Origin of the sequence: Brotaphodocola sp., assembly GCF_050873365.1 — a bacterium.
Taxonomy (GTDB): domain Bacteria; phylum Bacillota; class Clostridia; order Lachnospirales; family Lachnospiraceae; genus Brotaphodocola.
Genome location: NZ_JBNMIQ010000016.1, coordinates 1 through 57,671, shown reverse-complemented (window position 1 = coordinate 57,671; position 57,671 = coordinate 1). Strand labels below are relative to the sequence as shown.

The window sequence follows — 57,671 nt, the reverse complement described above, 5'->3', positions numbered from 1 at the left end:
AAATTCGCAGACAGACAGGATATTTCCTGAAAGAGAGTGAGGGGCTGTACGATCAGATTCTTCTTGATACTCCAAGTGGAGCGACTTACTCGTATCTGACGGATCACACAGAAATTCAAAGTTCCTCCTCAAGTGCGCGGGCAGAGATTGAGGAGGCAAAGAGAACGAGTGGGGAGATGACCGATCAGAGGGGAAACTTGCAGGCAGAGATTGTCGGGAAACAACTTTCCGATCAGACCGGATGGTATGAGATGAAGATTGCAAAGAAGATTGTCACACAGGAAGGCGAGTATGTGCTTTTGTTTTCGATGGATCTGCATCGCATTTACCAGAAGATTGTCGAGCCGGTCAAGATCGGAGAAAATGGATATTCCGTCGTGAAAGACCAGAACCTTGATATTATCATGCACCACGCGCAGGATCAGATCGGCATGGACGCAGTCAAAGGGCGAAGTCTGCGCTATCCGTCGTTAAATTTGACAAGTCTTGATTCGTGGGTGGAACGCCAGACAAAAGAAGATTCTGGAACGGGAATTCTTGACAGTTATGTCTGGGACGATCCGTCCCTGCCGGCTGTGCGCAGGATTGTCGCGTTCACGGTGATCTATATTCAGGGGGAGCGGTGGATCGTGAACTCGACTCTGCCGATGGAGGAGCTTGACAGCCCGTTAAATCGGATGATGGTGGTTCTCGTCGGGATTGTGATGTTCTATATTCTCGTGCTCGTCTTTGCGACGCGGATGATCCTCAAAAACCGTTTCCTCGCAGTCTCCCAGCAGAAAGAGATTTCTTACTTAAAAGAAATCAATCAGGGAATGGAACTGCTCGCGCGGAAGAACGATGAGATCCGCCATTATCAGAGAATTCAGTCGCTCGGCATGATGGCAAGCCATATCGCGCATGAATTCAACAATTATCTGACACCGGTGCTGATCTACTCGGAGCTTCTCGAGAGTGATGAGAGCATTTCTGAGGAAAATAAGGAGATGATCCGGGAAATCACGCGCTCAGTCGACAAGGCCTCGAATCTCTCGAGGGAGCTTCTGGCATTTTCGAGACAGGATATGGGAGTCCGGCTTGAGAAACTGGATTTCACGGAGGAGACGAACAGCGCGCTTATGGTTGTGCGTCAGCTTGTGCCGTCTGCAATTACATTTCGGGCGGAAATCACGCAGGAGAGCCTTTTTATCTGGGGACGGCGCGGAATGGCAGAGCACATCTTGATGAACCTGTGCAAAAATGCGTTTCAGGCGATGGAACACTCGGAGAAAAAGATTTTGACGGTCTCTTTAAGGCGGGAAGCGGGGAACATGATCTGCCTGCGGGTTTCCGATACGGGATGTGGAATCAGCGAGAGTGCGCGCCAGCAGATCTTTGAGCCGTTTTACACGACGAAGGGATCGAGACAGGGAACCGGTCTTGGACTTTCGGTTGTCCAGAACATGATTCGTTCGGTGGATGGCAGGATTGAAGTGAAGAGTGCACCGGATCAGGGAACGTGTTTTGAACTCTACATTCCGGAGTATCAGGCAGATCCGGAGAGCGATCAGAAGAAGGATAAGGATGGGCGCAAGCGCCTCAAATCCGTCTCAAGGATTGCGATTGTGTCCGCGGACGAGATGTTGCGGAAAATGAAGGGACAGGCGCGCGGGAGCCGTTACAGTATTGATCTGTATGAGCATCCGGCTGTCCTCATCGACAAGGTGCAGAAAAATCCAGAGCTTTATGAGATGGTGATTGCGGATTATATGATCCCGATGATGAACGGAATCGAGCTCTGTGAGATCCTGCGCAGAGTCAACCCGGAGATCCGCCTGATCCTGACGTCAGATCAGGTGGAGACGGATTTTGAGTGGTATCGGAACAACGGAATGATCGACCGTTTTATGACAAAAACAGAATTTCAGGAAGATTTTCAGCATATTCTGCAAGAAAATTGTAAGCCAATGTAAGAGAATCGTTCTTGCACCTTTGACATATCATGCTATGATAAAGGATGTGAAAAAAGGCAGAGATTGGAGGCAGAAGAAGTTGAAGACAAAAAAGAAGTACTTAAACTGGAAGTACTGGTTATCTCTGTGCTGTCTGGTGGTGCTCACCGCATTTACCGGAATAACGGGAATCATTCAGGCACGGGCAGAAGAAGAAAAGCCGACTCCGACGGAGTTTGCGCATATAACCAGCTGTACAGTGGAGAATGGAAAACAGGTATTGATCAAGGGACAGATGGAGGGAACGTGGTCAGATTCCGCGTACTATGACAATTATCTCTATCTGTTTGAGATGAAGCCCTACCAGAGAGATTTGAAGGGCAGAACGGACTACTGCGCATGGATCACAAAGGGCGATGCGCTGAATTTTCAGGTTCCGCTGAATCTCGGAACGGCGCAGGATGCGCTCTGCTCAAGCTATGTTGTTGCGGTCTATGACGGAAGCGAGTATACGATTGTCAGCAATGAGGCGTATATCTCGAATCCGGAATCGGTGGCAAAGTACACCGATGCCTACAAGAGCGCACAGACAAAGAAGGGTCTGTTGATTCAGACGACCCCGGCGATGCTCTCAGATGCGTTTTCTCTGGGTGTCAACCATGTGATTGTCAATATTCCGTTCAATCACATTCTGGGAAGCGGAATTGACTATCAGTTTGACGGAAAGACCTATCATTTCAGCAAGGATGTGCTTGCAGTCTATGATGACACGATCCGCCGGATGTCGGAGAAGGACATGACGGTGACTGCGGTTATCTTAAACGGCTGGAGCGATTCGACCCCTCAGCTCTACTATCCGGGTGTGACGAAACAGCCTGCGACAACCGCAAATTACTATGGATTCAATGTGGCGACTCAGGAGGGATATGAGACGGTTCGCGCAATTGCAACCTTCCTTGCAGATCGTTATGGAAGTCTGAAATCCCCATATGGAAGAGTGTCCAACTGGGTAATCGGAAATGAGATCAACAACCAGCTCTGGAATTACATGGGACCGATGAGCCTCGATCAGTATGTCGAGGAGTACCAGAGAGCGTTCCGCGTGTTCTACACATCGATCAAGAGTACGAGTGCGAACAGCAGAGTATTTTTCTCGACTGACTACAACTGGAACTACGACGCAGACGGAAGTCTCAAGTACAATGCGAAGGATGTCATCGATACGTTCAACAACAAGATGATTCCGGGCGGTTCGATGGATTGGGGAATTGCTTACCATCCGTACTCGATTCCGCTGACAGAGCCGGAGTTCTGGAATGATGCGGAGACTGGACTTATCAAGAACGATGCATCCTCCCCGGTTGTCAATATGCTGAACCTGAGCGTGCTGACGGATTATCTCCAGCAGGCGCAGTTCCGCAATGCATCCGGTGCCGTGCGCCATGTCATTCTCTCCGAACAGGGATTTACCTCAAAGAGTGCGACGAGAGGAACGACGGAGGATCTTCAGGCAGCGGCGATCGCCTATGCGTATTATATCGCGGATAGCAATCCGTACATTGACGCGTTCATCATGAGTCGTCAGGTCGATGCGCCGACGGAGCTTTCGGCATCCCAGGCATTTGGTCTGTGGCACTGCGATGAGAGCAAGCCGAATGACATCGTGGCGACAAAGCAGAAACCGTCCTGGATTGTATACAAGAATATCGACAACAAGAATGCGACGCTTGAGACGACGGAGAAGTACAAAGCACTGATCGGTATCAATAAGTGGAGCGATGTGATTCCGAACTTCCGCTGGAAGAGTCTGGAAAAGTAAGAAATGCAAAAAATTTAAAAAGAAACTCAAAAGAAAAATCAAAAAATCAAAAAGAAAATTTTGAGACGGCACGAAAATTGTGTCTGGTGAAAGCCCGTTTTTCCTTTAAAATCAAGGGAAAATCGGGCTTTCAAAAAAAATTAAAAAAAGTTTTGCAAAAGTGTTGACAAAAACGATAATGTGCAGTATACTAACTATCGTTGCAGCGGACAAGAGCTAAGAGCTAAGGCACAGAGCTCAGAAAGTTGTGACAGGCGATAAGCCGGATGTGCGCGTAGCTCAGCTGGATAGAGCACTTGGCTACGGACCAAGGTGTCGGGAGTTCGAATCTTCTCGCGCACGCTGAATAGAAAGGGCATCCTCTTCGGAGGGTGTCCTTTTTCGTTGTATGGAAAGAATCTGGACTAACATTTGACTAATATTTTTTTCAAAATAAAAAATAATTTTTGAGACAAATGAAGGAGAACACCAATGCTGTATCAGATTGTGGACGGAAGTGTGTCACTGGGAGGGAAGCCGATTCTCGCCCATATCAATTTTGAGATTCGGGGGAATGAGAAGATTGCGGTTGTCGGACGCAATGGAACGGGAAAGACAACACTTCTGCGTCTGATTGCAGGCGAGTTAGAACTTGACCGAGATGACCGCAGACAGGGCCCCGGCATTCTGCGATCGAGACAGCTCACAATCGGGATGTTGCATCAGCATCTGAGCGGGGATCTCGGGCGCACGGTCGAGGAGGAGCTTCTTGAGGCATGCCCGTGCAAGGATCGATTTGACCGGGAGCGTTTTGCTTATGAGATGGAGTATGACCGCCTGTTCACAGGGTTTGGCTTTTCGAAAGAGGATAAGAAAAAGCGACTTGAGGAATTTTCGGGTGGAGAGCAGACGAAGATTGCGTTTATTCGACTTCTTCTGATGAAACCGGATATTCTTCTACTCGATGAGCCGACGAATCACCTCGATATTCCGACGGTTCAGTGGCTTGAGGAATATCTGCGCGAATATCCCCATGCGGTTGTGATGGTCTCCCATGATCGTTTTTTCCTCGATCGGACAGCAGAGGTCATCTATGAGGCGTCTGGCACGTCTCTGGTGCGCTACGCGGGCAATTACAGTCAATACCGTGCAGAGAAACAGCACGCGCTTGAGATCCAGAAGAAGGCGTGGGAACGCCAGCAGGAGGAGATTAAGCGTTTAGATGAGGTCATTGAGCGCTTCCGCCATAAGCCGACAAAGGCTTCGTTTGCGCGCGCAAAAAAGAAACAGCTTGAGCGCATGGAGCGCGTCAGTGAGCCAAATCCGGAGGAGATGAGAGTTCATTTCGGGGAGATCAGTCCCCTGATTCTCGGGAGCAAGTGGGTGTTTACTGCGGAGCATCTGAAAATCGGATATGAGAAACCGATTCTCGAACTGTCTCTGAGAATCCGCAGAGGACAGAAAATCGGTCTGATCGGTCCAAATGGAGCAGGAAAGACTACATTTTTAAAGACGGTTGCCGGATTGCTTCCGCAGATTGCGGGCGAGGGCGGTCCGGGAAATCAGGTGACAATCGGATATTTTGATCAGCATACCGCAGAATTTACCTCGGATAAGACGGTGTTGGAGCATTTTCATGAGCTATTTCCGGCGATGACAGAGAAGGATGCGAGAAGTGTGCTCGGAGCTTACCTGTTTCGAGGAAAGGAGGCGGGACGCAAGGTATCGGAACTTTCCGGCGGAGAGCGTTCCCGCCTTGTTCTCGCAGAGCTCTTGCAGAGCCGTCCGAATTTCCTTGTGCTCGATGAGCCGACGAATCATATGGATATCCCGGCAAAAGAAGTTCTTGAGACCGCATTTCAGGCCTACACGGGGACGATTCTTTTTGTCTCTCATGATCGATATTTTATCCGTCAGGTCGCAGACGCGATGCTGATTTTTGACGGCAGGAGCGCAATGTATCATCCGTTTGGATATGAACATTATCTCGAGCGCTGTCGCAAGGAGGCGGAGGGAGTTTCGGTTGCAGAGCAGGTTCGGGCAGAGGATATGGCGCTGATTGAGGGGATGCGTGCGGTTCCGAAGGCAGAGCGTCATCGACTTCGCGAGATTTCGACGGAGGAGGCATATCTTGACTGGAAGCTCCGTCTTGTGTGTGAAAAAATGGAGCCGGCAGGGGAACGTTATGCAATGCTTGAGGAGCGTGTGAGAGATGCAGAGCAGGCGATTTGTGAATCCGAGGAATACTGGAAAGAACTGCTTGGAGAACCTTCGCCTCTTGATAACCCAGAATCCAATGAATCAAAATTTGGTGAACCAGAATCCGGTGAGCCAAAATTCGGTGAACCAGAATCAGAATGGGTTGGCGAGACGCCAGAGTCTCCGGTTTCTCTTAAAACCTTAGATGGTCTGCGCAGTGAGTGCGATGAGGCATGGAAGCTCTGGCATGAACTCTGCCTAGAATGGATGGAAATGTGGGAAGAGGGAAATGAGTAGAGTAGAGCACAGCACAGAGAGAATTAGTTGCGTAAAAAATGTTGTTACCGTTTGTGTAATGCACGAACGGTAACGAAAACGCCGACTTTGAGAAAAAAGATGGATTTTGGCTCTTTACTTTTTAAATAAAAATGGATACAATATAATGTATGATTAATATTTGCATGATCACGGGATGTTGAGTGAACGAGAGAATTAGAAAATCAGAAAAGTAAAAAAGTAAAAAAGTAAAGAAACAGAGAAGTAGAGAGAAAAAGAAAAATCGGGATGCATGGAGGGGAGAGCAGCAAAATGGCTTCCGTGCAGGAACGGCGTGGAGGAGAAGAATTGTGGAGTATGTCGGAGTAAAGAAAAAACAGGGAAGCATCGTGGAAGTGCTCAAGGATGCCATTCTTTCCGGGGACATTCCGAATGGCACGGAGATGACGCAGAATGAACTTGCGCAGAGTCTTGGTGTATCGCGGATGCCTGTCAGGGAGGCATTGATTTTGCTCGAATATCAGGGACTGATCGATCGTCTTCCGAACAATCATGTGAGAGTGAGCCAGCTGACGGACGAGTTCTTTTATCATGTGTTCCGTCACACTGCCCTTTTGGAGGCGGAAGCGCTCAGAGAGTGGCAGAATCCGGAGGAACTTCCGCAACAGGAGATGGAATTCCATCGGGAGATCTGGAAAAATCACCGTTACAGCTTTTCCAAGAAGTCGTTGGAGACGCTGATTGAGATCTACACGGCATTTGTTGTGAACAGCGGAACGTGTATGGAGAGTGAGCGGAAGCTGATGATGGCGAGAGCACTGTGGAAATCCGGAAAACAGGAAGAAGGCGAGAAGGAACTTTTGGGGTATTTTGAGATGCTTGCGGATGCAATGATTCGCATGAGAAAAGAGAGAGGGGACGGAACATGTTAGGATTAAAACCAATTCAGCTTCTTCCGGCGAGGGAGCGAGTGGCTTCTGCGCTGAGAAAAGCGATTATTTCAAAGCAGATTTCAGAGGGAGAGGTGCTTGCACTCGAGACGACGGCGCAGGAGCTTGGCGTCTCCGTGACACCGGTGCGTGAGGCATTTCAGATCCTCTCGAGAGATGGACTGATCGATTTAAAGCAGAATAAGGGAGCCGTTGTGCTTGGAATCAATGAGACGACGATCCGGGAACACTATCAGGTGCGTGCGGCGCTTGAGAGTGAGGCATGTGCACTCTGCTGTGAGATGGGAGCAGATCTCGATGCAATCCACAACTGTGTTGAGTCTGCACAGGAGGCTCTCGATCAGGATGATTCGGGAAGCTATTCCAATTACAACCAGTCGTTCCACTATGAGATCTGGAAGGCATCGGGCAATGAAAAACTGAAAAAAATGCTGTCTGAGTTGTGGAATGGTCTGTCGATGGGTGTGAAATCGACGGCTCAGGAGTATGCGGTCAAGTCCCTGACGGAGCACAAGGAGATTCTGGAAGCACTCGAGAAGCGAGATGCGGATCAGGCGAGAAAACGGATGCACCGCCACATCATCCGAAGCATGGAGGATGTGCTGACGCGCTACCGTTAAGGAAGCCTCAAAGCCTCAAAGATTCAAAGCCTCAAAGTCTCAAAGATTCAAAAATTCAAAGATTCAAAATCCTTGTGCAGGATGCATAAAAATAAAACGCAAAAAATAAACACAATGCTGAAAACATCAATGACCTATTGACAAATTCGGCATTGTGTTTTATTATGAACATACGAAATGGATACGTTATTAAATATTAGAAATCAAAGATCACGAAAAACGTTTAACATCTGCGAGTTGGCAAGTCATCCAGCGAACCAACGAGTAAACGAACGAATAAGCCCACCGATCAGGAAGACAAATGAGAATGAAGCATCGGAAACGTTGTAAGAGAGCGTGACAGGGGGGAGTACTGACTCGGAAGGCGATCGGAGAGAGTATGTATTTGAGGGGTATCCACGAAATCGGCGCCGAAATATCAAAAAGAAACCCGAGAGATGCGTGTATGCATGGGGAAAAGCAGGAGGAGTTTATGAGTCCATCAACCATTACTATTTTATTTCTTCTGTTTGCGATCGTGATGTTCGTGACAGAGAAGATCCCGCTGGGTGTGACTTCGATGATCGTCTGTATCGGACTTGTCGTCACAAAGGTACTGGATGTAAAGACAGCTTTTGCAGGATTTATTGACAGCAACGTAATTTTGTTCGTCGCAATGTTTATTGTCGGCGGAGCATTTTTTGAGACCGGAATGGCAAATGAGATCGGCGGAATCGTGACAAAGTTCGCGAAGACCGAGAGAATGCTGATTATCGCGATCATGGTGATCGTGGGCGTGATGAGTGGAGTTCTTTCCAACACCGGTACCGCAGCCGTTTTGATTCCGGTTGTAATCGGAATTGCAGCAAAGTCCGGATATTCCCGTTCCAGACTGCTGATGCCTCTGGTATTTGCGGCAGCGATGGGTGGAAACCTTTCCCTGATCGGTGCGCCGGGCAACCTGATTGCACAGAGTGCGCTTCAGGAACAGCTCGGAATGTCCTTTGGATTCTTTGAGTATGCGATTGTCGGAGTTCCGATCCTGATCTGTGGAATTCTTTTCTATGCAACGATTGGATACCGTCTGCTCCCGAACCGCGAGCCGAAAGACGATGGAGCTTTTGATCAGACTCAGGATTTCAGCAACGTTCCGCAGTGGAAGAAAGTTCTCTCCCTCGTGATCCTTGTGCTGACGCTGGCAGCGATGGTTCTCGAGGACAAGATCGGTATCAAGCTGTGCATCTCCGGATGTATCGGTGCTCTGGCTCTGATTCTGACCGGTGTTATCTCTGAGAAGAATGCGCTCAAGTCGATTGACTTAAAGACGATTTTCCTCTTTGGTGGTACGCTTTCCCTTGCATCTGCACTTTCCAAGACAGGAGCAGGAGAGCAGATTGCAGACCTTGTAATCAACGCCCTCGGTGAGAATCCGTCCCCGTATGTGCTGACCTTCGTTGTCTTCATGCTGTGCTGTGTGCTGACGAACTTCATGTCCAACACGGCGACGACCGCTCTGATGGTTCCGATCTGTCTGTCTGTTGCTCAGGGAATGGGAGCTGACCCGAGAGCCGTTCTGATGGCATGTGTTATCGGTGGTTCCTGTGCATACGCAACCCCGATCGGAATGCCGGCAAATACGATGGTAATCGGTGCAGGCGGATATACATTCATGGACTATGTGAAGTCCGGTGCTCCGTTGATTGTGATTGCGACGATTGTCAGCATGATCATTCTTCCGATCGCGTTCCCGTTCTTCCCGTAAAGAGAGAAGACGAGCCAGGGGATGTCCTTGAACCCCTATTTGGAGACATAGTGTGTTATTGTATACACTTTGCTGTTGGGCAATGCGTGAACAGTAACACACTGCGAAATAAGCATAATAAAACGTATTTTGTGTACAAAAATATGTAAAAAAATTACAAAAAAACACTTGACAAACGACACAAAACGATTTATTATGAAGATACGAAATGGATACATTATTAAATATCAGAAACAACAAATCAAAACAACACAAAAATCAAAAACAAAAAAACATTCACATGAAGAAACAGGAGGTTATGAGATGAGCAAGAAAGAACAGGTTGAACAGCTTACCACGTATATGGCGCATTTTGTAGACCATATCGGTAAGAAACTGCCGGATGACATCATCGCAAAGCTCGATGAGCTGGCAGAGAAAGAGGATAGCCCGCTGTCCAAGGTTATCTACGCAACAATGAAGAAGAACCAGGATCTGGCTGTAAAGCTGAATCGCCCGAGCTGTCAGGATACCGGAGTTCTTCAGTTCTGGGTAAAGTGCGGTACCCAGTTCCCGCTGATCGGTGAGCTTGAGGGTCTTCTGAAAGAGGCTGTTGTGAAGGCAACCTTCGAGGCTCCGCTGAGACACAACAGTGTTGAGACTTTCGATGAGTACAACACCGGTAAGAACGTCGGCAAGGGAACCCCGACCGTATTCTGGGACATCGTTCCGGACAGCGACAAGTGCGAGATCTACGCATACATGGCAGGTGGCGGTTGCACCCTTCCGGGTAAGGCAATGGTTCTGATGCCGGGCGCTGGATACGAGGGTGTTACCCAGTTCGTTATGGATGTTATGACTTCTTACGGTCTGAATGCTTGCCCGCCACTTCTGGTTGGTGTAGGTGTTGCAACTTCTGTTGAGACCGCTGCACTGCTTTCCAAGAAAGCTCTGATGCGTCCGTTAGGAAGCCACAACGAGAACGAGCGTGCCGCTTACATGGAGAAACTTCTCGAGGACGGCATCAACTCCATCGGCCTTGGACCGCAGGGTATGGGCGGAAAGTACTCCGTAATGGGCGTACATATTGAGAATACCGCACGTCATCCTTCTACGATCGGTGTTGCAGTAAACGTTGGATGCTGGTCTCACCGTCGCGGACACATTATTTTCGATAAGGATCTGAACTATACCATTACTACACATTCGGGGGTAACATTATAATGATCGAGATTAGAGATGGAAAGAAAATTCTGGTAACACCGGTAAGTGATGAAGATTTAAAGGATATCCATATTGGAGATATCGTATACCTGACAGGTAGCATGACAACCTGCCGTGACGTAGCACATCGTCGTCTTGTAGAGGAGCATCGCCCGCTTCCGGTAGATGTTCGCAACAACGCAATTTTCCACGCTGGCCCGATCATCCGTCCGCTGGAGAATGACAAGTTCGAGATGGTTTCCGTAGGACCGACCACTTCCATGCGTATGGAGAAGTTCGAGAAAGAGTTCGTAGAGCAGACCGGAGTAAAGGTCATCATCGGTAAGGGCGGTATGGGCCCGAACACCGAGTATGCCTGCAAGAACTTCAAGGCAATCCACTGTGTATTCCCGGCTGGAAACGCAGTAGTAGCTGCTACCGAGGTTGAGGAGATCGTTCGTGCCGAGTGGCGTGATCTGGGTATGCCGGAGACGCTGTGGAACTGCCGAGTTAAGGAGTTCGGTCCGCTGATCGTCTCCATCGATGCAGATGGTCGCAACATGTTCGAGGAGAACAAGGTGATCTTCAACGAGCGCAAGGACAAAGCAGTAGAAGAGATCTGCAAGCACGTTGGATTTATCAAATAAGACCAAGTTTTAAGTTGACCCAACAAACTGCCTGATGAATGTTAAAAAAATCAACTGCAAAACATACAGAATCGGAACGTGATTGAATCTTCGATTCTGGAATAAAAAGGATTTCCGGCACTTCTGCCTTCTTCCAATTTCTGCCAAAACTGGAGGGAGACGCGCTGGAGATCCTTTTTTATTTTGGCTCTCTGTCAATCGTTGGGGTGGGATTGACAGAGGGGATCGAAATGCGTATAATCAGTTCTAAAAAGAATAGTTCTAAAAGAAACTATTTAAAAACGATAGAAACGATACAAAGAAAGATAGAAAGGAGGATCGCATCACCCAACATGGATCATAACAGAGATTTGAAAAATCATGGAAATTACTGCATGGTGATGCGCGGGACATTTAAACTTCAGGAACTCTATCAGGAACCGGTTCGCAGGGAGTATGGCTTGTCAAAAGTGGAGATTGTAATTGTCAATTTCCTCTACAACAATCCACAGCACGACACGGCAAGTGAGATTGTTCGGATGAGAATGCTCCAGCGCGGAAATGTCTCTCAGGGAGTGGAAGCCCTGATTCAGAAAGGATTTCTCAAGCGGACGGAAGACCCGAAAGATCGGAGACGGATTCATCTGTCGCTGACCGAGAGGGCGACTCCGCTCGTCACGGCGGTTGAGGTCCAGCAGGAGAAGATGCTTGCACAGATTTTTGCAGGCTTCGATGAAAATGAAAAACATCTCTATCAGGAGATGAACCGGAGAATCGAGGAGAACATTCTAAAGGGGCTTGGAGCGAATCCGCAGAGGGATGGAAGCGGTAAAGAGAGTGAAGAGAGTGAAGCAAGTAGAGTCTGTGGGACTTGTGGAAGAGATGGAGAATGTGGGGAGGACAAAGATGCAGAATGACAAAAGTTTTCTTGGAAAAGAGCCGGTCGGGAGACTTCTTTTTCGGTTGGCGATCCCGACGGTGATGGCGCAGATCATCAATATGCTCTACAACGTCGTGGACCGAATTTATATCGGACACATTCCGGAGAGCGGGGCACTTGCACTGACTGGTGTCGGCGTTTGCATGCCGATCATCATGGTTGTGTCGGCGTTTGCATCGATGGTCGGATCGGGCGGTGCGCCGAGGGCGACGATTGCGATGGGAAAGAATGAAGAGGATCAGGCGGAACAGATACTCGGAAACTGTGTGACGCTTCAGCTGATTATTTCCGTAGTGTTGACAACGATTTTGTTGGCATTTGGACGGCGGATTCTGCTGGCATTTGGCGCGAGTGAGAATACGATCGAATATGCCTGCGCATATTTGAATATCTATGCGATCGGAACGATCTTTGTACAGTTGACGCTCGGCATGAACACGTTTATCACGGCACAGGGATTTGCCAAGACCGGAATGCTTTCTGTGCTGATCGGTGCAGTTGCCAATATTGTGCTTGACCCGATTTTTATTTTTAAATTTGGGATGGGAGTGCGCGGAGCCGGTCTTGCGACCGTGATCTCTCAGGCATTGTCGTGTACCTGGGTGATGTCGTTTCTTCTTGGAAAAAAGACGTATTTGAAAATCAAAAAAGAAAATATGAGACTGAAAAAAAACGTTGTGGTGCCGACGGTGATGCTCGGCCTGGCGGGATTTATCATGCAGTCGAGTGAGAGTATCATTTCAGTCTGCTTCAACTCCTCCCTGCTTCGCTACGGTGGAGATCTCGCTGTCGGAGCGATGACGATTCTCACGAGTGTGATGCAGTTTGCGATGCTTCCTCTTCAGGGACTCGGACAGGGCGCACAGCCGATCATCAGTTACAACTACGGTGCACACAATGCAGAGCGTGTGAAGAAGACATTCGGACTTCTCGTGAAAGTCAATCTCTGTTACTCGGTCCTTCTGTGGCTTGGTGTTCAGCTGTTTCCGGGAGCATTTGTGTCGATGTTCACCTCAGATGCACAGTTGCTGACATTTGGAAAAACAGCCCTGCGCATCTATATGGCAGTGATGTTTGTGTTCGGAATTCAGGTTGCCTGCCAGCTCACATTCAGCGCACTCGGAAATGCGAAAGCCTCGATCATGGTGGCAGTCATGCGAAAATTTATTCTGCTGATTCCGCTGATCTACATCCTTCCGCATCTGTTTGCAAACAATGCGCTGATGGCAGTTTATCTTGCAGAGCCGGTCGCAGATACACTGTCCGTGATTTTTGCAAGCACCCTGTTTGCGTTCCAGTTTAAGAAAGCGGTGAGGGAGATGGAAGGAAAATAAAAAATCCGTTCCTATTCTTCGGTATAAGAAGGAAATAGGAACGGATAAAAGTAGGCAGTGGTGATCGGATGATCACGTAAGTTTAATTACCTGCGGTGACTACCGTCGATGAGGTTGTAGAACTCGTGTCCGTTGCCGGTGCGCTCTGGGAGACATTCTCAGGTGTCGGGGAGGTCAGACTTCCACTTCCTGCCTGAACAACACCCGGACCGCCGGTCTGGGAAGAAGCGCCGACCGTAGGTGTCGCGGAGACGGAGTAATTTTGACTGCCTGCCGGTCCGACAACGGAACTGCCAGAGCTGTTTCCGGTTCCAACCTGACCGATGTAGTTCTTAAAGGCGAGCTCGACGCAGACATTTCCGGAAATTCCGTTTACGGATGCAGTTTCAGTCGGTTGCCAGATTGTGCGGTTCGCAAACTGATTGTTTGTCGAGCCGTAGCGTGCAAGCCAGATGTCATAAGGAATCTGGGAGGTGTCCATCTCGGTGCTCAGCTTGTTGAAGTCGCTGTACACGATCGGGGTGTAGCCATTGTCTGCGATCACCTGACAGAATGCGTTGATGACATCGGTCAGCTCCTGAACCGACAGTGTGAGGATGTAGGGGGATTCGATGTCGACGGCGATCGGGAAGTTTACGTTGTAGTTTCTTGCAGTGTCGACAGCGAACTGACCGGCTTTTTTTGCCTCCTCGACGGTCTTGGTCTGGAGATAGATGTAAGGAGCGGTCTTGATGCCCTGAGCGCTCGCCTGACGCATATTCTGGTCGAAGGTTTCATCCATCGTGATCTGACCTTCGTAGCCGTAGGAGACCATGCGGACAAAAGCAAAGGAGACGTCATCGCTCGCAACCTTTGCCCAGTCGATGTTTCCCTGCCATTTGGAGACGCTGATTCCGCGCATCAGAACGCCGTCAATCGGGTTCCCCGATGCGTCGACATACTGCCCGTTGATCTTGTGCCATGCCTGATCCGCAGTAAAGGATGAGGCGGAGGAAGAGCCGGTAGCAGGGCTGACGTTTGACGGGGAAGCGAGGGAAGCACCGCTTCCTGCGACGATAGTTCCGGCGTAAGAGGAGAAAACAGGCTGTGCACACAGACAGAGACTGAGGCAAGCGACTGCAAATTTTTTTATGTACATGTGAGTTACCACCTTTCGTAAGATGGTAACAGTATACCTCTTTTTTGAGGGAACTGCGTTTACAATTCCATTACATCTATTACAATTTTATAAAATTTTCTTTTTGCAAATCGCATATCCTGCAAAATTTTTCATTCAAAAAAATTGGATTACAATCCGATTCAAGTCTCCGCGAGCGTCGACTTGGCGCGTGATTTTAATTCCATCTTAAAACATCTCGGGAGTCTCAAAAATCACGATTCGCTCTCGCAAGTTATGCCCCTCAAACAGATCCTGACAGTCAATCTCATCATAAAATTCCAGTTCGCTTACGGTCATCAGGTAGGCGAGGTATTCGTCCTGTGGGTAGTAAAAGAAGAGCTTGATGTTTCGTGGATTTTCGTAGTAGGAGTCGAGGACTCTCGCGAGAACGCTCTTTAAAATCTCAACGGAAAATGGATTAAAAAAGAAAATTCGGTTGATTTCGGGAGCGACCGGATACTGTTCGGCATTTGCGAGCACGAATTCCGTCCGGGCGCCTGAGACTGCGCTCTCTTTATTTTTGTGTGCTTCCGCATAGATCCGCTCATCGTACTCGATTCCGATTGCCCGGCATCTGGTCTGGTAGGCGAGAAAGAAATCGACCCGCCCTTTTCCGCATCCGTAGTCGAGCAGAACATGATTTTTGCGGATTTCTCCGCTGTTTGCGAGCCGTTCAAGGACGGAGTAGGGTGTCGGTTCGTAGGGGTAGCAGTACTGATCTGCGTTTGAGTCATCGCGTCCGGAAGTGCGGATTTTCAGAAGTTTGTCCCATTTGTTTTCCTGATCTTGTGTCTGAGCCATAAGTAAAAAGTCCTCATATTTCTGCAAATTTTCTTATTTTTTCTTAATCTTTCTTTTTTATCATAAGATAAATCTTCCGGATTTTCAAATTTTATTCATCTCCGTTCTGGTCTTCTTTCGCACAAAGCCGTATAAATTCACCGGAAAATGTCCATCCTTACATTCAGAGTTGCTGTTTGGACTTGGGATTCACACTCCCTATCAAATCTGCGGAGGTAAAGGATATGCCTGTCTATAAGGTGGAAATTTGTGGCGTGAACACATCAAAGCTCCCGTTGCTCACAAATGAGGAGAAGGATGCTCTTTTTATGCGGATCGCAAAGGGGGACAAGAGTGCCAGAGAGCAGTATATCAAGGGAAATCTGCGTTTGGTCCTGAGTGTCATTCAGCGTTTTGCCGGCAGTCAGGAAAATATTGATGATCTGTTTCAGATCGGCTGTATTGGATTAATCAAGGCGATTGACAATTTTGATCTCTCCCAGAATGTGAGATTTTCAACGTATGCGGTGCCGATGATTCTCGGGGAGGTGCGCCGTTATTTGAGGGACAACAATTCGATTCGCGTCAGTCGTTCCCTGCGGGATATTGCATACAAAGCAATCTATGCCCGAGAAGCACTGACGCGCCGTCTCTCAAGAGAACCTTCGATCTCAGAGATCGCAGAGGAGATCGGGATGAGCAAGGAGGAAGTCACCTATGCGCTTGACGCAATTCAAAGTCCGGTCAGCCTTTACGAGCCGATCTACACGGATGGCGGAGATCCGCTCTATGTGATGGATCAGATCAGTGACAAGAAACATTTGGAGGAAAACTGGGTCGAGGATCTCTCTCTTCGGGAGGCGATGAAACATTTGCCGGGGCGCGAGCGACACATCATCGATATGCGTTTTTTTGAGGGAAAGACCCAGACCGAGGTCGCGGAGGAGATCCATATCAGTCAGGCGCAGGTGTCGAGATTGGAAAAGAGTGCACTCAGGACGATGAAAAATTATTTGAGTTGAGGAAATCATTTACAAATCACTTGCCCTGCGTTATACTAGATGAAAACAGAGAATTTTATACATTAAAGTGCTAGAGTGAAATGAAAAATACAAAGATACAAAAGAACTGAGAAAGGCAGGAAAGAAATATGTTAAAACAGGTGTCTGTTTTTGGCGAGAATTCAAAGGGAACCTTGCAGAAAATCACCAGTATTTTGGCGGAGGCTGAAATTAATATCTGGGGGTCTGTCACAAATGACAGTGCGGAGTTTGGAATCATCCGCATGGTTGTCTCTGACCCGGAAAAGGCACAGGAGAAGCTCACAGAGGCAGGTTATATGTGCCGTCTGAGTAATGTACTCGGCGTTGAGGTGGCAGATGAGGTTGGAAACTTGAATCGCCTCCTGCTTGCGCTCTCTGAGAGTAACATCAGCATCAATTACATGTACCTCTCGTTCAACAGGGATTCCGGAAAGCCGGTTATGGTTTTCAATACGGATGGAATCTGGGAAGTTCAGGAATGTCTGAAATCTAAGGGATATAATCTGATCTAGGGAGAAAGAAAAAGATCGATGGTTCATCGTTTTGCTTAAAGCTCTCACGAGTCTGTGGTGTTGAGACATCATGGATTTGTGAGAGCTTTTTTGTGCAATACAATAAATGAACAAATGAATTGAGAAAAGCAATGCGCGAAAAACCATGCAATGAGATTTGAAATCATCGGCAATCGGTCAGATGAAATGGATCAACAGCATATAAAAAATGGTTCCTCCGGCGATCGAGAGAAGCATCTGGCGTTTCCAGAGATGAATGATTGTCGTCGCAATGATGGCGAGAAACTCCGGTGCTCCGTGTGTGCCGTGAAGAACATCAACGTTTTTCAGACAGTATACGACGAGCATGCCAAAGACTGCTGAGGGAAGATATTTCCCGATATACTGGATAAATGCGGGTGTCTCGCGTTTCTCTGAGAAGATAAAAAATGGGAGAAAGCGGGTTGTCATTGTCGCAAGGACACATAAACCGATGGTGATGATTTGCTGTGGAATGGTCATGGGATAAACCTCCTGTCTACTTACTTGATAGTTGGTCTTGTTTGGCTGAAATTTTTGCTTTTTGTCGTAAATTCTTTTATCTTGTTTTTCCTGTTGCAGTTTCTTTTATTGTGTTTTCTTTTAGAGTCGTTTCTTTGTTTGTAATTTCATTGTCCATGCGCTCAATCGGTTTGCGGAACACGGCGAGCAGAATGATGATCGTGATCATCGTCGGAACCATGAAGGTGTTCGCTCCAAAACCGAAAAGGCAAAGGGCGGAGACGGTGAGGCCGATGATTGCGGAAATGTGATTTTTTTCCTTGAGCCACTGCTCCAAAAAGATCACGACGAACATCGAGGTCATGACGAAGTTAATTCCGGCAGTGTCAAAGGTCAGCAGGGAGCCGATCAGTCCGCCAAGCGTAGCTCCGAGAACCCAGTAAATCTGATTCAGGAGGGTGACGAAAAAGAAAAACCATCCCCGATCGACGCCCTCCGGAATCTCCGCGGAACAGTTGATTGAGAACGTCTCATCGCACATTCCAAAAATCAGATAAAATTTTTTCCACCCGAGTCCCTTAAATTTTTCAAGCATTGAGAGACCGTAAAAGAGGTGACGAGCCTGAATCAGCAGTGCCATGATGAAGACCTGAACCGGGGCGAAGGGGCTTAAGAGCATTTCAACTGTGACAAACTCAAGAGAACCTCCGTAGATCAGCATGCTCATCATGAGCGGATAAAAGAAAGAAAAGCCGGAAGCGTTCATATAGATGCCGTATGCCATACCGAGAAAGCAGAACCCGGTAAAGATCGGAATCGTTTTTGGGAACGCTGTCTTGAAAGCCAGTCGTTTCATGGGAAATAACTCCTTTGTGTAAAATTTTGTGACAGGTTGCTTTTGTATGTTTCAAGGGTTTATTATACTACCTGAAAATTTTGTTTGTAAACAGGAAACCGAATAAAACAAGAGCGAGCAGTTACAAAAATGTGCCTTCTGTACATTTGATCGGAGATGGTTTAAGATGAAAATGCGGAAACAGAAAAAGCAGAAAGCATTGAAAAAGCAGAAAACAGAAAAACCAAAATAGATAAAGCAAAACCAAAACAGACAAAGTAAAACGGAAAAAGCAAAAACCATAGACCAATCAAACAATTATAGAAAAAGTAAAAAACACAGAGAAAGCAAAGAACACAGACAAAACAAAAAATACAGAGAAACAAAGAATGCAGAGAGCAGAAAATAACAGAGAGAATACAGAACAGGAGAATGACAGAATGAATCAGAGTGAGCGACGGCAATATTTAATCAGAGAACTTTTGGCGGAGAATGTTCAGTACCAGAAAATCCGGATTCCGGGGGAAGCGGGAGGTCAGAGAGAACTTCTGCGCGGATTGATGAATGTGCGCCGTCCGATGGCGTGTTCCCCGGAGTTTTTAAAAATTCAGGACGAGTATCTTCAGGAGAGAGCGAGACAGAAGGGAATCGTGGAGCTTGATGAGATCGAGGAGGTTGAGCCGGGAATCTTTTTGTGGAGGGGAGACATTACCCGCCTTCATTGTGATGCGATTGTGAATGCGGCAAACAGTGGAATGACCGGGTGCTATGTCCCGAATCACGCCTGCATTGATAACTGTATTCATACCTTTGCGGGGATTCAGCTTCGCCTTGACTGTGAAAAGATTATGGAAGAGCAGGGGCACGAGGAGCCGACGGGACAGGCGAAGATCACGCCAGCCTACAATCTGCCGTGTAAATATGTAATCCATACAGTTGGTCCGATTGTGCAGGGCGGATTGCAAAGAAAACATGAAGAGCTTTTGGAGTCTTGCTATCGCTCCTGTCTGGAACTTGCAGAGGAGTATCAGTTAAAGAGCATTGCTTTTTGCTGTATTTCTACGGGAGTCTTTATGTTCCCAAATGAGCGTGCAGGAGAGATTGCGGTCGAGACCGTGCGGAAGTTTCGTGAGGAGACTAAGAGCGAGATAAAAGTTATTTTCAATGTATTTAAAGAGGAGGACGAGAGGATTTACAGAAAGTTTTTGAATTAAAAAAGGACAGATAAGGACAGATTTTGTAGTTGTCAGAATTGACAGAATCCTCAGAAAAGCGTATAATTATTCATATATTTATATTGGGCAAAGCAATCGAAAGGTTGTGACGCAAAGCTATAGGGCCTGTGAAATGGTAGCCAGTTGCACAAAATCGAAATATGCAGGGGACACCATAATTTTTTATGGTGTTTTTTCATTTTTTGAGGATGTTTTAGGGGAGAAACTCTGTCCGAGGGGACAGGGGGACTCTGCGTTTTCAGAAAACAATCAAATAAGACAGAATAAAGAAGACAGAATATCGAAAACGGCAAGGCGACGATCATTTTCACAGGACAAAAGATACTAGGGAAAAGGGAGTATGTGAAAGTGAGCAGAGACTATCCAAAACAATCCCGTTTTGAAAAATTATATGGAATTGCCCTGAGCAGGCAGGTGAAGACGGAAATTCTCATTATGCTGATGTCGGCAGAGTTGATTTTGGCGTTTTCGTATTTGGGATTTATCATCATCCCGCCCGTATCTCTTACGACCATGCATATTCTTGTGATTGTTGCGACGATGATACTCGGAACGAAGGAGGGAATTGCGGTAGCAATGATTTTTGCCCTGACTTCAATGTGGAAGGCAACGGTCACGGGAATCCAGTATGGAGATCTCATCTTTTCTCCGTTTCGCAGTGGAGAACCTATGCGATCCCTGATTTTGACGACGGCAAGGCTCTGGTTTGCGCTGATTACCGGTTGGATGTTTGCGTTCTATTTCCGAAAGGAGAGAAAACATGTCTATGTGGGGATTGCGCTGATCACGATGTTTTCCACCTGGCTTCACGGCAGTATCGCAATGGCATTTATGGCAGGACTTTTTCCCGAGTGTGGGGTGACGGTCAATCAGATTTTGACGAGTTGGCTTTCGACCAATAAGTTAATTCTCTATACCTGCACGATGTGTATGGTCTGTCTGCTTCACTATTATTTGTCTCGAGGGCACTGGAGAAAGGAACTTGAGGTGCTCAGCCGTTCGGAGCGGACAGAGATGAAGCTCCATATGGGATATTAGTATGGGGTAGCGGTAACAGGGCTGATCATCTGCGGAATGCTTCTGTTTCATCTGATGTCTCGGATGGAGCTTGTGCTCAGACAGAAGAATTATATTGCGACATTTGAGTGGAATTCAAAGGAAACGCAGATTCTTCTTCAGTTTTTCTGCGCCTTTCTCGGCGTGCTGATCCTGATATACATCACTGTGCGCTGGATTGGGGAGTATCGCGCTTTGCAGGGAATCCGTGTCCAGAAAGAGACGGATATGGAGAAACGCTTGATGGCGGAGAAAGAGTTGAATCAGCGCCTGTATGAGCAGAATGCGGTGTTAGAGCACCAGAAAACGCTGTTGAAAGAGGCGGTGGAACGGGCAGAGCGCGCAAATGAGGAGAGCCGGAAATCTGCGGAAGCGAAGACAAACTTCCTGTCGAGAATGACGCATGATATCCGAACTCCACTTAATGGAATCATCGGTCTGCTCCGCATTTCAGAGAGACATCCGGATGACATCGAACTGCTTCGGACAAATCGGGAAAAGATGATGATCTCTGCAAATCATTTGCTTTCCCTGATCAACGATATGCTTCAGATGAGCAAGCTTGAAGATGGAAATGTTGTTCTTGCACATGAGGTGATTAATCTTGAAGAACTCTCCTCAGATATCCTGACGATTATCAGTTAGAGAGCTGCCGAGGAGGGAATCACAATTCGATTTGACTGTGAACCGGGAAGTCTTCAGGAGCCATACATTTACGGAAGTTCGCTTCACATTCGCCAGCTTTTCTTAAATATCTATGGCAACTGCATCAAGTATAATCGTGTCGGCGGAAGCGTTTCTACTCAGCTTGACTGTCTGGGAGTATCGGGGAACACGGTGACTTATCGATGGGTGATCTCCGACACTGGAATCGGTATGAGCAAAGATTTCCTCAAACACATCTTTGAGCCGTTTTCGCAGGAGCGCACAGACGCGAGAAGCGTCTACAATGGAACCGGACTTGGCATGTCGATTGTGAAGGCACTTGTCGATAAGATGAACGGCACAATCAAGGTCGACAGCAGGGAGGGCGAGGGATCGGTATTTACGATCACAATTCCATTTGAGATCGCAGAGGCGGAAGAAACGAAAGCTCTTATGGAAAATGGAAACGCACGGGAAATTCAGGGAGAGGCGAGCATTCGCGGTCTGCATCTGCTCCTTGCGGAGGACAACCTGCTGAATGCAGAGATTGCGGAGACGCTTCTCGGTGATGCCGGGGCGACGATCACGATTGTCCATGATGGAAAACAGGCGATTCAGGAGTTTGCCGATCATCCGAAAGGGACGTTTGATGCGATTCTGATGGACATTATGATGCCTGTGGTGGATGGAATTTCTGCGACGAAGGAAATCCGAAAGATGGATCGCGAAGATGCGAAACAGATTCCGATTATTGCGATGACGGCAAACGCGTTTGAGGAAGATGCGAAGAAATGCATGGAGGCAAATATGAATGCACATCTCTCAAAACCGCTTCAGATGGACAAGGTGATTGCGACAATCGCCAAGTACTGTGGAAGAGAAGCCTCAGCATGATAAAATAGGCTGGATTGGTGTCGCCAACAAGAAAATAAAAGTAAGAAAAAGCCCGTTTTGCACAAAGTTTGATTGGAGTCAGACAGGTGCAAAGCGGGTGTTTTACATGGAGGAAAATGATGAATCGAACAGAACTTTTCGCACTTGTGGAAAAAAACTATCATGTAGAGCCGGACTATCCGTGGCGGGATACGAATGCAGTGCTTCGCCATCGCGACACGAAGAAATGGTTTGGGGTAGTCCTGAGTGTGGCGGGAGAGAAAATCGGCTTGGCGGGGCAGGAAGGTGTAGATCTTTTGAATATCAAGTGTGATCCGATTCTGATTGGCTCGCTGGTCACGCAGGAGGGATTTTTCCCTGCTTATCATATGAACAAGGAGAACTGGATCAGCATTCTTCTGAGTGAGGAATCGGAGGAAATCTTTAACCAGCAGATAGAAAATCTTCTGGATCTGAGCTATGAGTTGACAATCGAAAAAAAGAAGACGAAGAAAACGAACACGAAGAAAACGAACACAAAGAAAAAGAAAGCGGAGTAAAGAGGGGGCGTACCACTACATACCACAAACGAAAGCGAAAAAACCCGCTTTTAAATTTTGCGAAGAAGTGTATAATGGAATCAGCGCTGAAGTTTCCGGACATAATTTCCGAACAGGATTTCCGTGCAGAATGACCGGACGGAATGGAAAGGATAAATTGGATTTTATGAAAAGAACGTATTTGATTGACAGTGAAAATATCAATGATGTATGGGTGGAAATCCTGGATGCCCTTGAAAGCGGGGACTGCATCATGGTGTTTTTCACAGATAAAAGCGCACACATGGGATATGACCGAATTGTCCGCCTGATGGAGCTGGAAAAAGGAACGGTGAGATGGATTCGCTGTTTTGGCGGTCAGAATGCTCTCGATTTTCAGCTGGTCACCGAGCTTGGTCATCAGATTTGTCAGGATCAGGAACGCGAGTATGTGATTGTCTCAAACGATACCGGATACGATTCGGTTGTTCGCTACTGGCAACAGAGAGGATGCAGTGTCAGCCGGATCAAAGGAATTGAGTGCACAAAACTTGCGAGCAGGATGAAGAAACAGCGCCAGGAAGAACCTTGTATTTCGATTTTTTCGAAAAAGAAATCTGCGGAGGAAATGACCTCGGAATCGGTGGTTTCAGAATCGGTGTCTCTGGAAAAAGCAACTTCTGAAAAAGCGATCTCCGAAAAAATAGTTTCAATCGTTTCGGAGCAGAACGTTTTTGAAAACGCGGTTTCTGAAAATGGATTTTCTAAGGATCAAACTTCGAAGGATCAAATTTCCGAGAGCGAAGAGATCGCAGAGATGGCAGGTTCAAGCTCCGAGGAAAAGCAGAGCGAGCAGGCTCAGCCTACTCAGACGAACACCCAGGAAGATACTCAGGAAAGCGTCCAGAAAAATGTTCAGAAAGGTGCTCAGAAGAGTGCAGTGGCAGATTTTGTGAAGGAGATTGTGGACGAGGCGAAGAAGTCAGTTTCTGCTTCCGTTGAGATCGGAAACGAAGAAAAATCGGAGAATCCGGAATCTGAGTCAGATGCCTGCGATGGCGCAGAATCAGAGAAACCGAACCGGAGAAAGAGAAGACGGGGAAAGTCCTCAGCCATGCTTGCAAAAACGCTTTTTGACAAGGTGGCAACGCCTGAGCGCAAGGCACAGGTGGAATCGCTGACAGATACCGCAAAGACGGCTCTGGGAGCGGTTTTAGAGACGGCATCTGAGATGATTGCAGAGCAGATCGCGGAGAAGAATTCCGAAAAAAATACGGAGAAAAATGCCGAGAAAAACGCTGGGAAAAAGACCGAGAAAAAAGCGGAGAAGAGCGCAGGAAAGAACGTAGAAAAGAACGTAGAAAAGAACATTGATAAGGTTGAGAAGACTGAGAAAAAAGCAGAAAAGAATGCCGGAAAAAATTCAGAGAGACATACCGAGAAACTTGCAGAGGCAAAATCAGAATCTGCACTGGAATGTGCTGTGACAAAACCGGATTCTGAGGAAACTCCAAAGAAAACGGAAAAGAAAACAGCAAATAAAACAGAGGAATTCGAGACCGAGTATCCGGAACTTGAGGATGAGAGGGATCTAAACTATGATCCGGACGAGGATCAGGATGAAGGTTCCGAGGAAGAGCCAAATGAAGATCGAAATGATGGTCAGAATGAGGCGCAAAAATTATGCAGTGCTGATGCAGAGAATCTGTCAGAGAATCCGGCACAGAATTCTGTGCAGAAAGATGTTCAGGAAAAAGATTCCGAGAACAGGAAGAATGCAGAGAATTTAGAAAATGCAAAAAATCCAGAGAACTCAGAAAAGCCGGAGAAGCTAGAAGAATCGGAAGAGTCAGAAGAGACAGAGGCGCAGAGAATGGCATCATACACGCCGTGTCAGCGTTCAGTTCTCAGAATTTTCCGCGCGAGCGGAAGCACAGATCCGCACCAGGATCTCAAGTTTTTCATGGATCTTTGCGGGACGGTGAAACTTTCCAATATGTCGATGGTTCACAATATGCTTGAGTATCAGTTTGGTCAGGCAGTGGGAAACAGTCTCTACCGCTATCTCAAGGAAAATCCAGAGTGTAAGGAAGAACTTTCTGCCGGATACAGCAACCGCAGAAAGCAGAGGGAGAGAGAGTATCTTGACCTGATTTTAAAGAGAAATCGGATTGAAATTTCGGAAGAGGCGACGGAGACGATCTGGAAGATTTTAAGCGGACTTCCGCGCAAGAATCTCAGCGGAATTCACACGGCTCTGGTGAAAAAATTCGGTCAGGAAATCGGAAGCGGTTACTATGCGGTGCTCCGCAACCATGTGAAAATTATTCGCAATCTGTAAGGGACAGAGAAGAATCGTCAGGAAGCAAAGGACGAGAAAACGAAAAACCGAAAAACCAAAAAATCAAAAATCAGAGATCAGGAATCGAAAAAGAAAAAACAACAGTAAAGTAAAATTAAAAAGCCAAATTAAAAAGTAAAATCAAGAAGTGAAAACCAGAAAACTGGAAATGAGGAAATGCCATGGAGATGCAACTTGCGAGACTGATGGATGCGATGATCGGTTATGATCATGGGGATGCAAAGAGAATCCAGCATTTTGTGAAAGTGCACGATTTTGCAACCGCGATCGGAAAGTTAGAAGGACTTGATGAGGAGACGCAGTTTATTTTGGAGAGTGCGTCAATTCTGCATGATATTGGCATTCATATCAGTGAACAGAAATATGGTTCAAGCAGTGGAAAATATCAGGAGTTGGAGGGTCCGGCAGAAGCCGAGAAACTCATGCGGGAGGTTGGCGGTTACACGGAGAGTCAGATGGATCGGATCAAGTATCTGATCGGTCATCACCACACCTACCATGAGATCAACGGAATGGATTATCAGATCCTAGTAGAAGCGGATTTCCTTGTGAATCTTTATGAGGACGGGGAGTCAAAGGAGACGGCAGAGGCAGTACGCAGTCGGATTTTCCGCACAAAGACGGGAATCCGTTTTCTGTCGCAGATGTTCGGAATTTGATGGATTTGGTTCGGATTTGAGAAAATAAAATATGTCCGCTTTAGCGCAAGATGGGCGATTGGCATGATGAAGAAACGTTCGCATGCCAGTCGCCTGTTTTTTTGTGTGGAGAGAAATTAAACCACAGGTTCAATGACAGGTTGCGCTTTTTGCATTATAATAAAAGAACAATGACAGCGGAAAGTAAGAGTAGATTGTCTGAGAAAAAAATGATAAAATAAAGTCGTGTTTGTGGGTGGGAAAGAATACGGAGGAGAAGCTATGGAACCGATTTATATGTCGATTCAGCAGGAAGAAACGGGAAACCGAATCAGAGCCCTTCTGAAAAAGAATGGCTATACGGTAAAGGACATCCAGGGCGCCATGGGATTTGAAAATCCGCAGGCGATTTATAAATGGCTGTCCGGAAAAACACTGCCGAGTCTTGACAATCTCTTGATTTTGAGCCGAGTACTGCACACCACTATGGAAGATATCCTCGTCATTGACGGGGATATTTCTTTTTACTCTGTAAATGTATATCATCATGCATATCGCGGAGGGATCAGTGAGATGCCTATCGGTTTATTGAGGGCTAAAAGTGCATCACTGAGGCGTTTGCTTATTTATTTTGAATATCTTCAGACACATCGTGAACCACACTATCAGGGGGAAGGGAGACAGAATACATATGATAAAGAACTTTTGGCAGTTTGAGTCTTTTTCGCCGTTTTCGCTCTCGTACATGTATATCGATTACAAAGAATATCTTGCGGATGCCCTGTTCGCTCAGGAAAAATTAAAGTGGAAAATTACACATGAGATGGATCGAGAAGATTTGCCGTACTGTGTGATTTTCTGTAAAATCCGTAAGCGGGATCAGAAACGATTTGTGCAGGTGATGGAAAAACTTGCAAACAAAGCTCTGCTTTGCGTTGGCGGGGAGTATGAGAAATATTGCAAAGAGATGGATGCGATGATTTCTGAGGGAAAGGCAGAAGAATGCGAAAGTGCTGTGAAGATGTGAGCAGTTGAAAGAAGATGTGAAAAGTAAATCGAGAAAATTGAATCGAAAAAATTGAATTGGGAAGATCAAAAGTCAGAGCAAGTCCGAAAACGAGAAAGAACAAGAGTAAAAAACAGAAATCAGGCAATTAAACAAAAAACAGAGAAAGACGAGAGGGGAAATCGGCATGGGAGCAGAGAAGAAAAAGTATGTCTCACTGGATAAGAGAAGCAAGCGCGAACAGAAAGAATATTATTCGAGCATGAGGTGCGGGTGGAACGGTTTGAATCCGGCGACGAGAACGATGCCGAATGGAAAGGCATATCAGAGAAACAAGGCAAAACGAGAAGAGCAAAGACTCAGCAGAGAATTTCGAGGAGGAAGTTCTGCTGAGTCTTTTTCTTTATTTTTACAGATCGTTACTTTTAGAGGTCGAGATTTATCTTAATAAAAGATGATTCATCTACTGGATGTTTAAGGCATTCAGAATTTCCTCGCAGATTTCCTCTGCGCTCTTGCCATCTGTGGCGACGGTGATGTCTGCGACAGATTCGTAGCGACTGCGCCGTTTTTCCATCAGATTGCGGATGTAGTCTACATTCATGTTGTTGTTTAAGATCGGGCGGTCGGTGTTGTCTTTCACGCGCTCATAGACGGTCTCCGGGGTTGCGGTCAGGAGTACAATGCGTCCGCACTGCTTCATGATTTGGGTGTTCTCCTCGCGCATCACGGCACCGCCTCCGCAGGAGACGATCATCGGAGAGCACTGAGAAAGATCCTTTAAAAGAGTGGTTTCGAGATCGCGGAAATAAGCCTCTCCGTGTTTGGCAAAAATATCCGGAATCGACATGCCCTCTTCCCTTGCGATTGTCTCGTCCATCTCCATCTGGTCAACAGGAAGCATTTTTTTGAGCTGGGTTGCGATCGTGCTTTTTCCAGCACCCATAAATCCGATCAGGAAGATATGGGAATTCAGTTTGAGATTGTTGCTGTATTTCATCATAAAAATGATCCTTTCTTACTTTCGTAAAATAATGGTTTGCTTGCTATTCCCTCGGGTCTCGTCATAAAAACGTGATTGGAGAAGGAATCGCGAATGAATGTTAATTGAAATTATTATAACAGGCGCAGAATGGAATAACAAGTTGCAGTTTGTGCAACGTATGATGTGTAATACATGAGTTACTGGAAAGGAACGGGAATTTTTCAAACTTAAAATTTTATAGGATACTGTGGGAACTTCAGAAAAGAGTAGCAATATAAAAAACAATATGCTATAATAAGTAGTATTGAAAACCAGATATTGAGGGGAAATGTTTCGAGAGGAGAATTTTGAGACTATGAGTTATAAAGTGACAGGAGACAGCTGTCTCGATTTGACAAAGGAGATGAAGCAGAATCCGCACTTTCAGATGGTTCCGCTGACGCTTCAGGTGGATGATCATATGGTGATTGATGATGAGACGTTTGATCAGAAGGCGTTCATCAAGATGGTGAAGGAGAGTCCGAACTGTCCGAAGACCGCATGTCCGTCGCCGGAGGCGTTTAAGAATTCTTATGAAGGAGATGCAGAGGATGTCTATGCAATCCTCCTGTCAAGTCATTTAAGTGGATGTTACAACAGTGCTACGGTCGGAAAAGACATGTACGAGGAAGAGCACGGTGCAGATCATAAAAATATTCTCGTGCTGGATTCCGAGTCTGCGTCTGCGGGAGAATTGAATCTTGCGCTCTATGTTCGTGATATGTATGAGCAGGGAATGAAATTCCCGGAGATTTCCAAGAAACTCGTGGAGCTTCGCGATCGCCAGAAGACGTATTTCGTGATCGACTCCTTAGAGCCACTGCGCAAGAATGGTCGTCTGACTGGACTTCAGGCATTCTTTGCGACTGCACTGAACATCAAGCCGGTTATGGGTGCCGATCACGGTACGATCATCAAACTGGAGCAGGCAAGAGGAATCAATAAGGCATTCTCGAGAATGTGCGAGATTGCAGTGCGTGAGGCGGAGAATCCGTCCGAGCGTCGTGCGGTGATCGCTCACTGCAACTGCCCGGATCGTGCTGAGTATGTGAAAAATGAGCTGATGAAGCGAGCTACATTCAAGGAGATCGTGATCACAGAGACGGCTGGAGTTGCAACCGTTTATGCCGGAGATGGCGGTATCGTGCTCGCAGTTGTATAACTTAAATCAAATCACGCGCCAAGTCTTGGCGAGCGTTGACTTGAACTTAAGGACTTAAACTCAGCGTAACTTAGCGTGGATGCGCTGTCGTTCGTGCACAGCCCTGATAAATATTTCGTTCTTTGAAGCGTCTGGTGAGCGTGTTGAGCACCAGGCGCTTATTTGCGCTCCAGAGTGGGGCGACGAGAAGACTCTTAGGGCCATCTCCGGTGAGGCGGTGAATCGTGATCTCGGGTGGGAGAATGCTCACACAGTCGATAACAAGGTCGAGATATTCCTCCATCGAGAAGACGGGAAATGGGTGATTTTCATAAAACGTGCAGAGATCCGTGCCCCGCAAGACATGGAGAAGCTGGAGTTTGATTCCCTGAATGTCCTGTTTGCCGAGCCAGGAGACGGTCTCAAGCATGTCCTCACGGCTCTCTCCGGGGAGTCCGAGGATCACGTGGACGATGACTTCAAGACCGCGGGCGCGGAGGCATTGAAGCGCGTCCTCAAAGCAGGAGAGCGGATAACCGCGCCGAATAAAGTTGGCGCTTTTTTCGTGGATCGTCTGAAGCCCAAGCTCAATCCAGACTGGCTTGATCTGATTTAATTCCTCGCAGAGGTCGAGAACCTCGTCAGAGAGACAGTCGGGGCGGGTTCCGATCGCAATCGCCTTGACGAGAGGGTGGGAGATTGCCGAGGAGAAGAGGGCACGCAGGTAGGAAACCGGGGCGTAAGTGTTTGTGTAGGACTGAAAATAGGCGAGATAGGCCTCCGGAGACTTTCCCATCTTGTGACTGATGCGCGTGATTGCCTCTTCAATCTGTGTGTGGACAGCGGAGGAGATCGCGGAATTCGCGCTTAAATTTGCGTCTGAGCGTATGTTTGAACTTATTGAAGTTGTGCCTGAATCTGCATCTGCATCTAAATTTGTATTTGAATTTATATTTAAATTTATATTTGAATCTGGGGTGAAATCCGATTTTAAATCAAGTCTTAATCTGGTTGCAAAATCTCCGGAGCCACCTTCACTGCAAAAGATGCATCCGCGGGTTTCGAGTGTGCCATCGCGGTTTGGGCAGGTCATTCCGCCGTCGAGGGCGATTTTGTATACTTTTGTTCCAAAGCGTTTCTTTAATTCCCAGTCGAGGGAGTGATAAGGTTTTCCGTTCCAGTCCATAGTCTATGATTGACCTCTCATTTCTTCCAAATTTTTTCTAAAATCTTTAATTGTTATTTTAATCATTATTTTTTTGAATTCGTTAGTTTCTATGGTGTTCATTATAGATCATCATAATCGGAAAGCAGAAAATCTTCAAGCAAAGGATTTTAGTTGAATTTTTTGCTGTCGTACAAAAATGTATCAATTTCAAAGAATATCGTATTGTTACCGCTTCGCGAAATGTGATATACTTTTAGCGTCTTCCGGAGGAGAGAATCCGACCGGTTCAGACATTTAAAAGAAATGGGGCTTATTGGATTACATAAAAATTGGAGGAGAAGGATATGAGATCAGAAGAAACCTTGCAGTTACTCGAGTCTGAGGGAGCAAAACATCTGATGAGACAGCTTTACGGGGAGAAGGCGGAGGAGAACACCAACCGCTATCGTCACGTTGTGCAGAAGTTTCACGATACATTCGGCGATCAGGAGATGATGCTGTTCAGCTCTCCGGGAAGAACGGAGATCAGCGGAAATCACACCGACCACAATCACGGAAAAGTGCTTGCAGGAAGCATTAATCTGGACTGTGTGGCAGTCGGCGCGATCAACCACTCTTCCAAGGTAAATATCATCAGCGAGACATTCAATCAGAATTTTACGATTGATCTGAATGAACTGGCACCGAGCCAGAAGAAGGCGGGAACGGTCGATCTGATCAAGGGACTGCTCAAGGGATTTGAGGAGAGCGGATACAAGATTGGCGGTTTTGATGCCTACATCACGAGCAATGTCATCAGCTCTGCGGGTGTGAGCTCATCTGCATCGTTTGAGATGCTTCTGTGTTCGATGATCAATCGTTTCTTCAATGAGGGACGGATGGACACCGTTGCCTATGCCCATATCGGAAAATATGCAGAGAACGTATACTGGGACAAAGCTTCCGGACTGCTTGACCAGATGGCATGTGCAGTCGGTGGCCTGATCACGATCGATTTCTTAAATCCGAACGAGCCGAAGGTGGAGAAGATCGATTTTGATTTTGCATCTCAGGATCACAGCCTGATTATCGTGCAGACCGGACGCGGACATGCCGATCTGAGTGCAGATTATTCGGCAGTACCGGCGGAGATGAAGAAGGTTGCGGAGTATTTTGGAAAAGAGGTTTGCGCACAGATTACGGAGGAGCAGTTGATTGAGAATTTGAAGGAGGTCCGCAAATACGCCGGAGATCGTTCTGTCCTCAGAGCCCTTCATTTCTTTGAGGAGAACAAGCGTGTCGAGGCAGAGGTCAAGGCTCTGAAAGAGGGACGCTTTGAGGACTTCTTAGAGAATGTGACGGCTTCCGGAAATTCTTCCTGGAAATGGCTTCAGAACTGCTACACCAACACCAACTATCAGGAACAGGGAATTTCGGTTGCCCTTGCCCTGACAGAATTGTTTATAGAGGAGAAGAAGCGGGGAGCCTGCCGTATTCACGGTGGCGGATTCGCAGGAGTTATCATGGCAATGTTGCCGAATGATCTTGTGGACGAGTATGTGGCTTTCATTGAAAAAGCACTCGGTGAGGGAAGTGCATACCGGATGACAATCCGTCCTTACGGGGCAATCTGCGTCAATGACGAGATTTGATGAAACTGAAAAAATATTTACATCTTTTATGTTACCTGGCTCTGATCCTGATTTGTGCCGGGGTGGTCTATCTGCTGGGAGAACTTGGAGGCAGCCATTCCGGGACAGGAAAGGAGACGGAGCACTCTGCACAGACTCCGGAGGAATCGACGGAAGACACTGAAGCAGGGGAGACTTCACAGCCGGAGACGGAGGAATCTTCTGAGGGATTCTCAGAGGGATCAGACGACTCCGAGACCGAAAATGGGGAAGCCGGGCAGGAGGAATCCTATGAAGCCTGGCTTTCTGATGTTTTAAAACGCAACCTGCAAAAAGGCAGTACCGGAGGGAAAAAGCGCGGGACGGGAACTAAGAATGGCAAGGCAGAGACTTCAGAGAGCGAAGGTGAGGAGACTACGGAGGAGTATGTTCCGCCGACAATCATGGTTGTCTCGGATCTTCACTATATGAGTGGGACGACGCACGATGACGGGACGGCTTTTTGGAAGATGGTTGCAAATGACGACGGAAAGACGAGCCAGTACAGCGATTTTCTGATGGATGCGCTTGCCGATACGGTTCTTGAAAAGATGCCGTCCGCCCTTGTGCTGACCGGGGATATTACGCTGAACGGGGAGCGGGAAAACCATGAAAAGCTCGCAGAGCGCCTCCGCGCGATTCAGGATGCCGGGATTCCGGTTGTCGTGATCCCGGGAAACCATGACATCAGCAACAAGAATTCTGCAACCTACTTTGGCATTGAAAAAGAGGAGGCAGAATACCTACACTCGGGGGAGGAATTCTATGAGATCTACCATGAATTTGGATTTGATCAGTCCCCGAACCGGGATCCGAGTTCGCTCAGTTATGTCTATCCGGTGGATGCAGAGCACTGGCTTTTGATGCTCGATTCTTGCCAGTATGAGAATGGAAATAAGGTTGGAGGTCGGATTCGACCCGAGACGCTGACCTGGCTTGGCGTGCATCTTCGCGTCGCGCAGGAGCATGGGATCGAGGTGCTTCCGATGGCACATCACAACCTGCTCTCCGAGAGCCGGATGTACACCTCCGAGTGTACGCTTGAGAATACGTATGATACCGTAAATCTGCTTGAGTCCTATCAGGTTCCGCTCTACATCAGCGGTCACCTTCACGCGGAGCGAATCAAGAAGCACAAGCCGGAACCCGGAACCTCCGCCGACGATTATGGAGTGTCGGAGATCGTGATGCCTCCGTTTTCGATTCCCGCGTGCCAGTACGGAGTCTTAAGCTGGGATACCGAGGGTGGCATGCACTTTGAGACGGAGAAGCTCGACGTCGAGGCATACGCGAGAAAAGTCGGAAGCACCGATGAACACCTTCTGAATTTCTCGACGTGGTCACCGAAGTTTGTGAAGGAGATCATAAAAAACCAGGTGATGAAGACGATCACACTCGTGCCGGATGATCTGAAGGAGGAGATGGCGGGACTCTACGCCGATCTCTACTATGATTACTGTTGTGGCAACCAGATGAGCTGGGAGCCGGTGCGGGCGACAGCGGGATATAAGCTGTGGCAGAGAGTGTTGCCGGACAATGTGTACACAAAGAGAATCGCGCAGATGATCGAGGATGTGCGGGAGGATCTGCACACCTGGGATTCACCGGCGTCCAAATAAAATTTCGTTAGGATTTCACATGGTTCACCAGAATTCTTGCTGGATTTTTTCAAATACTAATCCAGTAGGAATCCTGTACCCTGCCCAATCAGAAGAATGTTTGCTATTTCCATACAAATGCGATATAGTGAGCACGGGATGAAGGAGTCATAATAAAACTGTCATAATAAAACTGCAAAAGCATAAGGCAGTGATTTATTGATTCCAGATTTGAGAAAATATGGGTAGCAAAGGCGCTACAAAAATTCACAGACAGAATGAGATAGGATGTAGAAATATCGTTTTGGATGTGTTTTTTTGCGCCTTTCAAGGAGAGATTATGGCAACACAGGATATTCAAAACATCAAAAATCCATTTTTAAAAGTGCTCGCGGAATATGGAATGATCACGGTCAGCATCTGGATCATGGTGGTCGGAATTTATTTCTTCAAGTTTCCGAATAACTTTGCATTCGGCGGTGTGACCGGATTTTCCTCGATTGTCGGAAAGGTGACCCCGATCAGTGCGAGTGACTTTACGTTTGTGGCAAACACGGCTCTGCTTGTTCTGGGATTTATTTTTCTCGGCACCGATGTCGGAATCAAGACGGTTTACTCGAGTATGCTGATGTCGTTCAGCCTTTCGGCACTTGAGCGAATCTGTCCGCTCTCGGCACCGCTGACCGACCAGCCGATGCTCGAGCTTGTCTTTGCGATCTTTCTGCCGGCGGTCGGCTCTGCGATCCTCTTTAACATCGGAGCATCGAGCGGAGGAACGGACATCATTGCGATGATCCTGAAAGCACACTCGAGTCTGAACATTGGCACGGCGCTTCTGTGCGTCGATGTGGCTTCGGTGCTGATGTCATTTTTCGTCTTTGGACCGACGACGGGACTTTATTCTTCGCTTGGTCTTATGGCGAAATCGCTGGTGATTGATGAGGTGATTGAGAACATCAACCTCTGCAAATGTTTTACGATCATCTGTGACGATCCGGACCCGATCTGCGAGTATATCATCCACGATTTGAACCGCAGTGCGACGACGTACAAGGCGCAGGGGGCATTCACTCATCACAACAAGACTGTGATTTTGACGACGGTCAAGCGCGGACAGGCAGTGTGGCTTCGCAACTATGTCCGAAAGAAAGAGCCGAGTGCATTTATTCTGATCTCAAATTCGAGTGAAATCATCGGAAAAGGATTTCTTCAGAGCTGATCAAAGTGCGGATTTAAAAGTCGATTCAAAAGTTGATTTAAAAGTTGATTCAAAAGCTGAGTAAAACCTGACTTAAACGCGGATCATGCGTTTGAGATGAGAAAAATCGGCAAAATCCATATGCCGTTACAAAGGATAGCGGTACACGCCTCCTTATCCTTCTGCATATAGTGAAGGTATCAAAGATCGGACGTTATCTGACCGGGAGGGCTCTATGGATCAGTTTCAGGAAGAATATATCAGACAGGAACAACTACACAGAAGAAGGGTGAAAGTGATACGGCGGATGTTGCTCGTTCTGCTCCTCGCCCTGTGGGAACTCTGTACGAGACTGAATATCATCGATGGATTTATTTTCAGCTCTCCGTCCAGAGTTCTTTTTTGTCTCGCCGGAATGGTTCGGGATGGGAGTATCTGGGAGCATCTCGGAATTACGCTGTTTGAGACGATTGTGAGTTTTTTGCTTGTGACGGGAATTGGAATCTTTATGGCGGTGCTTCTTTGGTCAAGCCGGACGCTCGCGGAGATTCTCGAGCCGTATCTGGTGATGCTCAACAGCCTGCCAAAATCGGCTCTGGCACCGATGCTGATCGTCTGGCTCGGAAGCCATGTCCACACGATCGTTGTCGCAGCGATCTCCGTCGCCGTCTTCGGATCGATTATGACGCTTCACGCGGGATTTCAGGAGACGGACCCGGATAAGATTCGCCTGATTCGCTCCCTCGGCGGGGGAAAGAAGGAAGTGCTCACGAAAGTCCTGCTTCCCGGGGCAGTTCCGCTGATTGTCAGCAACATGAAAGTCAATGTCGGACTCTGTCTCGTTGGCGTGATTATCGGAGAGTTTCTCTCGGCAAAACGGGGACTCGGCTATCTGATTATTTACAGCAGTCAGACGTTCCAGCTTGACATCCTGATGATGAGCATTCTGATCCTCTGCGTGGTCTGTGCCCTGCTCTACACGGGAATTTCGTTCCTAAAACATCTCGCAGAGTTCGACAGAAATACTGAAAAAGAAAACTTGTTATAAGAAAATCGATTGTGCGTATGAATGATTTTGGGCGCGTTTGTCGAATCCTGCGCTGAAAAGAAATTGCGTTGAGACAAAGGCAGAGGCTATAATACATTTTATTACAGGATGATTACAGGAAAAGGAAGAGGAGGAATGAAAAATGACAGATTTTCGCGTGGTAATTGCAGAAGATAATCCGCAGATGATGGCACTGATTCAGCAGATGCTGGAGGATGAAAAAGGATTTTGCGTAGTTGGAAAAGCAGAAAATGGAGAAGATGCATGTGAGATGATTCGGAAAACCGACCCTGACCTGGTATTGTTAGATGTAATCATGCCAAAACTGGATGGAATTTCCGTGATGGAAAAAATCAGGAAGGAGCGGGCGGGAAAACAGCTCCCAGCTTTTATCATGGTGACCGCAGCCGGAAGTGAGCGCGTTGCACAGGAGGCATTTCAGCTAGGTGCAAGTTATTATATTATGAAACCGTTTGAGAAAACCATTTTGATGGATAAAATCAAGAGAGTTTGTCGGAGTGTCATCGCTGTCGAACCTCAGCAGGAACAGAAACGCGTTGTCCCTTATTCCGATCCCGGAGAGTACATCAAGCAGAATCTGGAAAACGATGTGACACAGCTTCTTCATGAGATTGGAATTCCGGCGCATATCAAGGGATACCAGTATTTGAGAGATGCAATCTCGATCTCAGTAGAGGAGAAGGATATGCTCGTCTCTGTGACGAAGGTTCTGTATCCGACGATCGCAAAGCGTCACAATACGACTTCAAGCCGTGTCGAGAGGGCAATCCGCCATGCGATAGAGGTCGCCTGGAGTCGCGGAAGACTTGACACTCTGCACAAATTGTTCGGATATACGGTCAGCACAGGAAAGGGAAAACCGACGAACTCAGAATTTATTGCCCTGGTTTCCGACAAAATCCGTTTAGACTACAAGAGACTGGCATAAATTTGGAATGTTTAGAAAAATAAAGCAAGATTTTACTTTCTAAATTGCCACAAATATTGTATACTTGAAGATACGAGGTTATCGTTTTCGTGTGTCAGGGATTGCAGTTCAGATAAGTTTTCGATGGGATCTGAGTGCGTGAGAAACGCGAAGCATCTATGATGGAGCGTGAGCGGTAGCGAGATGAGAATCCGCGAGGGGAGCGGGTACGGTAGAGGAGGGGGATTCGATGAAAAATATTTTATTTGTGGCATCGGAAGCAGTTCCATTTATTAAGACGGGAGGTCTGGCGGACGTTGTCGGTTCACTTCCAAAGTGTTTTGACAAGCAGTACTACGATGTGAGGGTGATGATTCCGAAGTACCTGTGTATCCCGGAAAAATGGCGCAACAACATGACCTATGTCAATCATTTTTATATGGATTATCTCGGTCAGAGCCGTTATGTCGGAATTTTGCAGTATGTGTATGATGGAATTACTTATTATTTCATTGATAATGAGTCCTATTTCGGTGGTCCGAAGCCTTATGGAGACTGGCTTTACGATGATGAGAAGTTCTGCTTTTTCTGTAATGCAGCACTCTCAGCACTGCCGGTGATCGGATTCAAACCGGATGTAGTTCATTGCCACGACTGGCAGACCGGTCTGATTCCGGTTTACTTAAAAGATCGTTTCCGCGGAGGCGAGTTCTTCCAGAACATCAAGTCCGTCATCACGATTCACAACCTGAAGTTCCAGGGCGTTTGGGATGTGAAGACGATTCAGAGATTTTCGATGCTTCCGGATTATTACTTTACGCCGGATAAGCTCGAGGCATACAAGGATGGAAACCTCTTAAAGGGTGGAATCGTGTTTGCTGACGCGATCACAACCGTAAGCCCGACGTATGCGGAGGAGATCAAGATGCCGTTCTACGGTGAGGGTCTTGACGGTCTGATGCGTGCACGTGCGAATGATCTGCGCGGAATCTTAAACGGCATCGACTACGATGAGTTCAATCCGGAGACGGATTCCCTGATCGCTCAGAGCTACAATGCAAAGAATTTCCGCAAAGAGAAGGTAAAGAACAAGCGTGCCCTTCAGGAGCAGTTAGGACTTCCGGTTGATGAGAAGAAGTTCACCGTCGGCATCGTTTCCCGTCTGACGGATCAGAAGGGTCTTGATCTGATTCAGTGTGTGATGGATGAGCTGTGCAGTGATGACATGCAGTTGATCGTTCTTGGAACCGGAGATGAGCAGTATGAGAACATGTTCCGTCATTATGACTGGAAGTACCATGATCGCGTTTCCGCTCAGATCTATTACTCCAATGAGCTGTCCCACAAGATCTATGCAGGCTGTGATGCATTCCTGATGCCGTCCCTGTTTGAGCCGTGCGGACTGAGCCAGCTGATGGCCCTGCGCTATGGTACTGTTCCGATCGTTCGTGAGACCGGCGGACTCAAGGATACCGTAGAGCCGTACAACGAGTACGAGAGCAGAGGAACCGGTTTCTCCTTCTCGAACTACAATGCGCATGAGATGCTTGACACGGTTCGCTATGCAAAACACATCTACTACGACAAGAAGAGAGAGTGGAACAAGATTATTGACCGTGCGATGAGCGCAGACTTCTCCTGGCATGCTTCCGCAATGAAGTATCAGGAGCTTTACGACTGGCTGATCGGATATTAAAGATCTGAGTGATAAAAATTTGAATCATAAGAATCTGAGTCATAAAAGAAATAAGTAAGGCTTGAGTAAAGATCTGTGGTCATCTGATGTGAGATGAAATTTCTGATGTGAGATGGAAATAAGGTGAGAAATTTGATCAGAAGACAGGATTTGCTGACTGCCGAGGAACGGCGTCAGTTGAAAGAATGGCTGGAAGATACCGGCTGGACCGCTCTCGGGCGGTATGCGGGGGATGAGGAATATTTGAGCTGTGTGATGGACATTCTGGAGCATCCGGTGTTTCAGTCGATGGAACATTACATTCAGCACGGTCAGACGACGTGCCGGGATCACTGCATCCGGGTGTCGTATCTGACTTACCGCATATGCAAGCGGATGGGATGGAACAGCCGGGAGTCGGCGAGAGCCGGTCTCCTTCACGATCTGTTTCTCTATGACTGGCATACTCACGGAAAGATGACCGGAGAGCGCTTTCACGGTTTCACCCATCCGAGAACTGCGATGAACAATGCAGAAAAGTATTTTGAGGTGACGGAGGATCAGAAAAATATGATTCTCCGCCACATGTGGCCGTTGACTCCGATTCCACCGGCGACGAAGGAAGGCATGGCACTCTGTCTTGCGGACAAGGCGTGCAGTCTTGCGGAAGTCGGGGACGGAATCAGAGAGAACCAGTGGGTTTGCCGGCTGGCTCACGTTCTGCACGTTGCAGGATAAGAACAGAACCGATTAGCAAATTGGTAGAGAGTCAGCGAAGAAAACGAACGATAACGGCATCCGGATGGGAGTAGAAAAACATGACATTCTGGGAAAGTTTGTGTAGCAATGAGGTACTCGTCAGCGCGCTGACCGGTTGGGTAGTCGCGCAGGTGCTCAAGACGATCATTGATTTTTCAATCAACAAGAGTTTTACACCGGAGAGACTTGTGGGATCGGGCGGAATGCCGAGTTCCCACTCCGCGACAGTCTGTGGACTGACAACGTCCGCGGGACTGTGCTACGGGGTGAGCTCGTTTGAGTTTGCGATCTCCTTTGTATTGTCGGCGGTTGTGATGTATGACGCAATCGGAGTTCGGCAGGAGACCGGAAAACAGGCGAAACTTCTGAATCTGATCATGGAGCAGGATTTCTTCAAGCTCGACAATGAGCATATTCAGAAAAGACTCAAAGAGTTTGTCGGACATACCCCGCTTCAGGTTCTCGCTGGCGCAGTGCTTGGAATCTTGCTGGCACTCTGGATACATTCGCTGTATTAAGGTGTTATGAAAGTGGGATAAAAGCGGTGTTGGACTGCGAAGCGGTATGAAACGGTATGGAAATTGGAAATGAAAATCGAGATTGCGATTTCGAGTTGTTCAAAAAGAAAAGGAATCAAAGAGGGGCTGGTCCCCGGCAAGAGATAGGAGTTTGCCGGAGATCAGCCTCTTTTTAGATGGTTTTTGAGTTCTTGAGTTTCTGTGTTTGTGCGTGTATACGTTTAAACGTAAATGTTTATGCGTTCTCTTTTGCAGTGTTGTTCTTCTCGTAGAGAATCAGAAGTCCCTTTAAGAGAAGGGCATCGTCGTAGACGATCTTGTGACGGCAGAGTGGAACAACGAAGCGGGAGAGACCGCCGGTTGCAACGATGGAAGGAGTCGTTCCGAGCTCTTCCTGCATGCGGTCGATGATTCCGTCGATCATGCCGGCATTGCCGTACATGATTCCGCTTCTCATGCAGTCGATCGTGTTCTTGCCAATGACACTTTTTGGAATGTCAAGGCTGATCGACGGGAGCTGGGCAGTCTTACTGCTCAGGGAGTCGAGGGAGACGCGAAGACCCGGGAGGATCACACCGCCGATGTAGTTGCCGGACTGATCGACAACGGAGAGTGTCGTCGCCGTTCCCATGTCGATGACGATGATCGGGCACGGATAGTCGTGGATGGCGGCAACTGCGTCGACGATCATATCACTGCCGACGGTTTTCGGGTTGTCCATCAGGATGTTCATTCCGGTCTTGATGCCTGCACCGACGAGCATCGGGTGATAGCCGAGGATCTTTTTCACAGCGGAGGAGATCACGGCGTTTAAAGGCGGGACAACGGAGGAGAGGATTGCTCCCTCGATCTGTGACGGCTCGATGTGATGAATCTCGAGAATGTTTTTGATGTTGATCGCATACTCGGTGCCCGTCTTGTCGTGGCTTGTCGTCACGCGCTCCACAAAATAGGTCTGTTTGTCGTCGATACAGCCGATGACGATGTTTGTATTACCCATATCGATTGCTAATATCATATAAAAACTCCTTTAAAATTGAATTCGTATCTGTTCTGTCTGTTTCCACGATAGTATTCTGTCATGATGGTATCCCGTTGTACTGGTATCCGGTCATGTACAGTAACACCTTAACGTTACTGTTCACGCGCACGTGCCCAGTAACGGAATTTGCCGTGGCTTCGCATTTAAATACGGCAAATTCCCGCTACCACCACGTTATCTTACGGCACTTTCGGTTCCAAAAGTGCCTACCTCTGTACAGTAACACCTTAACACATAATGGAAGGAAACTCAAATGGAATCCCTTTCAATGAAGAAAAAAATATGGTACAATGATTACCAAATTGGTCAAAATTAGTTTGTTTTATGAAAAATTATGAGAAATACCGAAGAACGTTATCGCTGTGAAAAGTGATAGAAAAATCGATAGAAAAGTCGATCGAGAATCGGCAGGGAGGAAAATCATGCTTCAGGGAAAGACTGTGGTAATTGGCGTGACGGGCGGAATCGCCGCCTACAAGATCGCCAGTCTTGTCAGCATGTTGAAGAAACAGCATGCAAACGTGCGTGTCATTATGACGGAGAATGCGACGAATTTTATTACACCGGTGACATTTGAATCGCTGACCGGAACGAAATGTCTGGTCGATACGTTTGACCGGAATTTTGAGTTTCAGGTGGAGCATGTCTCGCTCGCAAAACAGGCGGATATCTTCATGATCGCTCCGGCGACGGCGAACGTGATCGCAAAGGTGGCGCACGGTCTTGCGGATGATATGCTGACGACGACGTTTCTTGCCTGCAAGAAGCCGAAGTACATCGTCCCGGCGATGAACACGCAGATGTACGAGAACCCGATCACGCAGGACAATCTTGAGATTTGCCGAAAATACGGAATGCATGTGATTGAGCCGGCGAGCGGATACCTCGCCTGCGGGGACACCGGAGCCGGAAAGATGCCGGAGCCGGAGACTCTGTTTCAGTATATTCTTCAGGAGATCGCGTTCCCGAAAGATCTTGCCGGAAAGAAGATTCTTGTGACCGCAGGTCCGACACAGGAGGCGATCGATCCGGTTCGCTACATCACGAACCACTCGACCGGAAAGATGGGATATGCGATTGCGCGCGCAGGTGCGCGAAGAGGCGCCGAAGTGACGCTTGTTTCCGGTCCGGTGAACCAGAAAGTTCCGCTTGGTGTAACACTCGTCCCGGTTGTGAGTGCTCGGGATATGTTTGAGGCGGTGACGTCTCGAAGCGCTGAACAGGATGCAATCATCAAGTCGGCAGCGGTTGCCGATTACCGTCCGGCGGTTGTCGGAACAGAGAAGACGAAGAAGAGCGACGGGGATATGAGCATTGCGCTTGAGCGAACCGATGACATCCTCTCATGGCTTGGCAACCATCGCAGAGAGGGACAGTTCTTGTGCGGATTCTCGATGGAGACCCAGAATATGCTTGAAAACTCAAAGGCAAAACTCGAGAAGAAGCATGTCGACATGATTGTCGCAAACAATTTGAAGACTGCCGGAGCCGGATTTGGAACGGACACGAATGTTGTGACGCTGATCACAAAGGACGGAGCGGAAGAACTCGAAAAGATGTCGAAGGATCAGGTCGCCCATGTGCTTCTCGACCGGATTTTCCGGAAATAGTTTTTTTGCGTGTCGGGGCACATTCTTTTTGGTTGTCAAAACGGAATTTCTCTGATAAAATTAAAGGTTGAGACAAAATAACAATAAGAAGAGCAATAAAAATAGCAACAAGAATAGCAACACGAAACGATTCAAAACAATCATACGAAGAGAGTAAAAGAGTAAGTAAAAGAGTAATTGGAGGAAAGACGCTTGTCAAATATAGCAGAAGAAATTAAGAAACGAAGAACCTTTGCGATTATTTCCCACCCGGATGCAGGTAAGACGACCTTGACCGAGAAGTTCCTGCTCTACGGAGGAGCAATCAATCTGGCTGGTACCGTAAAGGGAAGAAAGGCTGCAAAGCATGCAGTTTCGGACTGGATGGAGATCGAGAAGGAGAGAGGAATTTCCGTTACCTCCTCCGTTATGCAGTTTGAGTACGACGGATATTGCATCAACATTCTGGATACCCCGGGACATCAGGACTTCTCGGAGGATACTTATCGTACCCTGATGGCAGCGGACAGTGCCGTGATGGTCATCGACGGATCAAAGGGTGTCGAGGCGCAGACGATCAAGCTGTTCAAGGTCTGTGTGATGAGAAAGATCCCGATCTTCACCTTCATCAACAAGATGGACCGTGAGGCGAGAGATCCGTTTGAGCTGATGGACGAGATCGAGAACGTGCTCGGAATCCGTACCTGCCCGATCAACTGGCCGATCGGCTGTGGAAAGAACTTCAAGGGTGTGTACGACCGTCACGACAAGACGATCACGACGTTCACCGCAGCGATGGGTGGACAGAAGGAGGTTGCAACCCAGACGTTTGATGTCGAGGGCGCAGATGTGGATTCTGTGATCGGAGCAGACTATCACCAGCAACTTCTCGACGAGATCGAGCTTCTCGACGGAGCGGCAGATGAGTTCGATATGGATCGTGTCAGCCGTGGAAACCTCTCCCCGGTCTTCTTCGGATCGGCGCTGACAAACTTCGGTGTGGAGACATTCTTAAAGCACTTCCTCAAGATGACGACGTCCCCGCTTCCGAGAAGAACAACAACCGGAATCATTGATCCGTTTGAGGAGAAGTTCTCCGCGTTCGTCTTCAAGATTCAGGCAAACATGAATAAGGCACACCGCGACCGTATCGCATTCATGAGAATCGTATCCGGCAAGTTTGAGGCTGGAATGGAAGTCAACCACGTTCAGGGCGGAAAGAAGCTGAGACTGACTCAGCCACAGCAGATGATGGCTCAGGACAGAAAGATTGTCGATGAGGCTTATGCCGGAGATATCATCGGTGTCTTCGATCCGGGTATTTTCTCAATCGGTGATACGCTCTGCCTGTCGAATGAGAAGTTCCAGTTTGAGGGCATCCCGACATTCGCACCGGAGCATTTCGCTCGTGTGCGCCAGATCGACACGATGAAGCGTAAGCAGTTCTTGAAGGGTGTTTCCCAGATTGCACAGGAAGGTGCGATCCAGATCTTCCAGGAGTTCAACACCGGTATGGAGGAGATCATCGTCGGCGTAGTCGGAGAGCTTCAGTTTGAGGTCCTGACCTATCGTCTGGAAAATGAGTACAACGTAGAGGTTAAGCTCGAGAAACTGCCTTACGAGTACATCCGCTGGATTGAGAACAAGGAAGAGATCGATGTTGCCCGCATTCAGGGTACTTCCGACATGAAGCGCATCAAGGATCTCAAGGACAACCCGCTTCTGCTGTTCGTCAACAGCTGGAGTGTCGGCATGGTTGAGGAGAGAAATCCGGGTCTGAAACTCAGTGAGTTCGGACGGGACTAATAACCCGCTTAACAAAACAATAAATAGATAAACAACAAATACAAATAAATATAAGAGAAGAGAGGAGAATGTGTCATGAGCAAGATTGATGTAGTAAGAAAAGCAATGGTAGAGGCAATGAAGGCAAAAGATAAGGCGAGAAAGGATTCCCTTTCCATGCTTCTGTCCGCATTGAAGAACGCGGAGATCGACAAGCGTGAACCGCTTACCGAAGAGGAAGAGAATGCGATCGTGAAGAAAGAGATCCGTCAGACTCAGGAGACTTACGATCTTGCTCCGGCAGACCGCACAGACATCAAGGAAGAGGCTCTGGCAAGAATGACCGTTTACAAGGAGTTCGCTCCGGAGGATATGAGCGCAGAGCAGATCGCAGAGGTCATCAAGGGCGTTCTCGCAGAGCTTGGCATTGAGAAGCCTACCGGTGCAGACAAAGGCAAGATCATGAAGGTTCTGATGCCGAAGGTAAAGGGCAAGGCAGATGGCAAGCTCGTCAACCAGACCCTGTCTGAGATGATGAAATAAAGAATCTGAGCAGTAAGAAAAACAGGAATTAGAATTAGAAATAGAAATTAGAAAAATTAGAAATAGAAACTTAGAAACAGGAATCAGAAAAGAGAAGAAGAGAAGCGTGCAAAGAAATTTGCAGAAAGTGAGCGACATCATGTACAAGGACAAAATTGACAAATATATTGAAGCACACAAACAGGAGATGATTGAGGATATCTTTGAACTCTGCCGAATCAACAGCGAGAAGATGCCGGCTGAGGAGGATATGCCGTTCGGACCGGGACCGGCAGAGTGCCTTGACACGGCTCTGGACATGGCAGAGGGATACGGATTTGAGACCCTCGATTATGATGGTTATGTTGGCTGTGTGGATATGAGCGAGGAACTGCCGAGACACCTCGACATTCTGGCGCATCTGGATGTTGTTCCGGCAGGCGAGGGCTGGACCGTAACTCAGCCGTTTGATCCGATCGAGAAGGACGGACGCCTGTACGGACGCGGAACCGCAGACGACAAGGGACCGGCAGTCGCAGCTCTCTACGCAATGCGTGCAGTCAAGGAACTCGGAATCCCGTTAAAGAAGAATGTCCGCCTGATTCTCGGCACGGATGAGGAGTGCGGAAGCTCCGACATCAAGCACTATTACAGCACGGAGGAGGAAGCACCGATGACATTCTCTCCGGATGCCTCCTACCCGCTTGTAAATGTCGAGAAAGGACGTTTCCCGGGTCATTTCACGAAGGAATTTGAGGCATCCGAGGCCCTGCCGAAGATCGTGAAGATCAATGCCGGAACGAAGATCAACGTTGTTCCGGGCAAGGCAAAAGCTGTTGTAAAGGGAATCGAGAAATCTGTTCTTGAGAGCGCAGAGGCAGAGACGACTCAGGCAATCGGCGTGAAGTTTGAGAATGACTGGAACGGAGATGAGGCAGAGATCACCGCTGTCGGTGCAGGTGCTCACGCTTCCACTCCGGAAGATGGAAACAATGCGCTGACCGGTCTTGTGAACCTGCTGTGCCGTCTGCCGTTTGCACAGAGTGCTCAGCTTGACTCCCTGAAGGGAATTGCAGAGCTCTTCCCGCACGGCGATATGAACGGAACAACAATCGGAGTTGATATGCAGGATGAGATTTCCGGACGCATCACGCTCTCTCTCAATATGCTGACTGTGACCGATACGACGATTGACGCTGAGGTCGATGGAAGAATCCCGGTTTGCGGAACCGATGAGAACGTGCTGGAAGTTGTCAGAAAGAGACTTGGCGAGCATGGATTTACCCTGCACAACAAGGCACTGATCGCTCCGCACTATGTGAGCGAGGATTCCGATTTTGTTCGGACTCTGCTCAAGGCCTATGAGGCATATACCGGTGAGAAGGGAACCTGCCAGTCGATGGGTGGCGGTACTTACGTTCATCACTTAAAGAACGGTGTCGCTTTCGGCGCTTCGATGCCGGGGGTAGACAACCGCATGCACGGAGCAGATGAGTTCGCAAATATCTATGATCTTGTGACAAGTGCGAAGATCTTTGCTCTGGCGATTGTGGAGCTCTGTGGCTGATCGTTGACGAATCGAGAGGATCTCTGAGGAATATTTGACGGATCATTCATGAATATTCATCGGGTATTTATCAGAGATTCTTCGCTTCGGAAAGGAGGAGCGATGATTCGGAGAGTTTGTCCGATCTGTGATCAGGTCATGACAGGGAGACATTACTGTCGGGTCTGTCACAGCTGGGTGCGTCATCCAAGAATTCAGGATGTGACGTACTATCTGAATGAACGCCATCCGCAGAATGAAACCTCTTGCAGTTACCATGACCATGATTCCTATCAGGATTCGGTACATAGGCAGGGGGAGTATTCCGCCAGTCCTAAGACAAAGAAGGGCGGAAAAAAGGATGGCAAAAAGGATAGTAAAACGAATAGTAAAACAAAGACAGAGAAGACGATGACTGTCTCGACAGTGAAAACTCTGTCTCAGACAGGCAAGAAAAACAGCCAGAAATCCTCAAAAAATGGCTCTTCTCTGAGTGGAAACAGTGGAAATTACCGCGGTGGAAACGACTGGGAGGAGACATTTGGAACCCGGACAGACAACTCAAAGAAGGAGGGGAAGGGGAGCGCGATCGGAGCCTTTTCTCTCTTCCTGATTTTGATTGTGGTCTGGAGACTGTTTCTTGCAATCTGGAGTATCGTTCAGGCATTTTTGATCTGGTAGATCTGGATTTAATAAGGTCTGGGAAATGAAATGATGGCAAGTCATAAGGAATATATACATGCGCTTTGCAGGCGTCGAGGAAAATAGTTCTGGGTCCTGATCTTACGGGTGGGGGCTTTGTGGGATCGGGAAGCAGAACAGAGAGACGAGGAAAGAAAATAACATGAAAATCAGAGATATTCTGGCAGAGGGCAAACCAACTCTGTCATTTGAGGTATTTCCGCCGAAGACGGAAGATAAATTTGATTCTGTGGAGAAGGCTGCACTCGAGATTGCAGAGCTGAATCCGGCGTTCATGAGCGTTACCTACGGTGCAGGTGGTGGAACAAGTGATTACACCGTGGACATTGCGTCTGCAATTCAGGCACATGGTGTGACTCCGCTTGCTCATCTGACCTGCGTTTCTTCCACGCGGGAGAAGGTTCATTCCGTCCTTGGAAAGCTCAAGGAGCACGGAATTGAGAATGTGCTTGCACTCCGCGGAGATATTCCGAAGGACGGAAAGGTGGAGCACGATTATCAGTATGCTTCCCAGCTGATCCGCGAGATCAAGGAATCCGGTGATTTCTGCATCGGTGCGGCCTGCTATCCGGAAGGTCATGTCGAGTCTGCAAACAAGTCCGAGGATATTCAGCATCTGAAGGAGAAAGTTGAGGCAGGTTGTGACTTTGTGACGACCCAGATGTTCTTTGACAACAACATCCTCTACAATTATCTCTACCGCATCCGCGAGAAGGGAATCACGGTTCCGGTGATCGCAGGCATCATGCCGGTGACAAATGCGGCTCAGATTAAGAGAATTCTCTCGATGTCCGGAACGTATATGCCGACCCGCTTCAAGGCGATTGTGGACCGTTTTGGTGACAATCCGTCTGCGATGAAGCAGGCAGGAATCGCGTATGCGACCGAGCAGATCATTGACCTTCTTGCAAACCATGTTAACGGCATTCATGTCTATTCGATGAATAAGCCGGATGTGGCACGGCAGATTCAGGCGAGTCTGTCTGAGATCCTGAAATAGGATCAGAGACAATGGAGTGGAATGAGCGGGAGATCCTGCGCTATCTGGGGCATCGGGGACAGGAGATTCCGGAAAATGTAGAAGAATTGATCAAAGAATGTGAGCGGGAGCTGGAGCAGATGGCGTCTCCCCGGGCAATGTGGAAGGAGTATCCGCTCTCGATTCAGGATCACGTCCTGGATATGGGATTTTTACAGACGAGAAGCAAGAGTCTGGAGCGAAATCTCAGGGACTGTGAGAGAGTCATTCTGTTTGCGGCGACACTTGGAAGCAAGGTGGATGTCCTTCTGCACCGCTATAATATGATTCAGATGAGCAAGGCAGTCGTGATGCAGGCGGCGTCAGTCGCGATGCTTGAGACGTTTTGCGACGAAAAAAATCAGGAATTAAAGAATTCTTACGAGGCGAAGGGCTGGTATCTTCGCCCGCGTTTCAGCCCCGGATACGGGGATTTTCCGCTTGAGTGCCAGCGCGAGATCGCACCGGCGCTTGAGATGGGAAAGCGAATCGGAATCAATCTGACAGATACGCTTCTGATGATGCCGTCAAAATCCGTGACGGCGGTGATCGGGGCGAGCCGTCTGCCTAGAAACTGTACCGTACAGGGCTGTGAGGTCTGTGCGAAGCGGGACTGTGCATATCGCAGATAACATGTCGCAGATCAACGGGATGTGGGATGCGAGTGTCGACTTGAACTTAATGAGAGAAGGGAAAACAGAGCGCATGGATATTTTACAGGAGATACAGAAGCGGGTTTGCTTCTTTGACGGTGGAATGGGAAGCCTGCTTCAGGCAGCGGGACTGAAACCGGGAGAACTTCCGGGAATCTGGAACATCACACATCCGGAGGAGCTGGTGAAGATTCACCGCGCCTATCTGGATGCAGGTGCAGACATTATGACGACAAACACGTTCGGTGTCGATGCACTCAAATACAATGAGAATACGGAGTATCAGCTTGATCCGGTCATCACTTCGGCTGTTCGCAATGCAAAGAAAGCGGTGGAACTGAGCGGAAGAGATGCCTGTGTCGCCCTCGATATGGGACCGACCGGAAAACTACTCAAACCGCTTGGCGACCTCGCATTTGAGGACGCGTATGAGCTTTACAGCCAGGTCGTTCGGATCGGTGCGCGTGAGGGCGTGGATCTCGTGATCATTGAGACGATGAGCGACAGCTATGAGACGAAGGCGGCTGTTCTTGCGGCAAAGGAGAACTGTGATCTCCCGGTGTTTGTGACGGTGACATTTGATGAGAAGGGAAAACTGCTGACAGGCGGAACTCCGGCTTCGATCGTCGCAATGCTCGAGGGACTCGGCGTTGACGCAATCGGTATGAACTGTGGACTCGGTCCGATCCAGATGAAGGAAATCTTAAAAGATATGCTCGCAGTCACCTCGGTTCCGGTCATCGTCAATCCGAATGCCGGTCTTCCGAGAAGTGAGAACGGCGAGACCGTCTATGACATCAATGCGGAGCAGTTTGCGGACGCCCTCTCTGAGATCGTCGACATGGGTGCGCGCGTTGTCGGTGGTTGTTGTGGAACGACCCCGGAACACATTCGCCGGGTTGTCGAGCTGTGCAAGGACAAGACTCCGGTTCCGGTTGTAAAAAAGCACCGCAGTGTGATCTCCTCGTTTTGCAAGGCAGTTGAGATCGGAAAGAGCCCGGTGCTGATCGGAGAGCGCATCAACCCGACCGGAAAGTCGAAGTTCAAGCAGGCGCTCCGCGACCACAACCTCGAGTACATTTTGCGCGAGGGTGTGACCCAGCAGGATCACGGTGCCCATGTGCTCGATGTCAATGTCGGTCTTCCGGAGATCGATGAGAAGGCGATGCTTGTCGAGGTGGTTCGCGAGCTTCAGAGCATTGTCGAGCTTCCGCTTCAGATGGATACAACAAATGTCGAGGCGATGGAGGCGGCACTTCGCGTCTACAACGGAAAGGCGCTGATCAACTCCGTAAACGGAAAGCAGGAGTCGATGCATGCGATCTTCCCGCTTGTGAAGAAGTACGGCGGTGTGGTTGTTGCCCTTGCGCTCGATGAGAGCGGAATCCCGGAGACGGCGGAGGGTCGAATTCAGGTCGCAAAGAAGATCTACAAGACGGCTGCGGAGTACGGAATTGAGCCGGAGGACATCATCATTGATGCGCTGTGTCTGACCGTCAGCTCCGACAGTCAGGGCGCAATCACGACGCTTGAGACTCTGCGCCGTGTCCGCGATGAGCTTCACGGTTATACGGTGCTCGGTGTCTCAAACATCTCATTCGGTCTCCCGCAGAGAGAGATCATCAACTCAGCCTTCTTCACGATGGCAATGCAGAATGGACTTTCTGCGGCGATCATCAACCCGAATTCTGAGGCGATGATGCGCGCGTATTACAGCTTCAAGGCCCTGATGGATCTCGACCCGCAGTGCGGAGAGTACATCAGCATTTATGGCAACCAGCCGGCAGTCAGCCTCGGTCAGAGTGTTGTCCGTTCCTCGGATGGCAAGACGGCAAAGAGCGGAGCGGATGGATCTGGAAATGCCGGTGGTTCCGGCGATTTAGAGGAAGTTCTCGGAAACAGCATCATCCGCGGACTCAGAGATCAGGCGGGCGTGGCAGTCAAGGAGCTTCTTGAGACGAAAGATCCGCTCGATGTCATCAACGGATGCATGATTCCGGCGCTTGATGTGGTCGGTAAGGGATTTGAGAAGGGAACACTTTTCCTGCCTCAGCTTCTGATGAGTGCGGAGGCCGCAAAGACCGCATTTGAGGTTATCAAGGACAAGATGGCAAAGAGCGGACAACAGCAGGAGAAGAAGGGAACGATCATCCTTGCAACCGTAAAGGGCGATATTCACGACATCGGAAAGAACATCGTCAAGGTACTGCTCGAGAATTACAGCTACGATGTCCTCGATCTCGGAAAGGATGTTCCGCCGGAGCTGATCGTGGAGACGGCGGTGGAGAAGCATGTGATGCTTGTTGGACTCAGCGCGCTGATGACGACGACGGTTCCGAGCATGGAGGAGACGATCCGCCAGCTTCGCGTTTCTGCTCCGTGGGCGAAAGTCATGGTCGGTGGAGCTGTCCTGACTCAGGAGTATGCAGACACGATGGGGGCAGACCAGTACTGCCGGGACGCAATGGCTTCGGTCAACTACGCGGAGAGTGTGTTTGGAATCAACTAAAACTCAGAGTGGGTATTTCCCCTCCTATTCCAGTAAAATTGTTTATGGAAATCATGGGGAGATTCAGAGAGAAATTCAGAAAGAAATTCATTCCTGAAAATCCATGAGATGAGAGAGAAAAGAGAAAAAGAGATGGAAAGACAGAAAAGAGCGATCGGATCTGTTTTTCTATCTCTTTTTGTTTTATGGAAAAGTTTTTCTTTGAGCTCGTTTCTTTGATTTGAAAGGGGGGGAAGGAATCGCTTCGTGCAAAGGTGGTGGAATTTTCTAAAGGGAAACTCAAGAATTTCGTTAGGATTTTCGGCTTGTAATTCCTGATTTCTTTCGGTAGAATAGAGCTAGGCTGAATCTGGAATTCTCTCGGAAAAGGAGAGAATTTTATGAATCAAAAAGAATCAAAACCGATGGGAGTATCTGGAATCTTAAAGTGGGTGGTTCTGGCAGTGTTTCTGCTCGTCGCAGGATGTCTGTTCAGTTGTGGGGCATCGGAGGTGTCGATGGAGATCGCGTTGTCCTCGACGGACTCGCCGGATGATGAGACGGCGGAGAATGAGCAGAACCGGGGAGGAGAATCCCTCACGGAAGCGAAGCAGAAAGCGGAAAGCGAAACGCTCACGAAAGCCGGGGAAGAAAATCCGGCAAAAGATGCGACTGCGACTGCAACCGGGGAGAATGAGAATGCGTCGAGAGATGCACCGGAAACTGCATTGAAAACGGTATCAGAAACTGCGATCGAAGAGGCAAAATCAGAGTGTTTTGTCTATGTGTGTGGCGAGGTGGAAAGTCCGGGAGTCTACTGCATGGAGGAGGGACAGCGGATCTTCGAGGCGGTCGAGCAGGCGGGCGGTTTTACCGATGAGGCAGTGCGGGAGTATCTGAATCTGGCAGATGAGATCTGCGACGGGATGAAGATTTTTGTCCCGAGCAGGGAACAGGTGCAGTCCAGACAGATCCCACCGGAGGGGCTTATTTCCTACGGCTCCGGTGATGGAGGGGGAGCAAATGCTGGAAACGCCGGAAGTGCTGTCGGTGTCGGAAAGACGGGATCAGGCTCGGCGTCAACTTCAGCAAAGGTCAATCTCAACACCGCATCAAAGGAAGAACTGATGACGCTCAAAGGGATCGGCTCGGCGCGGGCGGAGGATATCATCCGTTACCGCGAGAAACACGGCGGATTCCAGAAGATTGAGGAGATCAAGAAAGTCTCCGGCATCAAGGAGACAACCTTTGAAAAGATCAGAGATCAGATCACCGTCTGAGGAATACACTGCGTTTCCGTCGACTGGAATTTTGAGAAATAGACAGAGATTCGATCATCGAAAGAAACGATAGGAAATGAATGATCGGAATCGTTGATTTGTTGATTTAGAGATTTAGAAAGTGAATGAAGAGCAAGAGTAGAGGAAATTATTATGGCAAAGATCTTGGTAGTGGATGATGAAAAACTGATTGTGAAAGGAATCCGTTTCAGTCTGGAGCATGAGGGCTGGGAAGTGGATTGTGCTTACGATGGGGAAGAGGCGATCAATCTGGCAAAGCAGACCGAATACGATGTGGTTCTGCTCGATGTGATGCTTCCAAAGTTTGATGGATTTGAGGTGTGTCAGGCGATTCGGGAGTTCTCGGAGATGCCGATCATCATGCTGACTGCCAAGGGCGGAGACATGGATAAGATCCTCGGCTTAGAGTATGGCGCGGATGATTATATCACAAAGCCGTTCAACATTCTCGAGGTGAAGGCGCGCATCAAGGCGATCATGCGCCGAAATGCGAAGAAGACGCGAGTGGCAAGCGAGCCGGAGAATAAGATGATCAGTGCCGGCGATCTGAAACTCGACCGGGAGGGACGCAGAGTCTTTATCGGGGAGAAGGAGATCAATCTGACTGCGAAGGAGTTTGACCTCCTCGAACTTCTCGTGTGCAATCCGAACAAGGTGTACAGCAGAGAGAACCTGCTTGCTCTTGTGTGGGGAAACAAGGCGTCCGAGTCGGGCGATGTGAGAACCGTGGATGTTCATGTGCGCCGTCTGAGAGAGAAGATCGAGCCGAGCCCGAGCGATCCGAGATATGTGCACACAAAATGGGGCGTGGGATACTATTTCCGCGCCTAGCCTCCCCATTTTCGTTACTGTTCACGCGCACGTGCCCAGTAACGGAATTTGCCGTGGCTTCGCATTTAAATACGGCAAATTCCCGCTACCACCGCGTTATCTTACGGCACTTTCGTTTCCAAAAGTGCCTACCTCTGAACAGTAACCAATTTTCCCATCGAACGAAAATCTGACATGGGCATAGGACAAACGTAGAATAATAGGGTGTGAGAAACACAGAGGGGGAATCCACTCTGTGTTTATAAATCTGAGAAAGAAGGGACTCCTGAGATGGCAGAGAAAGGGCATAGATGGAGAAGATTAGATAATACCGCGAAGATTTTTCCGGTGATTGCGAACGAGGGAATGAGCCAGGTGTTTCGCATTTCCGCAGTCTTGAAGGAGGAGGTTCAGCCAGAGCTTCTTCAAAAGGCGTTGGAGGATATTCTTCCTCATATTCGGGAGTTTCGCGTCAAACTGCGCCGGGGACTTTTCTGGTATTATTTTGAGGAGAATGACCGGATTCCGCAGGTACAGCGCGAGAGCACATACCCGTGTCGCTATTTAGATCCGCATGGGAGTCAGCGCTTTCTGTTTCGCGTGACGTATTTTAAATGCAGAATCAATCTGGAGGTCTTTCATGCGCTGACGGATGGACTCGGATGTGCGAGATTCTTGAGAAGTCTGGTGGCGCGCTATCTCGAGCTTGTCAAGGAGGAGCCGGGAGTCTGGATGCCGGAGGATGAGGAAAAGCCGGATGAGCAGATTTTTGAGACTGTGGACAGCTATCTGGAAAATTACCGTGAGATGGAGCATCGAAGTTACAGCTCGAAGCCGGCATTTCGGATGGAGGGACATTTTCTTCCGCTCGGAAGTGGTCAGGTGCTCCACGGTTATCTGAAGGTTGCAGAGGTCAAGGCGGTGGCAAAGAAGCATGGCGTGACGGTGACGAAGTATCTTGCGTCCGCTCTGATCTGGTCAATCTGGCAGGAGTACCTTGAGGGAAAAGCAGATCGAAGACCGGTGGTTTTGAATATTCCGATCAATTTGAGGGCATTTTTTCAATCAGATACGATGGCGAACTTTTTTGCGGTCAGCAGTATCGGCTGGCTGTTTCGCGATCCCGAGATGACGTTTGATGAACTTGTTCAGAAGATCAGCCGTCAGATGGATCGGAAGATCACGAAAGAGCGTCTTGAGGAGAGCATTTCTTATAATGTCTCAAACGAGAAGAAATGGTATCTGCGGATCATTCCGCTTGTGATCAAACGCCTTGCGCTTGGATTTATTTTCAGTCTCAAGGATCGGGCGTACACGATGACGCTCTCGAACATCGGACCGATTCGGATGGACCTTGAGTTTTCCGAGTTCGCCGATGATGTGGAGCGTTTTCAGGTTATGATCGGAGTTTCAAGAAAACAGCCGTGTAAGTGCAGTGTCTGTGCATACGGGGATGAGATGACGGTGACGTTCACCTCGGTGTTTGCGGACAGCCGGATTCAGAAGCGTTTCTTCCGGAAAATGAAGGAGGATGGAATCTCTGTGCGCCTTGAGGGAAATGAACTCAGCGGGGCGAGAAAGCGGGACAATTATCCGCGAATTCGCCGAGTCTGGGTGATCCAGAAGGGCGGAGAGAAGCGCGCAACGCGGATGGCAAAGAAAGTCGGACATACCGGGGAGCATGTCGCAAAGGGGCTTTGGGATTATCTCAGAGGAAAAGAAAACTGGAAGGAAGAGCTTCGCCGTAGATTCCATGTTTAGAAAAAATGTGGATGTTTAAACATTTTGATTAAACGTTTCGGCAGGATTTGAGAGAGCAGAGAAGAGAGACAGAGACAGCATGAGAGAAGAACGAGTGAGCCTGCGCGGGAAACTGGTGCGGGATATGATGAAAAATATGATGGATTCCGCAATGGGACACAAGTTTCAGACCGGTGAGTATCGGATGAATCCCGTAGAGCCGGCGTGGATCTGCCCGCCGGAGTACGAGTATGAGATCGTGGAGATGGAAAATTTCCAGATGGAATATCTGCGCCCGACGGGAATCTGCACCGGTCGCGTCGTGCTCCAGCTTCACGGGGGCGGTTACATCGGACCGATGAAAAATATTTATCGCGATTTTGCCGTGCAGTATTCCCAGCGGAGCATGGGAGCAGATGTGTTGACGATCGATTACCGCGTTGCTCCGAAGCATCCGTTTCCCTGTGCGCTTGAGGATGCCGTGACGGCGTACCAGTGGTTGATGAAGGAGAAGAATTACCGAGCGAGAGACATTGTAATTGCCGGGGATTCCGCGGGCGGAGGACTTGCGCTCGCGCTTGTGATGTATCTGCGCGATCATGCACTTTCCTTGCCTGCCGGTGTTCTCGTGATGTCGCCGTGGGCAGATTTGACTTGCAGTGGGGAGAGCCATGAGACGAATTTCCACAGAGATCCGCAGTTTGGCGGAACGACCGACAACATGTTGCACGACAGCAGTTACATCGGGGATGCTGATCCGCGAGATCCGTATCTCTCCCCGATGTTTGGAGATTTTGCGGACTTTCCGCCGACGCTGATTCAGGTCGGAAGCGAGGAAGTTCTGCTGAGTGATTCGCTGACAGTCGCCCAGAAACTCAGGGAGGCACACAGAAAGCTTCGGATCTCTGTCTATGACGGAATGTTTCATGTATTCCAGATGGCGCTTCGCCTGATCCCGGAAAGCCGTGAGGCGTGGGAGGAGGCAGGGCGATTTTTGGAGATCGTTTACGGAGTTGAGAGAACGGAAGAGGGACGAAAGGTGCGGTTGGTGCGTTCCAACCGCAGACGGAAAAAGAGATGAAGATTACAGTAATTGCAGTTGGAAAAATCAAGGAAAAATTCTTCTCGGATGCGATTGCAGAATACCAGAAACGACTGAGTCGTTACTGCAAACTTGAGATTGTTCAGGTCGCAGATGAGAAGACACCGGATAAGGCGAGTGATCTGCAAAATGAGCAGATCAAGAAGAAGGAGGGGGAGCGGATTCTGGCACACGTCAAGGACGGTGCCTATGTGATTGCACTTGCGATCAACGGAAAAATGCTCAGCTCTGAACAGCTCTCGGCAGAACTCGAGCGTCTTGGAAATCAGGGTCAGAGCCAGATTGTGATGATCATCGGTGGCTCGCTCGGTCTCTCGAAAGAGGTGCTCGACCGCGCAGATTACAAGCTGAGCTTCTCGCCGATGACATTTCCGCACCAGCTGATGCGTGTGGTGCTCTTAGAGCAGGTGTATCGCGGATTTAAGATCATGGCGGGAGAACCGTATCACAAGTAAACCGTACCACAAGTAGAGCTTGCAGCGTCTGGGAGATGGTTTTCTGCTGCACCGACCGCAGTGAAACGGAGAAGAACAGTGATTTTGATAGGAAGATGTCAGCAGGGTTGACTAAAGTCACACCCCAAGTCTCCGCGCAGGAATAAAATGTCAGAAAGATGAAAGATTTTCATCACAAATACTTTGTAATTTTGTGGTATGATGAAAGAAATACAAAAGTAAAAAGTAGAATGATAGAATTTGAATAAAACTGGATCGAAGCTGGAGGAGGAATTTGTGATGATCAAAATGAAAGCTCTGGGAAAACGATTGGTGATGGCAGTCGCTGTGGGAGTCTTGTCCGTGGCGATGGGTGTGAGCGTATTTGCAGCAACGCGTCTCGACAAGGTCAGCGATGCGTACTGGGATGATACGAACATCACGGTGGCGCGCTGGGATGAGGTTGAGGATGCCACCCAGTATGAGATTTATCTCTACCGCAACGAGAGCAAGGTCGGTGAGGCGAAGACGAAGAAGACGTATCTGAATCTGGAAAAGAAGATGACAAGCGCCGGGGAGTACACGTTTAAGGTTCGTGCGCTCGGCAAGGGAAGATCGACCGCAAATGGATACTGGTCAGCTGAGTCGGATGTGACCTACATCAGCGAGGATTACGCGGAGCTGATCAAGAATGGCGGACACATCGATACCGAACATTCCGGTCCGGGAGCGAAGATCGATGAGAGTACTGGTCAGACCACATCGACCTCAAGCCAGACAGGAGTCGTGCTGAGCGCAGGCTGGCAACAGGATGCGAATGGCTGGTGGTATCGCAATTCTGATGGCATTTATCCGTCAAATGGCTGGTGGCAGGACCCATCTACGAACGTCTGGTACTATCTGGATGCACAGGGATATATGAAGACCGGATGGATCGATGACAACGGCAAGAGATATTACTGTGATCTGTCTTCTGGTGCAATGCTGACTGGGGAGCAGACGATCGACGGAACAACGTTTGTGTTTGATGAGTCTGGTGTGCTTCTGGAAACCTCAACCATTCAATAACTGAGTGATTCGTGTGATAAGTAAAATATAGGGTAGTATAATAGGTGCAAGGTGTAACGAAATATCTTTACACTTCAAAGCTGGATACTGCCACGGGTGCATTTTTCTCACATCAGGATCCGGCAATGGTGGAATGGTTTGTAAAAATGGTTGAAGAACGCAAATCACAGCACGACAGCAGCAAAGAAAAAAAGAACTGGTAAAGCAACTTCTTGACAGTTCCATTATCTGATGCTATTATAGTACGAGATTCGGACTTTACGGGGAGAATATGATAATGGACACAATTAAGGAGCAGATTGATACATTTGTGACAGAATGGCAGGCAATCACAATGGCATACAGTGATTATGCCAGATCCATAGGAATTAATTATACAAGTTTACAGGTATTAAAATATATAAC

General features: G+C 48.3%; 53 protein-coding genes, 1 tRNA gene and 1 riboswitch (1 of these 55 running past the window's edge). Of the genes, 47 read left to right on the top strand and 7 right to left on the bottom strand.

The window, feature by feature from the left end; all coding sequences use genetic code 11:
• The 11 genes from ACR0QT_RS09140 to ACR0QT_RS09090 all read left to right on the top strand — a co-directional run.
• Positions 1–1,952, top strand: the 3' portion of a protein-coding gene (locus tag ACR0QT_RS09140) for an ATP-binding protein (protein ID WP_432630495.1). Its footprint begins 397 nt before the window's first position; 1,952 of the gene's 2,349 nt are visible here — the last part of the coding sequence; the start codon falls outside the window, past its left edge; its stop codon occupies positions 1,950–1,952.
• A gap of 34 nt (positions 1,953–1,986) precedes the next feature.
• Positions 1,987–3,750 carry a DUF5722 domain-containing protein gene (locus ACR0QT_RS09135; protein WP_432630494.1) on the top strand — a complete coding sequence of 588 codons (1,764 nt, stop codon included), beginning with the start codon at positions 1,987–1,989 and terminating at the stop codon, positions 3,748–3,750.
• Between the two features lie 268 nt (positions 3,751–4,018).
• Positions 4,019–4,092, top strand: a tRNA-Arg gene (locus ACR0QT_RS09130).
• A 129-nt stretch (positions 4,093–4,221) separates the two neighbouring features.
• Positions 4,222–6,225, top strand: a complete 2,004-nt coding sequence (gene abc-f / locus ACR0QT_RS09125) for a ribosomal protection-like ABC-F family protein (RefSeq protein ID WP_432630493.1) — start codon at positions 4,222–4,224, stop codon at positions 6,223–6,225.
• A gap of 329 nt (positions 6,226–6,554) precedes the next feature.
• The gene (locus ACR0QT_RS09120) at positions 6,555–7,136 is read left to right on the top strand and encodes a GntR family transcriptional regulator (protein WP_432630492.1); all 582 of its coding nucleotides are present in this window, start codon (positions 6,555–6,557) and stop codon (positions 7,134–7,136) included.
• A complete protein-coding gene (locus ACR0QT_RS09115) occupies positions 7,130–7,774 on the top strand; it encodes a GntR family transcriptional regulator (protein WP_432630491.1) in 645 nt (214 codons plus the stop codon). Before ACR0QT_RS09120 ends, ACR0QT_RS09115 begins: the two co-directional genes overlap by 7 nt.
• Before the next feature lie 472 nt (positions 7,775–8,246).
• Entirely contained in the window at positions 8,247–9,515 is a 1,269-nt protein-coding gene (locus tag ACR0QT_RS09110) for an SLC13 family permease (RefSeq protein WP_432630490.1), read from the top strand.
• Positions 9,516–9,818: 303 nt separating this feature from the next.
• A complete protein-coding gene (gene ttdA, locus ACR0QT_RS09105) occupies positions 9,819–10,718 on the top strand; it encodes a L(+)-tartrate dehydratase subunit alpha (RefSeq protein ID WP_177977622.1) in 900 nt (299 codons plus the stop codon).
• Complete coding sequence (gene ttdB / locus ACR0QT_RS09100; protein WP_177977623.1) at positions 10,718–11,344, top strand: L(+)-tartrate dehydratase subunit beta; 627 nt, start codon at positions 10,718–10,720, stop codon at positions 11,342–11,344. The genes ttdA and ttdB overlap by 1 nt, the downstream gene beginning before the upstream one ends.
• Before the next feature lie 332 nt (positions 11,345–11,676).
• On the top strand, positions 11,677–12,240 hold the full coding sequence (locus ACR0QT_RS09095; protein ID WP_432630489.1) for a MarR family winged helix-turn-helix transcriptional regulator: 564 nt from the start codon (positions 11,677–11,679) through the stop codon (positions 12,238–12,240).
• Positions 12,230–13,597, top strand: coding sequence for an MATE family efflux transporter (locus ACR0QT_RS09090; RefSeq protein WP_432630509.1), 1,368 nt, complete (start codon positions 12,230–12,232; stop codon positions 13,595–13,597). Before ACR0QT_RS09095 ends, ACR0QT_RS09090 begins: the two co-directional genes overlap by 11 nt.
• Before the next feature lie 82 nt (positions 13,598–13,679).
• On the opposite strand, the gene ACR0QT_RS09085 is transcribed toward ACR0QT_RS09090, so the two are convergent.
• The gene (locus ACR0QT_RS09085) at positions 13,680–14,735 is read right to left on the bottom strand and encodes a GH25 family lysozyme (protein ID WP_432630488.1); all 1,056 of its coding nucleotides are present in this window, start codon (positions 14,733–14,735) and stop codon (positions 13,680–13,682) included.
• Between the two features lie 207 nt (positions 14,736–14,942).
• Positions 14,943–15,557, bottom strand: coding sequence for a class I SAM-dependent methyltransferase (locus tag ACR0QT_RS09080; protein ID WP_432630487.1), 615 nt, complete (start codon positions 15,555–15,557; stop codon positions 14,943–14,945).
• Between the two features lie 224 nt (positions 15,558–15,781).
• Here ACR0QT_RS09080 and sigG point away from each other — a divergent pair, with 224 nt between their 5' ends.
• Together sigG and ACR0QT_RS09070 are read left to right on the top strand one after the other, a co-directional pair.
• On the top strand, positions 15,782–16,558 hold the full coding sequence (gene sigG, locus ACR0QT_RS09075; protein WP_308450342.1) for an RNA polymerase sporulation sigma factor SigG: 777 nt from the start codon (positions 15,782–15,784) through the stop codon (positions 16,556–16,558).
• A gap of 128 nt (positions 16,559–16,686) precedes the next feature.
• Positions 16,687–17,091, top strand: a complete 405-nt coding sequence (locus tag ACR0QT_RS09070; RefSeq protein ID WP_432630486.1) for an amino acid-binding protein — start codon at positions 16,687–16,689, stop codon at positions 17,089–17,091.
• 177 nt (positions 17,092–17,268) lie between these two features.
• Here the strand turns inward: ACR0QT_RS09070 and ACR0QT_RS09065 are convergent, their stop codons facing one another.
• The gene (locus ACR0QT_RS09065; RefSeq protein WP_432630485.1) at positions 17,269–17,592 is read right to left on the bottom strand and encodes a branched-chain amino acid transporter permease; all 324 of its coding nucleotides are present in this window, start codon (positions 17,590–17,592) and stop codon (positions 17,269–17,271) included.
• Positions 17,593–17,668: 76 nt separating this feature from the next.
• Positions 17,669–18,427 carry an AzlC family ABC transporter permease gene (locus ACR0QT_RS09060; RefSeq protein WP_432630484.1) on the bottom strand — a complete coding sequence of 253 codons (759 nt, stop codon included), beginning with the start codon at positions 18,425–18,427 and terminating at the stop codon, positions 17,669–17,671.
• A gap of 419 nt (positions 18,428–18,846) precedes the next feature.
• Here ACR0QT_RS09060 and ACR0QT_RS09055 point away from each other — a divergent pair, with 419 nt between their 5' ends.
• The 10 genes from ACR0QT_RS09055 (at position 18,847) to ACR0QT_RS09010 (ending at position 27,208) form a co-directional block, all read left to right on the top strand.
• On the top strand, positions 18,847–19,620 hold the full coding sequence (locus tag ACR0QT_RS09055) for a protein-ADP-ribose hydrolase (RefSeq protein ID WP_432630483.1): 774 nt from the start codon (positions 18,847–18,849) through the stop codon (positions 19,618–19,620).
• Between the two features lie 76 nt (positions 19,621–19,696).
• Positions 19,697–19,772: riboswitch (cyclic di-GMP riboswitch) on the top strand.
• 217 nt (positions 19,773–19,989) lie between these two features.
• Positions 19,990–20,679, top strand: a complete 690-nt coding sequence (locus ACR0QT_RS09050) for an ECF transporter S component (RefSeq protein WP_432630482.1) — start codon at positions 19,990–19,992, stop codon at positions 20,677–20,679.
• 36 nt (positions 20,680–20,715) lie between these two features.
• Positions 20,716–21,342 carry a sensor histidine kinase gene (locus ACR0QT_RS09045; protein WP_432630481.1) on the top strand — a complete coding sequence of 209 codons (627 nt, stop codon included), beginning with the start codon at positions 20,716–20,718 and terminating at the stop codon, positions 21,340–21,342.
• An 18-nt stretch (positions 21,343–21,360) separates the two neighbouring features.
• The gene (locus ACR0QT_RS09040) at positions 21,361–22,236 is read left to right on the top strand and encodes an ATP-binding protein (protein WP_432630508.1); all 876 of its coding nucleotides are present in this window, start codon (positions 21,361–21,363) and stop codon (positions 22,234–22,236) included.
• 119 nt (positions 22,237–22,355) lie between these two features.
• Positions 22,356–22,775 carry an MmcQ/YjbR family DNA-binding protein gene (locus ACR0QT_RS09035; RefSeq protein WP_432630480.1) on the top strand — a complete coding sequence of 140 codons (420 nt, stop codon included), beginning with the start codon at positions 22,356–22,358 and terminating at the stop codon, positions 22,773–22,775.
• A 166-nt stretch (positions 22,776–22,941) separates the two neighbouring features.
• Positions 22,942–25,095, top strand: a complete 2,154-nt coding sequence (locus tag ACR0QT_RS09030) for a PIN domain-containing protein (RefSeq protein WP_432630479.1) — start codon at positions 22,942–22,944, stop codon at positions 25,093–25,095.
• A 188-nt stretch (positions 25,096–25,283) separates the two neighbouring features.
• A complete protein-coding gene (locus tag ACR0QT_RS09025) occupies positions 25,284–25,775 on the top strand; it encodes an HD domain-containing protein (protein WP_432630507.1) in 492 nt (163 codons plus the stop codon).
• 261 nt (positions 25,776–26,036) lie between these two features.
• Complete coding sequence (locus ACR0QT_RS09020; protein ID WP_432630478.1) at positions 26,037–26,471, top strand: helix-turn-helix domain-containing protein; 435 nt, start codon at positions 26,037–26,039, stop codon at positions 26,469–26,471.
• Entirely contained in the window at positions 26,446–26,781 is a 336-nt protein-coding gene (locus ACR0QT_RS09015) for a hypothetical protein (protein ID WP_432630477.1), read from the top strand. Before ACR0QT_RS09020 ends, ACR0QT_RS09015 begins: the two co-directional genes overlap by 26 nt.
• Positions 26,782–26,947: 166 nt before the next feature.
• Positions 26,948–27,208, top strand: coding sequence for a hypothetical protein (locus ACR0QT_RS09010; protein ID WP_432630476.1), 261 nt, complete (start codon positions 26,948–26,950; stop codon positions 27,206–27,208).
• Positions 27,209–27,223: 15 nt separating this feature from the next.
• Here ACR0QT_RS09010 and ACR0QT_RS09005 read toward each other — a convergent pair whose 3' ends face one another.
• Entirely contained in the window at positions 27,224–27,763 is a 540-nt protein-coding gene (locus tag ACR0QT_RS09005) for a shikimate kinase (protein ID WP_432630475.1), read from the bottom strand.
• A gap of 337 nt (positions 27,764–28,100) precedes the next feature.
• Here ACR0QT_RS09005 and ACR0QT_RS09000 point away from each other — a divergent pair, with 337 nt between their 5' ends.
• Positions 28,101–28,946 (top strand): DegV family protein, encoded by an 846-nt coding sequence (locus ACR0QT_RS09000; protein ID WP_432630474.1) that lies wholly within the window; start codon positions 28,101–28,103, stop codon positions 28,944–28,946.
• A 70-nt stretch (positions 28,947–29,016) separates the two neighbouring features.
• On the opposite strand, the gene ACR0QT_RS08995 is transcribed toward ACR0QT_RS09000, so the two are convergent.
• On the bottom strand, positions 29,017–30,111 hold the full coding sequence (locus tag ACR0QT_RS08995; RefSeq protein ID WP_432630473.1) for a TIGR01212 family radical SAM protein: 1,095 nt from the start codon (positions 30,109–30,111) through the stop codon (positions 29,017–29,019).
• A 326-nt stretch (positions 30,112–30,437) separates the two neighbouring features.
• Here ACR0QT_RS08995 and ACR0QT_RS08990 point away from each other — a divergent pair, with 326 nt between their 5' ends.
• From ACR0QT_RS08990 to ACR0QT_RS08955, 8 genes are all read left to right on the top strand, one after another.
• Complete coding sequence (locus tag ACR0QT_RS08990) at positions 30,438–31,724, top strand: galactokinase (protein ID WP_432630472.1); 1,287 nt, start codon at positions 30,438–30,440, stop codon at positions 31,722–31,724.
• A complete protein-coding gene (locus tag ACR0QT_RS08985; RefSeq protein ID WP_432630471.1) occupies positions 31,724–33,361 on the top strand; it encodes a metallophosphoesterase in 1,638 nt (545 codons plus the stop codon). Before ACR0QT_RS08990 ends, ACR0QT_RS08985 begins: the two co-directional genes overlap by 1 nt.
• Before the next feature lie 334 nt (positions 33,362–33,695).
• On the top strand, positions 33,696–34,559 hold the full coding sequence (locus tag ACR0QT_RS08980) for a YitT family protein (protein ID WP_432630506.1): 864 nt from the start codon (positions 33,696–33,698) through the stop codon (positions 34,557–34,559).
• A 214-nt stretch (positions 34,560–34,773) separates the two neighbouring features.
• Positions 34,774–35,586, top strand: coding sequence for an ABC transporter permease (locus tag ACR0QT_RS08975; protein WP_432630470.1), 813 nt, complete (start codon positions 34,774–34,776; stop codon positions 35,584–35,586).
• 142 nt (positions 35,587–35,728) lie between these two features.
• Complete coding sequence (gene spo0A, locus ACR0QT_RS08970; RefSeq protein ID WP_432630469.1) at positions 35,729–36,535, top strand: sporulation transcription factor Spo0A; 807 nt, start codon at positions 35,729–35,731, stop codon at positions 36,533–36,535.
• A gap of 229 nt (positions 36,536–36,764) precedes the next feature.
• On the top strand, positions 36,765–38,210 hold the full coding sequence (gene glgA, locus ACR0QT_RS08965) for a glycogen synthase GlgA (RefSeq protein ID WP_177977645.1): 1,446 nt from the start codon (positions 36,765–36,767) through the stop codon (positions 38,208–38,210).
• 255 nt (positions 38,211–38,465) lie between these two features.
• Positions 38,466–38,927 carry an HD domain-containing protein gene (locus ACR0QT_RS08960; RefSeq protein WP_432630505.1) on the top strand — a complete coding sequence of 154 codons (462 nt, stop codon included), beginning with the start codon at positions 38,466–38,468 and terminating at the stop codon, positions 38,925–38,927.
• Between the two features lie 80 nt (positions 38,928–39,007).
• Entirely contained in the window at positions 39,008–39,466 is a 459-nt protein-coding gene (locus ACR0QT_RS08955) for a divergent PAP2 family protein (protein ID WP_308450354.1), read from the top strand.
• 235 nt (positions 39,467–39,701) lie between these two features.
• Here the strand turns inward: ACR0QT_RS08955 and ACR0QT_RS08950 are convergent, their stop codons facing one another.
• The gene (locus ACR0QT_RS08950; RefSeq protein WP_432630468.1) at positions 39,702–40,484 is read right to left on the bottom strand and encodes a type III pantothenate kinase; all 783 of its coding nucleotides are present in this window, start codon (positions 40,482–40,484) and stop codon (positions 39,702–39,704) included.
• 446 nt (positions 40,485–40,930) lie between these two features.
• Between ACR0QT_RS08950 and coaBC the strand changes: the two genes are divergently transcribed.
• From coaBC to ACR0QT_RS08875, 15 genes are all read left to right on the top strand, one after another.
• Positions 40,931–42,118, top strand: coding sequence for a bifunctional phosphopantothenoylcysteine decarboxylase/phosphopantothenate--cysteine ligase CoaBC (coaBC, locus tag ACR0QT_RS08945; protein WP_432630467.1), 1,188 nt, complete (start codon positions 40,931–40,933; stop codon positions 42,116–42,118).
• A 192-nt stretch (positions 42,119–42,310) separates the two neighbouring features.
• Positions 42,311–43,903, top strand: coding sequence for a peptide chain release factor 3 (locus tag ACR0QT_RS08940; RefSeq protein ID WP_432630466.1), 1,593 nt, complete (start codon positions 42,311–42,313; stop codon positions 43,901–43,903).
• Between the two features lie 75 nt (positions 43,904–43,978).
• Positions 43,979–44,425: a GatB/YqeY domain-containing protein gene (locus tag ACR0QT_RS08935; RefSeq protein ID WP_432630465.1), complete on the top strand. Its 447-nt coding sequence runs from the start codon at positions 43,979–43,981 to the stop codon at positions 44,423–44,425.
• A 139-nt stretch (positions 44,426–44,564) separates the two neighbouring features.
• Positions 44,565–45,971 carry a dipeptidase PepV gene (gene pepV, locus ACR0QT_RS08930; RefSeq protein WP_432630504.1) on the top strand — a complete coding sequence of 469 codons (1,407 nt, stop codon included), beginning with the start codon at positions 44,565–44,567 and terminating at the stop codon, positions 45,969–45,971.
• A 102-nt stretch (positions 45,972–46,073) separates the two neighbouring features.
• Positions 46,074–46,631, top strand: coding sequence for a hypothetical protein (locus ACR0QT_RS08925; RefSeq protein ID WP_432630464.1), 558 nt, complete (start codon positions 46,074–46,076; stop codon positions 46,629–46,631).
• Between the two features lie 163 nt (positions 46,632–46,794).
• Positions 46,795–47,652, top strand: a complete 858-nt coding sequence (gene metF / locus ACR0QT_RS08920) for a methylenetetrahydrofolate reductase [NAD(P)H] (protein ID WP_432630463.1) — start codon at positions 46,795–46,797, stop codon at positions 47,650–47,652.
• 11 nt (positions 47,653–47,663) lie between these two features.
• The gene (locus ACR0QT_RS08915; RefSeq protein WP_432630462.1) at positions 47,664–48,302 is read left to right on the top strand and encodes a vitamin B12 dependent-methionine synthase activation domain-containing protein; all 639 of its coding nucleotides are present in this window, start codon (positions 47,664–47,666) and stop codon (positions 48,300–48,302) included.
• 73 nt (positions 48,303–48,375) lie between these two features.
• Positions 48,376–50,832, top strand: coding sequence for a homocysteine S-methyltransferase family protein (locus ACR0QT_RS08910; RefSeq protein ID WP_432630461.1), 2,457 nt, complete (start codon positions 48,376–48,378; stop codon positions 50,830–50,832).
• Between the two features lie 380 nt (positions 50,833–51,212).
• Positions 51,213–52,091 (top strand): helix-hairpin-helix domain-containing protein, encoded by an 879-nt coding sequence (locus ACR0QT_RS08905; protein WP_432630460.1) that lies wholly within the window; start codon positions 51,213–51,215, stop codon positions 52,089–52,091.
• 153 nt (positions 52,092–52,244) lie between these two features.
• Entirely contained in the window at positions 52,245–52,943 is a 699-nt protein-coding gene (locus tag ACR0QT_RS08900; protein WP_432630459.1) for a response regulator transcription factor, read from the top strand.
• A 270-nt stretch (positions 52,944–53,213) separates the two neighbouring features.
• Positions 53,214–54,683 (top strand): hypothetical protein, encoded by a 1,470-nt coding sequence (locus ACR0QT_RS08895; RefSeq protein WP_432630458.1) that lies wholly within the window; start codon positions 53,214–53,216, stop codon positions 54,681–54,683.
• Between the two features lie 79 nt (positions 54,684–54,762).
• Complete coding sequence (locus tag ACR0QT_RS08890; protein ID WP_432630457.1) at positions 54,763–55,743, top strand: alpha/beta hydrolase; 981 nt, start codon at positions 54,763–54,765, stop codon at positions 55,741–55,743.
• Positions 55,740–56,219 (top strand): 23S rRNA (pseudouridine(1915)-N(3))-methyltransferase RlmH, encoded by a 480-nt coding sequence (rlmH, locus tag ACR0QT_RS08885; RefSeq protein WP_432630456.1) that lies wholly within the window; start codon positions 55,740–55,742, stop codon positions 56,217–56,219. The genes ACR0QT_RS08890 and rlmH overlap by 4 nt, the downstream gene beginning before the upstream one ends.
• Positions 56,220–56,498: 279 nt before the next feature.
• Positions 56,499–57,266: an N-acetylmuramoyl-L-alanine amidase family protein gene (locus ACR0QT_RS08880; protein ID WP_432630455.1), complete on the top strand. Its 768-nt coding sequence runs from the start codon at positions 56,499–56,501 to the stop codon at positions 57,264–57,266.
• 44 nt (positions 57,267–57,310) lie between these two features.
• On the top strand, positions 57,311–57,469 hold the full coding sequence (locus tag ACR0QT_RS08875; protein WP_432630454.1) for a hypothetical protein: 159 nt from the start codon (positions 57,311–57,313) through the stop codon (positions 57,467–57,469).
• Positions 57,470–57,671 lie beyond the last annotated feature (202 nt).

Coding starts and splice junctions, on each gene's coding strand:
- ACR0QT_RS09135 (WP_432630494.1), top strand. CDS start 1,987: ATGATAAAGGATGTGAAAAAAGGCAGAGATTGGAGGCAGAAGAAGTTG.
- abc-f (WP_432630493.1), top strand. CDS start 4,222: ATGCTGTATCAGATTGTGGACGGAAGTGTGTCACTGGGAGGGAAGCCG.
- ACR0QT_RS09115 (WP_432630491.1), top strand. CDS start 7,130: ATGTTAGGATTAAAACCAATTCAGCTTCTTCCGGCGAGGGAGCGAGTG.
- ACR0QT_RS09110 (WP_432630490.1), top strand. CDS start 8,247: ATGAGTCCATCAACCATTACTATTTTATTTCTTCTGTTTGCGATCGTG.
- ttdA (WP_177977622.1), top strand. CDS start 9,819: ATGAGCAAGAAAGAACAGGTTGAACAGCTTACCACGTATATGGCGCAT.
- ttdB (WP_177977623.1), top strand. CDS start 10,718: ATGATCGAGATTAGAGATGGAAAGAAAATTCTGGTAACACCGGTAAGT.
- ACR0QT_RS09095 (WP_432630489.1), top strand. CDS start 11,677: ATGGATCATAACAGAGATTTGAAAAATCATGGAAATTACTGCATGGTG.
- ACR0QT_RS09090 (WP_432630509.1), top strand. CDS start 12,230: ATGCAGAATGACAAAAGTTTTCTTGGAAAAGAGCCGGTCGGGAGACTT.
- ACR0QT_RS09085 (WP_432630488.1), bottom strand. CDS start 14,735: ATGTACATAAAAAAATTTGCAGTCGCTTGCCTCAGTCTCTGTCTGTGT.
- ACR0QT_RS09080 (WP_432630487.1), bottom strand. CDS start 15,557: ATGGCTCAGACACAAGATCAGGAAAACAAATGGGACAAACTTCTGAAA.
- sigG (WP_308450342.1), top strand. CDS start 15,782: ATGCCTGTCTATAAGGTGGAAATTTGTGGCGTGAACACATCAAAGCTC.
- ACR0QT_RS09070 (WP_432630486.1), top strand. CDS start 16,687: ATGTTAAAACAGGTGTCTGTTTTTGGCGAGAATTCAAAGGGAACCTTG.
- ACR0QT_RS09065 (WP_432630485.1), bottom strand. CDS start 17,592: ATGACCATTCCACAGCAAATCATCACCATCGGTTTATGTGTCCTTGCG.
- ACR0QT_RS09060 (WP_432630484.1), bottom strand. CDS start 18,427: ATGAAACGACTGGCTTTCAAGACAGCGTTCCCAAAAACGATTCCGATC.
- ACR0QT_RS09055 (WP_432630483.1), top strand. CDS start 18,847: ATGAATCAGAGTGAGCGACGGCAATATTTAATCAGAGAACTTTTGGCG.
- ACR0QT_RS09045 (WP_432630481.1), top strand. CDS start 20,716: ATGCTTCTGTTTCATCTGATGTCTCGGATGGAGCTTGTGCTCAGACAG.
- ACR0QT_RS09035 (WP_432630480.1), top strand. CDS start 22,356: ATGAATCGAACAGAACTTTTCGCACTTGTGGAAAAAAACTATCATGTA.
- ACR0QT_RS09030 (WP_432630479.1), top strand. CDS start 22,942: ATGAAAAGAACGTATTTGATTGACAGTGAAAATATCAATGATGTATGG.
- ACR0QT_RS09025 (WP_432630507.1), top strand. CDS start 25,284: ATGCAACTTGCGAGACTGATGGATGCGATGATCGGTTATGATCATGGG.
- ACR0QT_RS09020 (WP_432630478.1), top strand. CDS start 26,037: ATGGAACCGATTTATATGTCGATTCAGCAGGAAGAAACGGGAAACCGA.
- ACR0QT_RS09015 (WP_432630477.1), top strand. CDS start 26,446: ATGATAAAGAACTTTTGGCAGTTTGAGTCTTTTTCGCCGTTTTCGCTC.
- ACR0QT_RS09010 (WP_432630476.1), top strand. CDS start 26,948: ATGGGAGCAGAGAAGAAAAAGTATGTCTCACTGGATAAGAGAAGCAAG.
- ACR0QT_RS09005 (WP_432630475.1), bottom strand. CDS start 27,763: ATGATGAAATACAGCAACAATCTCAAACTGAATTCCCATATCTTCCTG.
- ACR0QT_RS09000 (WP_432630474.1), top strand. CDS start 28,101: ATGAGTTATAAAGTGACAGGAGACAGCTGTCTCGATTTGACAAAGGAG.
- ACR0QT_RS08995 (WP_432630473.1), bottom strand. CDS start 30,111: ATGGACTGGAACGGAAAACCTTATCACTCCCTCGACTGGGAATTAAAG.
- ACR0QT_RS08990 (WP_432630472.1), top strand. CDS start 30,438: ATGAGATCAGAAGAAACCTTGCAGTTACTCGAGTCTGAGGGAGCAAAA.
- ACR0QT_RS08985 (WP_432630471.1), top strand. CDS start 31,724: ATGAAACTGAAAAAATATTTACATCTTTTATGTTACCTGGCTCTGATC.
- ACR0QT_RS08975 (WP_432630470.1), top strand. CDS start 34,774: ATGGATCAGTTTCAGGAAGAATATATCAGACAGGAACAACTACACAGA.
- spo0A (WP_432630469.1), top strand. CDS start 35,729: ATGACAGATTTTCGCGTGGTAATTGCAGAAGATAATCCGCAGATGATG.
- glgA (WP_177977645.1), top strand. CDS start 36,765: ATGAAAAATATTTTATTTGTGGCATCGGAAGCAGTTCCATTTATTAAG.
- ACR0QT_RS08960 (WP_432630505.1), top strand. CDS start 38,466: ATGGACATTCTGGAGCATCCGGTGTTTCAGTCGATGGAACATTACATT.
- ACR0QT_RS08955 (WP_308450354.1), top strand. CDS start 39,008: ATGACATTCTGGGAAAGTTTGTGTAGCAATGAGGTACTCGTCAGCGCG.
- ACR0QT_RS08950 (WP_432630468.1), bottom strand. CDS start 40,484: ATGATATTAGCAATCGATATGGGTAATACAAACATCGTCATCGGCTGT.
- coaBC (WP_432630467.1), top strand. CDS start 40,931: ATGCTTCAGGGAAAGACTGTGGTAATTGGCGTGACGGGCGGAATCGCC.
- ACR0QT_RS08935 (WP_432630465.1), top strand. CDS start 43,979: ATGAGCAAGATTGATGTAGTAAGAAAAGCAATGGTAGAGGCAATGAAG.
- pepV (WP_432630504.1), top strand. CDS start 44,565: ATGTACAAGGACAAAATTGACAAATATATTGAAGCACACAAACAGGAG.
- ACR0QT_RS08925 (WP_432630464.1), top strand. CDS start 46,074: ATGATTCGGAGAGTTTGTCCGATCTGTGATCAGGTCATGACAGGGAGA.
- metF (WP_432630463.1), top strand. CDS start 46,795: ATGAAAATCAGAGATATTCTGGCAGAGGGCAAACCAACTCTGTCATTT.
- ACR0QT_RS08915 (WP_432630462.1), top strand. CDS start 47,664: ATGGAGTGGAATGAGCGGGAGATCCTGCGCTATCTGGGGCATCGGGGA.
- ACR0QT_RS08910 (WP_432630461.1), top strand. CDS start 48,376: ATGGATATTTTACAGGAGATACAGAAGCGGGTTTGCTTCTTTGACGGT.
- ACR0QT_RS08905 (WP_432630460.1), top strand. CDS start 51,213: ATGAATCAAAAAGAATCAAAACCGATGGGAGTATCTGGAATCTTAAAG.
- ACR0QT_RS08900 (WP_432630459.1), top strand. CDS start 52,245: ATGGCAAAGATCTTGGTAGTGGATGATGAAAAACTGATTGTGAAAGGA.
- ACR0QT_RS08895 (WP_432630458.1), top strand. CDS start 53,214: ATGGCAGAGAAAGGGCATAGATGGAGAAGATTAGATAATACCGCGAAG.
- ACR0QT_RS08890 (WP_432630457.1), top strand. CDS start 54,763: ATGAGAGAAGAACGAGTGAGCCTGCGCGGGAAACTGGTGCGGGATATG.
- rlmH (WP_432630456.1), top strand. CDS start 55,740: ATGAAGATTACAGTAATTGCAGTTGGAAAAATCAAGGAAAAATTCTTC.
- ACR0QT_RS08880 (WP_432630455.1), top strand. CDS start 56,499: ATGATCAAAATGAAAGCTCTGGGAAAACGATTGGTGATGGCAGTCGCT.